Origin of the sequence: Thermogemmatispora tikiterensis (assembly GCF_003268475.1) — a bacterium.
Taxonomy (GTDB): Bacteria; Chloroflexota; Ktedonobacteria; order Ktedonobacterales; family Ktedonobacteraceae; genus Thermogemmatispora; species Thermogemmatispora tikiterensis.
In genome coordinates this window covers 3,122,300-3,179,970 of sequence record NZ_MCIF01000002.1, presented here as the reverse complement: position 1 = coordinate 3,179,970, position 57,671 = coordinate 3,122,300, and the positions used below count along the sequence as shown (strand labels likewise).

Here is a 57,671-nt window from a genome sequence, read left to right as displayed (position 1 = left end):
GAGCCGTCGAGGCCGCTTTACGGTTAATATTGCTCGGCAGCGCGCCGCAGAAGCCGCGATTAGGCGAGATCACAATGAGGCCGACGCGCTTCACCGGGCGGCTGCGCAGCAATGCCACCTCATTGCCCAGATCCTCGCCGGCCACTGTTGCCAGGCGTGACACCAGCTCCCGAATCTGCTCCGCATAAGGGCGCGCCCGCTGCACACGCTCCTGAGCGCGCCGCATGCGGCTGCTGGCGATCATCTGGAAGGTGCGCGTGATCTGCGCAATATTCTTCACCGTCCTGATACGCCGCCGAATCTCGCGGGTTGATGGCATAGCTCTCTCCGCCTCCTAGCTAGCTAGCTGCTGCTTGAGCCTTCTGCGGCTGCGGTGCGGCGGTCTTCTTGAACTCCTCAATGGCGGCTCGCAGACGTGCCAGCAGATCGTCGGACATATTGTTACGCTGCTTCACCGACTTCTCGATGATCTCCTGACCGATCTCGGGATGGTTCGCCTCCATATAGCGATGGAAAGCTGCCTCCCACTCCTGGATCAGCTCCAGCGGTACATCGTCCAGGTAGCCCTGTGTTGCAGCGTAGATGATCATCACCTGCTTCTCCACCTCAAGAGGCTGGTACTGCTTCTGCTTGAGGATCTCTGTCAGGCGCTGACCACGTTCGATGCGGGCCCGCGTCGCCTTATCGAGGTCGGAAGCAAACTGCGCGAATGCTGCCAGCTCGCGGAACTGGGCCAGATCCAGGCGCAGCGAGCCAGCCACCTGACGCATAGCGCGCGTCTGAGCGCTGCTTCCCACGCGAGAGACCGAGATACCGACGTTAATCGCCGGGCGAATACCGGCGTTGAACAGGTCCGTCTCCAGGAAGATCTGGCCGTCGGTGATCGAAATGACGTTGGTCGGAATGTAGGCCGAAATGTCGTTGGCCTTCGTCTCGATGATCGGCAGAGCTGTCAGCGAGCCGCCGCCGTAGTCCTCGTTCAGGCGAGCCGCGCGCTCCAGCAGGCGCGAATGCAGGTAGAAGACATCACCAGGATAAGCCTCGCGGCCCGGCGGGCGACGGATAATCAGCGAAATGTTGCGGTAAGCCTCGGCGTGCTTGGTCAGGTCATCGTAGACGATCAGCGCATCGCGGCCCGACTCCATAAACTCCTCGCCGATCGCACAGCCAGCATAAGGCGCGATATACTTCATCGGAGCCGGATCGGCGGCGCCGGCCACCACTACGATCGTATGCTCCATCGCCCCGTACTTCTCCAGGGTCGCGATGGTGCGCGCCACCGAAGAATTCTTCTGGCCGATGGCCACATAGATGCAGATCAGATCTTTGCCCTTCTGGTTAATGATCGTATCGATAGCGATAGCCGTCTTACCGGTCTGGCGGTCGCCGATGATCAGCTCGCGCTGGCCGCGTCCGATGGGGATCATCGCGTCGATCGCCTTGATACCGGTCTGTACCGGTGTATTCACCGAGCGGCGCGTAATCACGCCGGGGGCCACGCGCTCGATCGGGCGCCGCTTATTAGTAATGATCGGCCCCTTATTATCGATTGGCTCACCGAGCGCATTGACCACGCGTCCGATCAGTGCATCGCCGACCGGGACCGAAATCACCTGACCGGTCGTGCGCACCTCATCATCCTCGCGCAGCTCGGTATAGTCGCCGAGAATGATGATGCCGACCGTCTCCTCCTCCAGGTTGAAGGCCATGCCTTTCAGCCCGGTGCGGGGGAAATCCACCAACTCCAGATATTTCACATCCTGCAAGCCATAGACGCGGGCGATGCCGTCCTGGACGGCGATCACGGTCCCGACGCTGGCCGTGGCAGGCTGGCTTTGATCGAAGCCAACAATATTGCGTTCGATGATGGCACTGATTTCATCTGCCCACGATGCCATCGTCTTTCCTCCTCAGGTAGTCTCTCCTCGCCATAGAGGCCAGCCGGAACAAGAAGCCACTTCCACCTCACCACCTCATCACCCCACCCCACCACACACGCAGGGGCCAAACCCAAACCAGACCGCAGATTGAAGCTGCGTGCACAGACCAGCCCGACACAAGCCTGCTGTGCCGGCCTCAAACCCGGCGGACGGCAGGCAGTCACAAGGCAGACCAGTAGACAGGGCAGCCGGCCCGTTACGGACGAGAGCGAGCGATGGGCAAAACGCTAAAGTACAGGTTAACTAACTGGCGAACGAGAAGCAAACGAATGAGCAAGCAAACACAAGAGCAATGGCCAGCAACCAGAGAGTTGGAGAGCCGGCACATAAGCCAACGGGCCTCGCGACCTGCAGTCCAGTCAGCCGGGCAAGAGCAGACAGGCAGGCAAGCAGCCCTGGCTCTTACTGAGTGCGTGTTGGCTCAGGGCGATCCCTGGCTGGTGGATCATTGACCGTCGCCAAAGCGGCGGGCAGTTCCAGTGATGCCAGCAGTTCAGAGCTATGGGCGGCGGTCTCCTGCAGCAAGCGCTGCTGAAGCGTAGCCAACCGATGCTGGACGCTGGCATCAATGACCTCGTCGCCGACGCGAGCGATGATCCCTCCCAGAATCTCCGGCTCGACCTTTGTCTGCAAGATAATCTGTTTTCCTGTTCTTCGCTCTAACGCCTGCTTCACACGCTGAAGCGCGGCCTCATCGAGAGGCGCCGCCGTGATCACCTCGGCGATTGCCTGGTTTTTGTAGCGGAGCACGAGCTGTTCGAGTTCGCGCGCGATATTCGGCATCAACTCGACCAGATTACGCTGGACCACCAGCAATGCGAGATTGAGCGACGTCGGCAGAACCCGCGACGCAAGCGCCTGGCGCAACGCCTGCTCTTTGCGCGCCAGTGGAATTTTCGGCTCGCTCAGCAGATAGGCCATCTTGCGCTGGGCAAACAGCTCAGCAATGGAACGCACCTCGTCGAGGGTGCGATCTAGCGTCTGCTGCTGCCGCGCGATGTTGAAGATAGCTTCAGCGTAGCGGCGTGCGATCGCTCCCTTAAGCATTACTGTCCCTTCGTAGCCTGGCTGGCGTTGACGAACTCTTCAACCAGGCGGCGGTTATCACTGCTATCGACGGACTTACTGATCACCTTACTGGCAGCAGCAATAGAGAGATTGACCACCAGACGGCCCAGGTCGGCGCGCGCGCGGGCGGCCTCCTGGCGGATATGCTCAATTTGCTGCTGCTCGATCTGGCGGGCGCGCGCCAGGGCCTCCTCCTCGATGCGGCGGGCCTCGCGCTCAGCGGCGCGCTGCGCGTTAGCGATGACCTCCTGGGCCTCGCGACGTGCCTCGGCCAGCAGCTGCTCTGCGCGGGCAGTGGCATTCTTCAGCTCCTCCCGCGCGCGCTCGGCGTTCTCAATGCCCTCGCGGATGATGGCGGCGCGTCTATCAAGCATGCGCTGAACAGTGGGCAAAGCCCACTTGCGCAGAAGAATCAGCACGATGATGAAGCTAACGAGCTGCGAGAGGAAAGCAAAGGTATTGATACCCAGGCCCTCCAGCGGACTCGCTGCGAGAATCAAAGTCACGCCGACCCCCTCCTTCTTTCTTCAAGGCGTTTGGTTCGCGCCCTCAATGCGGGTGAGCCAGCGGAGAGAGTGATCAGCAAGATCCTCTCGCAGATCTCATCCCTCGGCTTGGAGAGAACTGAGACCACGGTCTTGATAGGCGTGTGACGCATTGGACATACCCGCATCATCAGGCTCACTGGGTGCACTCCGGCAGGCGGGACGAGCGGCCCGCCTGGCACCGCGAACGGCGCCGGGGCCAGCGAGGTAGAACGAGATCTGGTCGCGACTGCTTCTCACTGGCTGGCCGAAGCCTGGGCCCGGCGCCGAGCAGGGGCGTGCGTGCTCGGCTCGTCCTCACCTGTCCCTGCTGCCTTACTTCACGAACTGGAGCAGGATGGCGATAACCAGAGCGTAAATGGCAATGGCCTCGGCAAAGACCAGACCCAGGATCATATTGATACGGATCTGCGGCTCCGCCTCGGGATTGCGTCCGATAGCCGAGGCCGCCTGACCGGCAGCGATACCAATACCCAGACCCGGGCCAATGGCCCCCAGACCGATAGCCAATGCGACAGCTAACTGCTGCATAGCTGAATATCCTCCTTTAAGGACAAAGCTTCGTCGGTTCGTTCCTGTTTGTTTGGTTGTTGATGTCAAGCGGGCAGGTAAAGTACGTATGAATTGAACGGTAGCAAGCAATTCAAGAGCGCCTGCCTTGCGGCCACACTCGGCCAGACAAGCGGCGCCTCCTCGCTCTGCCTGCTCTGCACCCGCGCCAGAGTGAACCCGCGGCACTCAGAGTAATCGGGCGGGCGCGTTCACAAGAGAACCTCCCCGGCCAGGCCAGGCGGCTGAGGAGGCTCGCAGACGGCGAGGTGCAGGCACTACGCGGCGGCCTTCTCCCCTTGTAGTACCTTCTGCTCCTCTTCGACAAGATGCTCCTCGTGAGCCTCGTGGCTGGTGGTGCCGATCTCCATGAAGACCAGCGTCAACAGGGCGAAGATCAAAGCCTGCATCACCGCGACGAAGATCTCGAAGGGAATGAAGATGATCGCGGCCACGAATGGCAGGATGAAGGCAAACGCAGCCAGCACAAGGCTACCAGCGAAGATATTGCCAAAGAGACGGAAGGAGAAGGAAATGATACGCGCAGCTTCGGAGATAATCTCCAGCAGCCCGACGACAACATCGATGAGGCCCATCGGGCCTTTGCGTAGTGCTCGGAAATTGAAGTACTTTGATAGGTGCTCTTTGGCACCCAGATGGTAGAAGCCGAAGAACTGAGTTGCCCCCACCGAAAGCAAGGCCATCGCCACTGTCAGGTTAAGATCAGTGGTCGGCGGGCGGAACCAGGGGGTGATCAGGTTCGAAATGTTGCCAAAGAGGAAGTGAATCGGTCCCAGCGAGAGCGGCTGACACGAAGGCAGGAAACCCAAGACCGGCGCACAGTTCCCTCCAACATGGGCGATCTCCTCTCCTTTGAGGCTGCCAATGGTGTCGATGCCCGGCAACACGTCCATCAGGTTGGCACAAAGAATGAAGATAAAGAAGGAAGCGACCCACGGGAAGAAGCGCGCCGCTTTATCCTTCCGCGAGCCAACCACACCGTTGACCAGATTCACCAGGAACTCGACGATCCACTCCACGAAGTTTTGAAAACCCGAGGGGATCAGCGAAGCGTTGCGTGTGCCAAAGTAGAAAAAAGCAACCAGAGCGAGAATGGTGATCCAGGTACATAAGAGCGTATTGGTTATTGGAAAGATACCGCCTGGATTCCATATGACCTCTGGTGCCAGCGATACCTCAGGAAATTTCCAGAGCACTCAATATCCTCCATCCGAATCGTGCTCTGCGTGGCCCGGTCTGTCAACGTCGACGCCGTCTATCTTATGCTTGAGAAGAAGGTTTTAAATAAACGGTACGCGCCGTATATTCCCGTAATCAGGCCAAGCAGCAGCCCGAGAAGTATACACAACGGTGCGGTACGCAACACGCCATCCAGGTAGTGACCAAGAATGGCTCCTGCGGCAATGGGGACTGCAATTGTGAACCCCAATCCTCCCACTGGCCCCACGATTTCCCACAGGGTGGGGGGAGGCTTCTTACTCATCCTTATGTTGTCCCGCTTGTCTCACGATTATATCATACCGTGAGGATTATAGCATAAGGCTGACTGTCTGTGCAACGCAATCACAGCATCCCTCAAGCGCCTTCGCTCCCGGCTCGCTTCCTGTCCCAAGCCGCTCTCTCGCCTTCAGAGTGCAGGCACCCGGCGAGCGTTGCCCTCTGCCGATTGCGTATTTCTACGGATAGCCTCACTCAAGTGCCAGCTACCCGGTTCCCGAAGGCCAACGCCGCTCTTGTCTGCTTGATTCCTATTCCCGGGGATCGTATCTATTATTTGTGCACCCTGGCTGTGAGGCCCTCCCTCGTCTGCCCCTGCCTGCTCGTTCGCTAACCTGCTCCGCTCAAATCAGCTTGCGCTCGCGGGCCTTGCTCGCGGCCTGTGTGCGGTTAGTTACCTGCAGCTTGCTCAAGATGTTGGAGACATGGTTTTTGACAGTACCCTCGGCCAGGCACAGTTGCTGGGCGATCTCGCGATTGCTGGCTCCCTGGGCCAGCAGTCGCAGTACATCGCGCTCGCGGGCGCTCAGTCCCTCCCCCCTGCCCTCGGCGCTCTGTGGCTGGTTCCGGTCTCCTTTCTCTCGCCGGCCAAACTCGATGAGCAGCTTGCTAGCGATGCTCGGCTGAATGAACGGCTCCCCCTGAGCAACACGGCGAATGGTGGCCGCTAGCTCTTCGGCGGGCAGGTCCTTGAGCACATAGCCCGCCGCTCCGGCTTTGATAGACTCGAAGACGTAGTCATCATAGTCGAAGGTGGTCAGCATGATGACCCTGGCATCCGGGTAGGTGCTCAAAATAGCGGCAGTCGCTTCAACTCCACTCATAAGGGGCATCTGTATATCCATCAAGACGATGTCTGGCCCCAGCCCGGCCTGTCGCAGCTCGCCGTAGCGCCTGACCGCCTCCTCACCATCGGCGGCCTCGCCGACGACCTCCATACCAGGCTCCAGATCGAGGATGGTGCGCAGTCCCTGACGCATCAGGGTCTGGTCCTCGCAGAGGAGAAGCCGGATAACTGGTGATGACAATGCTGACCTCCCTCCTCTTCATGATAGCTGCCAGCCTCGCTGGTGAGCGGGGCACCTTCGTGGTTGCCCAGCTCGCTGCTGTGTGACGCGCAGCCCTTTTGCCCTCTCTTTCCTTTCCTCCCTCCTTCTGCTATGACTTTCTCCCTCTATGGATATTCTATCTCCTCTGCTGACAGGTGAACAATGATATCTTAGCTGCGTGCACAAATTTTGTCCGGGCTTAACGGGATCTTTGAGGGAATTTTACACAGCTATAACGCTGCTGACTGAAGATTCTCCTTGAAGGGTGCCGCTGCCAGGATCTGGAGGCAGGCGAAAGGTTGGTTGTTGACGAGCAGGCAGCGAGCGAGATGCTGTGCGGGGCAGAGCAGGCGACAAAGGAGGACTGCGATGCGGGTCGCGATTATTACGGAGAATTTCTTGCCCAAGCTGGATGGGGTGACGCGTACGCTGGCGCGGCTCCTCTCCCATCTGGAGGCTGCTGGCCATCGGGCGCTCTTGTTAGGCCCGCGCTGTGGGATGCACGAGTATGCTGGGGCGGAGATCGTGACGACGCCCGGTCTCCCACTTCCTTTCTACCCAGAACTCAAGTTTAACTTTTTCCGTCCCCTCTTTGTGAAGAAGCTCCAGGAGTTCCAGCCTGATATTATTCATGTTGTCGATCCCGTTGTGCTGGGAGCCGTAGGGGTGGCCGTGGCCAGGCTGCTGCGCCGTCCCCTGGTCTCTTCCTACCATACCAATCTCGCTGCCTACTGTCGCCATTTTGGCTTTCCCTGGCTGACCGGCCCCATGTGGCGCTACAATCGCTTTCTACACAATCACTGCTCTCTGACCTTCTGTCCGTCTCCTTCAACAGCCAGAACTTTGCGCTATCAGGGCTTCCAGCGTGTGCGTCTCTGGCCCCGAGGAGTGGACAGTGCTCTCTTTCGACCGGAGCGTCGCCGCCCGGCGTTGCGCGCTGCCTGGCTGGGTACTGAAGAGGGGACAGACGAACGCTGTGTCCTGCTCTATGTAGGTCGCATCTCGCGGGAGAAGAATCTCTTGTTGTTAGCCAATGCTTATCGCCAGCTGGACCATCGTCGCTGCCATCTGGTTGTGGTTGGTGGAGGACCGGCTCTAACTGAATTGCGCCAGGCTCTGGCCGGGCTGCCGGTGACGTTTACTGGCTATCTGAGCGGCGAGACCCTGGCTGAGGCCTACGCTTCTGCCGATGTCTTTGCCTTTCCGTCGACCACCGAGACCTTCGGACAGGTGGTGCTTGAAGCAATGGCCTCCGGCCTGCCGGTCGTGGCTCTGCGGGCCGAAGGGGTCTGTGATTTGGTGGCCCCGGAGGAGCAGGGTCTGCTGCTGGACCCCACTGGCCTCAGCCCGGCGGCGCAGGTCGCTGCCTATCGGCACTTGCTAGAGCGCCTGATCTATGAGCGGGCGACGCGAGAACGCATGCGCGCCGCAGCGCTCGCTCAGGCTGCCAGGTATAGCTGGTATGAGGCGATGGAGTCGCTGCTGCGTGGCTATGAGGAAGTGATTCGGCAGAGAGAGCAGACTCTGCTGGCGGCTTGATTGGGTTCGCCGGGTGAGTGAGTGAGCAGCCGGACCGCTGCCGGTCTGCCTGGAAAACGGCAATGAAGTTACAGGAAGAAAGACGCCCGATGTCCAAATCTCTGCCTGAGACTGCCCTCAATGAAGCCGGCGGGCGCCTGGCGCTGGCAACGGAAGAGGCCCAGGCTTTCGCCCATCCTCAACCGCTGACTCGTGGGTCTTCGGCGCTCGTGTTGCGCTTCGCTCGTGGCATTTCCTTGTTGTTTTCACCTGCTACGATCTCGGTGCCTTTTGTGCTGCTTGTGTCCCTCTATCGCTCCTCCTCCCTCTGGCCGTCGCTCGGCTTCGCCCTGCTGACGCTCGGCTTCGTCTGCGCCGCTCCTTTGCTCTATGTGGTTCTGGCCGTGCGTCTGGGATTGGTGAGCGATCTGGACCTCACGCGCCGCCATGAGCGCTGGCATCCATTCCTTGTCAGCCTGTTCTCCTATAGTTTGGGATTGCTCTTGTTGCTCCTGCTGCACGCTCCACAGAGCCTGGAGCTGGCGCTCAGCCTGACCTTGCTTCTGGGGCTGCTCCTCCTGCTGATTACCCTCTGGTGGAAGATCAGCATCCATGCGGCGGCGCTAGCCGGGGCGGCCACGGTGTTGACCATCCTCTATGGCTTGATTTTTCTGCCATCGTTCCTTCTGCTGGGGCTGGTCTGCTGGTCGCGGGTGGTTTTAGGACGTCATACTCCGGCGCAGGTTATCAGCGGAGCGCTCCTCAGCATGGGCCTGGCCCTGGGCGTGCTGCTGCTGGTCGGCCTCTAAGGCCGCACCGCCTTCCTCCTGTCCCGGTTCCCCTGGGCTTGATCGGGCAAGAGTCTGCTGCTGAGAAGGGCGCCGTGTCCCTCTCCCTTGACTTTTCATGCTCTTGCTTTCTATACTTCTCCAGAACAATTCCCAGAGCCTGAACAACTAATGTGTACGTGTTTCTTACTGATCATGAGCGAAGGCCATTTACTATCAGTAACCTGTCTCGCTGCTAGATCTGATCTAGCAGGCTTTTCCCCTATCCGATCCTGGCGCCCACTGGTGGGTGGGTGGAACAGCAGGCACTGACGGCTTGGCCAAATGCAGGGCTGCCCAGGCGACGGCTTGCCAGAAAGCAACCAATTCGGATAGACTGAGGAAAGAGACGCGGTGACGCTCAGCGAGCCTGTTTTCACTGTATCATTGTGCTGTCTCAGCAAATGCTCGTCTGATCTGATAAGGAGAGTCTGGCTGTGAGTCAACATCAGGGTCTGAAAGTGCTCTGTACCTTCCCCTTCGATGATGAAGCGCTGGAGAAGATTCGCGAAGCGGCCCAGAGCGAAGTTGTGGTTGCTACACGGGACGAGGAGCTAGCGGCGCATGCGGAGGATGTCGAAGTCATCTGTGGCTTCTGGTTGCCCAAGAATATCCGTCAGCTCGCCCCGCGTTTGCGCTGGCTACAATTCGCTGGTGCAGGCGTTGATGGCCTGCGCGACACGGGTCTGCTTGATCCTGCCAGCGGGGTAATTGTGACCACTGCTTCTGGCATCCATGCCTCAACCATTGGGGAGTATGTCTTTGGCAGCATGATCATGTTCAATCGTTCCTGGCCCGAGCTGGTGCGCCTGCAGGATCGCCATGTCTGGGGCAATACTGCCTGGTATCATCTGCGCACGCTGGAACTCTATGGGCAGACGCTGGGGATCATTGGTGTGGGCCATATTGGACGCTACGTTGCGCGCTTGGGACGGGCTTTCGGCATGCGTGTCCTCGGGGTGAGGCGCTCGGCCAGGGGAGGCGAGCAGGATCAAGACGTCGAGCGCTATTATGCTTTCAGCCAGCTGCGGGAGATGCTGCCACTATGCGACTACATTGTGATCGCGACGCCGCTGACGCCTGAGACAGAGCGCCTGATAGGCGAGCCGGAGCTACGTGCCATGCGCCGCACGGCTTATCTGGTCAATGTGGCTCGTGGGCGCATCATCGATGAGCAGGCCCTGATCCGCGCCCTGCGCGAGGGCTGGATTGCTGGGGCGGGCCTCGATGTGACCGAAGTGGAGCCGCTGCCCCCGGACAGCCCGCTCTACTCGCTGCCCAACGTCATTCTGACGCCCCATATTTCGGGTGAAAGCGTTCACTATGGCGCCCGGCTGGCTTCGCTCTTTGTCGATAACCTCCAGCGTTATCGCCGTGGCGAGCCGCTGCGTAATCGCTATGACCCACAGCGTGGCTACTGACGCTGCCTATGCTACGCCACAGAAGCGTAGGCGTGCCCACAGAGAGAGACGCAGGCCCAAGTTGAAGAGGCGAGCCGGTGAGCGAATAATGGCAGGCTGATAGGAGAGAGGGGGTCTCTCGGCAGGTGCATAGGTAAGCGAGCGCAGGAGCAAGCTGCGTCTCGTTGCGGATGGTTGGGGAAGCTCGTCCTGGCTCTCACCAGCCATCCTGGTCCGTGATCTGAGATATCGCTCTCTCCGGCCCTGTTCTCTCTGGCAGGCGGCGTTTACAATTGCTGAAAGAGGGCAGGGATTATCCTGTCTCTCCCTTGCCTGTCTGACGCCGGGTAGCTAAGTGGAGGCCGGGAGAGAGAAGACGAAGGCACGGAGCAGAGCAGTCGCGGCGTGAGAGTGGCTGTCACTGCAAAGACAGGCGTATCGATCATCAGAAGGAACCAAGACACTCTTCACGTAGGGGCAAAGAGGAGGTCCGATGAGCAGAGATTTAGGTCTGGTGGAACTACTGGGCGCGGATGCTGTTGGCCCACCGGGACAGCGTCGCTTTCGCCTGTTTGCGCGCAGCGAAAGTGGCTCTGCCATTATGTGGATGGAAAAGATGCAGCTCAACGAGCTGGGGCTGGCTATTGATCGCCTGCTGACCCAAGTGACGCAAGGCAAGATCCTGCGCGTTGAGGCGCGGGCCCGGCAGGAAGGCGAAGAAGAAGAAGAGATACCACTGGGCATGCCTGCCGATTTCCCGTTGATCCCCGACGAGGAGTTTCAAGTAGCGCAATTGAAGCTTAGCTACGACTTCCGGCGAGAGCTGATCATTCTCATGGCGGTTCCCCTGGAGATCATCATGGAGACGGGCCAGGAGCTGCGCGGACGTGTCCGTGAGGATCGCGCGCTGACTTTGTCCTTCACGCATGCCCAGGCTCAGGCTCTGACCAGCATGATCACACGTATTGTCGCCGCGGGGCGCCCTGTCTGCCCTTTCTGCCATATGCCGCTGGAAGAGGGGCCGCATATGTGCGAGAAGCAGAATGGCCATCGTCAGATCATCCAGCTGCTGGAAGAAGACGACGATGACGATGACGACGACGACGGCGAAGAGAGGGAAGAAGAGGGCGACTAGCAAGCAGTGATCTGGCTGCGCTGGCGGCTGGGAGAGAGGCCCAGGCTGGCATGGCGCCAAGATGGTGCGCCTGCTCGCAAGCGGTCATTCTGGGGAACCGGCCTGCGGTGGTAGCTGGCAGCTGGCGACCCAGGAAGGTGCGGAGGCGAACAGCAAACAGGTAAGAGGAGCAGGGAAGCAGGCCATATGACGATGGAACAAGCGGCTTAGCGTGCTGGCGGAGGGCGGTCTCTGTGGGGAAGGGCCTGCTGGCTCAGAGTATCTGTCTTCCTGGTCGGGATGCGGCAGGCAGAGAGCAAAAGCAGGCCAGGAACCCGTCAGCCCTGTTCCTCACCCCCTGTTATAGGGAGGGGAGAAGCTCCGCCGGGCCCAGGCCCGCCTGCGAGCAATCACGCTGTGGCTGCTACGAAGGGCTGGTGGGCGGACGAGTATGCCCGCGCCATCGGTTCATCGAGCGGTTGATCAATCGGTACAGAGATACTTATTGGCTTTTTGCAAATATAGCTCCTCGTTCCCCTCAATCATCAGTTTATGGAGCACCACAATGTCGGCGTCCGGCAGATTTTCCACTGGCTGAAGGCAGAGGCGCATCGTCGCGCGGCCATTTTCGATGACCTGGACGAAGCCTTTACCGCGGGGCACGCGATAGATGCGCTGGGGGGCAGTAGGGCTAGGCACCTCCAGATAGCCATGCCAGAGGAGCTGACGGAACTGCTCGGGCGTCAGAATATCGCGCAACAGATCGGAGGCACGTCGCTCGGCCCGCGACCAGCCCCGTAAATATGGCTGAGTGATCAGCCAGACAACGGCTCCCATCGCAGTGGCGATGATCACCCAGTCCAGAATGGTCAGTATTTCTGAGATCAAGCTCATCCACCGACAACGCGCGGAACCATAATGATCTGCTCGGCGGTCGCGTCAAACTGGTCAATGCGCTGAGCAGGCTTCCCGGGCTCGACACGAAAAGCAGTGGCTCCCCTGGCGCGCTCCTGGGCGAAAATGCGCTCAGCTTCTCGCACGGCGGCCAGTGCTTCGGGGTCACCTGCTAACACCTTCTGCTCGTCCCAGGTGACACGATCATCACCGCGCCGTGACATCACCCGTAGCATTCCCACGGTTGTTCCTCCTTCGTCGCTTGCACCATCTGCGATGGTGGCTGACTAACGAACCTTCCAGTGAGTGAACGCATGATCTTCTGGCTACAAGCTCCCGCTCAGGTTCCCCACCTACTCTGTGTGCATCGGCCTCGCCCTGTCTGCTGCTGTCAAGCCTGCCAGCGTGTATGTTGCGTGGCCCAACGAGCGGGCGATCAGAGGCACACCCATAGAGCAAGCCCTGCAGTGCCTGCAGCACAGCCCTTTCTGGCGTGGGTAAGCGCTCTACTACCTACTATTGTACCGACGAAGATGCAAGTCGTCAATGGTTATCTCATAATGTATCAGCTTTATTGCATCAGATAACCTCATGCCGTCCAACCGCGCCGCCGGGCGGGCCGATCGACCTGCCTGCCCGGCGGGCCTCAGAAGAGAGGGGGTCTCGTCTAATGTGCTGTAATAAAGATAATGCCCACCGTGCCGGGTCCTGTATGTGTACCGAGCACAGCGCCCAGCTTATAGCGTGGAATCGGCTGAGGGTGGACCGTCTGCATCGCGGCGGCGAGCTGCTCGCCCAATTCGTCGCTCGATTCCACAATGACCACCTCTTCGACCGGGCCGGCCTCCTGGAAGAGCTGCGCCACCCGCTCATAGGCTTTTGCGCGTGTGCGCGGGCGCTCAATCGGCACCACCTCGCCAGCCTGAATGCCGATAATCGGCTTGAAGCTCAGCATCGTACCCAGGAAGGCGCTGGCGCGTCCGATGCGTCCTCCGCGGCGCAGATGCTCCAGACTATCCAGCACGCCCAAGATGCGTGTGCGGCGCAAGCGATCGATCAGGCGTGCTTTGATGGCGGCCAGGTCGTCGCCACGCTGGGCCTCTTCGGCGGCGTGCATAACCGACATACCGATTCCGAGGCTAATGCTCTCCGAGTCCACAACCTCGATGGGAATATGTTGCAGCTCCGCTGGCAGCGCTGCCCGAGCGGCGCAGGCCGACTGGTAGGTTCCGCTGAATTTAGCTGACAGATGGACCGAGAGAATGGCCTCGGCGCCTTCTTCAATCAGGCGCTGGTAGGTAGCGAGAAAATCGGCGGGTGTTGGCTGTGAGGTACGGGGGAAATCCTTGCTCTCCGCCAGCTTTTTGAAAAAGCCCTCCGTATCCAGATTGACTCCATCCAGATATTCTTCACTGCCAAAAATAACCTTGAGGGGAACAACGCTGATTCCCAGGGCCGTGGCCCGTTCTTTAGGGAGATCCGCCGTACTATCGGTGACGATGCGGACGGCCATGAGGCACCTCCTGAACGCGAGAGAATTGTCTGCACTATGTGCGCCAGCGCACAGGGCTGGTTGCGAGAAGCGTGGGTACGTTTCGCGAGAGTAGCGGGAAGAGCGCCGGGACGAGACCAGCCCTCTCGATCTTAATCCTGGTTATCTCCGGGTTTTCCGCGCAGCCCGGTCTGGCCTGACTTACGGCTGTTGGTGGCCGGGCGTGCGCTCTGACCGACTGCTTCTGTCTATTGCCTCTTCATTCAACCGAGAAAATATAGGTATAGTAGGGCTGGCCGCCATCCACCACCTCTACCTCCAGGTGGGAATAGGTCTGCTTGATGCGGGCCGCGGTTTCCTGAGCGTGGGTCTCGCTGGTCCCCTCGCCGTAGTAGATGGTGAGCAGCTCGTAGCGCTCGACGTGCATGCGCTGGAGCAGGTCGTGAATGACCCCGTCCAGGCTGCTGCCGGCCACAGCCAGATTGCCATTGATCAGGCCGATGATGTCACCCTCTCGTACGCGCAGACCGTCGATCTGCACGGCGCGCACCGCTGTTGTGATCTCGGCGGTCTGGATGCGTCGGGCGGCGGCGCTCATGCTTTGGACATTGGTGGCCAGGTCGGCGCTGTAGTTGAAACTCATCAGGGCGGCGATTCCCTGGGGCAGGGTCTCGGTTGGAATGACCTCCACCTGTTTGCTGGTGAGGCGTGGAATCTGCTGCGCGCTGAGGATCACGTTGCTGTTGTTGGGCAGGATAATGACCTGCTCGGCCTCAACGGAGTTGACCGCTGCCAGCAGTTCTTCGATGCTGGGATTCATGGTCTGTCCGCCGGGTACGATGGCGCTCACGCCCAGGCCGCAATAGACCTTCTCGAAGCCAGAGCCGGAGACGACGGCGACTGTGGCGATGGGAGCGCTGGGAGCCGGGGCCTGGCTAGCTGCGGCTGCATCCTGGCCCCGGCCTGCGGCCTGCTCATGCTCGGCGCGACTCTCTGCCGCGTAGGCCAGGCTCTGCTCCTGGAGGTTCTCAATATTGATGTCCAGGAGACTACCCAGGCTCACGCCGTAGTCCAGGATTTTGCCAGGCCACTGGGTATGCGTATGCACTTTGAGCAGCTTTTCATCGCCAGCCACGACCGTTGAAACACCGCCCATGTCAATGATCGCCTGGCGGATGCGCTCTACGTCGAGGTTCTCGCCGCGCAGCAGGAAGACCACCTCGTAGCCGTATTGCTCCTCCTCGACATTGACTCTTCCTCGCCGAAGGGTGGCCTCGGACGTCGCTGCTGAAGAGAAGGGGCGCGCCTCTCGTCCCTCGCCGCGCAGGGCGTGCCAGATTCCTTCGAGAATCACGCACAGCCCCTGGCCGCCGGCATCGACCACTCCCGCTTGCTTGAGGATGGGCAGCAGCTCGGGCGTGCGGGCTACCGACTGCCGCGCAGCGGTCACTACCTCATGCATCAGGGTCACCAGGTCGTCGCCACGCTGCGCACTGGCCAGCGCCGCCTCGGCGCAGTCACGCACCACGGTCAGAATAGTGCCCTCGACCGGCTTGATGACGGCTCGTGAGGCCAGCCGCGAGGCTTCCATCAAGGCATTGGCCAGATCAAGTGAGGTAAAGGTCTGCTTCTTCTCCAGTCCCTGAGCCAGGCCACGGAGCACTTGCGACAGAATCACCCCCGAGTTGCCCCGCGCGCCCAAGAGCGCGTCATGAGCGATACGGGCCGCGATCACCCCCGCCGCCCTCTCCTGGCTATCGATGATCCCCCGAATGGCGGCCTGCATGGTGGCGGACATGTTCGAGCCAGTATCTCCATCCGGGACGGGGAAGACATTGAGGGCATTAATGCTCTCCCGTCGCTCCTCCAGCCAGGCGGCCCCTGCAATCATTGCCTTCTTCAGGTCCTGGCCATCCAGAACACTGATCCGCCGCGGGCGGCTAATCCGTTGCATCTGTTGCTGGCTTTGCGCATCTTGCGCGTGTAGAGCACCTGATGCCTGTTCCTGCATAGATTACTTACCTTATGTGATGGTGGTGAGGTAGGTGGTGCCCACACCTTGTCGTTAGTGCTCACGCCTTGTGGTAGGGCTGTGTTCCAGCCCCTGGATATTGACGTTCACCTGCTGCACGGGTACTCCGAGCATCTTTTCAACCGAGAACTTGACGCTGCTCATGATATTGTGGGCGATCTCAGACATGCGCAGCCCGTATTCCAGCACGACGTAGACCTCGATGATCAGGCGTCCGTTGGCGATGCGCACCTGGATGCCCTCGCCGCTTCGTTCGGGGGGAAGGAGGACGGCCTCTCCGTTGCGCAGGCGGGGCGCAGCGATACCTACAACGCCGTAGCTTTCGCTGACGGCGCGGGCCGCGATGGTGTGTATCGCATGGGGAAGGACTTCGATCCTGCCTAGAGGGCGCGTTCCGTGCTGCGGTTGAATGGTCGATGGCTTCGGCATACCCATGTCTTCTCTATTCTTTCTCTGCTCTGCTGGTCTTCTGGCCTACGCACTTGCCAAAGCGAGGGCAATCTGCTATACTCGCAGAGCGTACTCGACGCTTACTAACGCTTTGCTCTCTACTTACTGGAGTGCAAGGTCTGCGTTCTGTTGCAGTATATCAAAGGCCCCCGTCAGAATCAAGGGCGCAGACATCTGCCCTGTAGCTCTCGTGGGTTCGGTTCACCGCCTCGCCTGTTTGGTTGGGACAGGGCCATAGTCCCAACGGGATGCTCTACCCTGCGAAGCGGGAGCGGGACACATCCAGGTGTCAGGGCGAGCGCCTAGACGGCTAAGGAAGAGCAGAGAGGAAGGGAGATTGCTATGGCTGGTCGTTGTGACCTCTGTCAGCGTAAACCAATGTATGGCAATAAGGTGTCGCACTCACAGCGTCATACACGGCGGCGCTTCGTGGTGAACGTGCAGCGGCGCCATCTGGAGATCAATGGCGTGCGGCGTACGGTGCATGTCTGCACGCGCTGCCTGCGCACGATGCTCAAAGTCCCCAAGGCATAGCGCTGGCCGGAGGCAGGTAAGAGCGCCGCTCGTGCGGCGTTCCCGCCCCGGCCTGCCCGGCTGCTACCTGCCGCGCGTTTATACGGGCTGCTATTCCTGTACCTCCTCCCCACGTCTTTTCTTTTTTTGGCCACTGAGAGATCACTGGAAGATCACTGAGGATGGACCGGCTCAGGCTCAGGCCGGGAATGATGTGCCAAGGCTATGCGCTGCTGGGCTACGAAGCGGGTGCGCAGCTGCCCACAGGCTGCCGCGATATCGTCTCCGCGTTCGGCGCGCACGCTGTTGCTGACCCCGTGCTCGAAGAGGATGTCGCGGAAGCGACGGATGACCTCCGGTCCAGGTGGACGGTAGTCCGCCGCGGTTTTGTTGACTGGAATGCAGTTGACATGCGCATACTGCTTGAGCGGAGATAACAGCTCGCCGAGCTGGTGGGCACAGGCAGGGCTGTCGTTGACGCCGGCCAGTAGAACGTACTCGAAGGTGATCTGTCGTCGAGTGGCGGCGATGTAGTCCTGACAGGCCGCCAGCACCTCGGCCAGCGGATATTTGCGGTTGACAGGCATGGTCTGCGCACGTAGCTCGTCGTTGGGCGCGTGTAGCGAGATGGCCAGGTTGACCTGCAGCCCCTCCTGGCTGAGACGCCGAATGCCATGCGGCAACCCTACGGTGGAGATAGTCATGTGCCGCGCACCCAGGTTGAAGCCCTCGGCACTGTTCAAGATGCGCAAGGCGTGGATCACGTTATCGTAGTTGTGCAGCGGCTCGCCCATGCCCATAAAGACCAGGTTGGTGATGTGGTCGATGGGCTGGCTACCGGGCAGGCCGCGGGCACGCCAGGGGGCCGCTCGCAACTCGCGCGCAAAGTGCAGAACCTGGGCAACGATTTCTCCGGCGCTCAAGTGCCTTTCAAATCCCATCTGGCCAGTGGCGCAGAAGGTGCAGCCAAAAGCACAACCCGCCTGGCTGGAGACGCAGACGGTGGCGCGCGCGCTGCTCCCTCCCAGCGGTGGATAGAGCATCAGCACCGATTCAATGAGTCGGCCATCGGCCAGCTCCAGCAGGATCTTGCGCGTGCGGTCGTCCTTGGAACGCTGCTCGCTGCGAACGATGACCTGACCAATGGTGGCTTCGCGCGCCAGGCGCTCCCGCAGGCTGAGAGGCAGGTTGCTCATGGCGGCGAAGTCCGTGACCAGGTGCTTGTAGATCCAGTTGTAGACTTGCCTGGCACGATATGCTGGCTCTCCCAGCTCCTTGAACCAGGCTTCAAGCTGCGTGAGGGTCAGCCCGAGCAGGTCACGCTGAGGAGCGCTTGTCTCTGTAGTTTTCCCTCTGATGCTCATGCCTTCATTATAGCATGTCGGTTGGCCCGCGGCCAATCCGATGAGCCGCCTCCCCTTTCTTGCCCCCTGCCTCTCACCCTAAGAGCGTCTGGCATTCTGACTGTGACAGTGAGCCTGGAGCCTCGTTTGATTATATATCAGGAGGTTCGACTTTCTATTTCATTACTTCTCATTCATGATCTTGGGAGGAAGAAGTAAATGTCTCTTTCGTTTAACTGGATCGATCTTGCCTTTCTGGCTACAGCCATTGTACTAGTCATCAATGGTTTTCATAATGGCCTTATTGCTAGCTTGATTAATCTAGTTGCGCTCCCGCTGGCGTTGGCTGTGGCCTTACTCTTCGGTCCCTCGTTCACCACCTTGCTCGCCGGGAATGGAGCCGTGGCTGCGCCTCTGCTCGCCTATGCCCTGCTCTTTTTCGCTACCGTCCTCATCGTTCATATCATCACCACGCTGATTCGGGCCTTTGTTCACAGCATTCCAATGCTGGGGATCGTCGACGAGCTGCTCGGAATGGTGCTGGGTTTTGCTGAAGCCTGGCTCCTGTGGCTGATTCTCTTGCTGGCCCTGCATAACATTCTCAGCACCGTCCAAAGCATTCCGGTGCATGATCCAGGTCAGTTCAGTGCCTGGCAGCGAGCTTATAATGAAGCAATTGCCCAGAGCCTCTTTGTGCATCTCAATCAGTGGCTGCTTGGTCGCCTGCCCTTAAAATAGGGTCTGTGATGGGAGCGCCGGGCTATCCGTCTACTTGTTGGCTGGCCTGGCCTTCCTAGCAGGAGGGCCGGGACAAGGGGCGCTGCCTCTGGGCTTGCGCTCTGCGGTCAAGGCGCATACAATGTATAGTCAAGGGGTATTCTACGTATTCTAGAGCTGAGTAGATTTTGCTTGAACAAAGGAGGCATTTTACGGCAAGAAACGAGGCTGTGCTGATCAAGCAGAGAACCACGGAGGGGCCGGAGCGGGCCTTTCTCGTCGCGGTGGCCAGTGAGCGACAGGAAACGCTCTGGAGCGCTGAGGATTCGCTCAACGAGCTGGAGGCCCTGGCCAAGACTGCCGGGGCCGAGGTGGTCGGCAAGATGCTGCAGCACCTGCGTCATCCTGATCCTGCTACCTATCTTGGTAAGGGAAAGGTCCAGGAGCTGGCTGCCCTGGAGCAGGAGCTGGGCTTTGAGCTGGTGATTTTCGATGACGAGCTGTCACCCTCTCAACAGCGCAATCTTGAAAAGGCTCTCAATGCGCGTGTGATCGATCGTACGACACTGATTCTCGATATCTTTGCCCAGCACGCGCGGACGCGCGAGGGGCGCCTGCAGGTTGAGCTGGCACAGCTGGAGTATCGCCTGCCTCGTCTGAGCGGGCGTGGTATCGAGCTGTCGCAGCAGGCTGGTGGCTCGCTTGGTGCGGCGGGTGTTGGCGGAGCTATTGGTGTCCGCGGTCCTGGTGAGACGCGGCTGGAGATCGATCGTCGCCGCATTCGCAATCGCCTGGCGGAGCTGCGTCGCGAGCTGGAGGAGGTACGTGAGCAGCGCACGCTCCATCGTCGTCAGCGGGCGGCTTTGACGATGCCGGTGGTGGCTGTGGTGGGTTACACCAACGCCGGTAAGTCGACGCTCTTTAATGCTTTGAGTCAGGCCGATGTTCTGGTCGAAAACAAGCTGTTTGCGACGCTTGATCCGACGACGCGCCGCGTGGTACTGCCGGGCAACCAGGAGGTCTTGCTGACGGATACGGTGGGTTTTATTCAGCGCCTGCCGACGCGCCTGGTGGCAGCCTTCCGGGCAACGCTGGAGGAGGTGGTTGATGCCGATGTGCTGCTGGAGGTGGTGGATGTCAGCCATGAGAATGCCATCGAGCAGAGCGAGACGGTCAACGAGGTCTTGCGCGAGCTGGAGGCCCATGAGAAGCCGCGGGTGACGGCCCTCAATAAGATCGATCTGCTGCCTGATCCCGACCGCGTTGATCCTTCGCTCTATCCCAATGCTGTGGTGGTTTCGGCGCTGCGGGGCTGGGGCCTGGAGGCACTGCGCGAGAAGCTGGCCCAGGTGGTGGCTGAGCAGATGGTGCCTTTGCAGGTGCTTGTGCCTTACGCGCGCGGCGACCTGGTGGAACTCTTCCATCGTCGCGGGCGCGTCGAGCAGGAAGAGCATCGCGCCGAGGGGACACTTCTGGTCGGGCGCCTGCCCTCTGCCCTGGCTGGTTACTATGCGCCGTATCGCCTTCAGCAGCGCAGAGGCTTGCTCAGGGTCCCTAGCGTCCGCCCCTAGCCGATGCCCTGATGAGGGGTGAATGGGAAAGCAAGAAGAGACTATTCCTGTTCCTGGAAACGTGTCTGCCACTGCCCTGAGCTGGTGAGCTGGATGGGGGAGATAGGCTTGCGCTCGCTCAGCTCAGGTCTGCTTGCCTTTCAACTCCTGGATGACTCGATACAGCTCATCGGCGATCTCCTTCATGGCTGCGTCTCGGTCCCTGCTTTCTGTGATAGGCTGCCCGGAGCGCGGCAGGGCCTGCAGCTTGCCGAAGGGAGAGCTGGCCAGGTCCGCAGTTGGCCGCAACTTGATCGGGATGATGCGCGCCGTGCCGGCCTCGTGGCGCTGCATGGCCCGCTGCATTTCTTCGTTGTAGCATTGGTCGGAGTTCATGTAATCAGGGCTGATAAGTAATAGAATGATGTCCGCCTGCTCTAGCAAGCGCTGGCTCTCGCTCCGTTCTCGCCCCGCGCTGAGCTGCTCGCTGTGATAGCTTTCGATCAGTTGACGGTGTCTAAAGGAAGCCAACTGCTTCTCAAGTTCCTCTCTCAGTTTGCGATCCCGCTGGCTGCCGGAGTAGGACAGAAAGACTTTGAGGGCTTTGGTGTTCTGCTGGAGCAGCGGCTGATATTGGGGACAGCACTGCCCGAGGCGCTGACGTTGCTCGACTGAGAGAAGCTCCAGCCAGCGGCGGTTTTGCCGGTGTGCGGCCAGTTGATGATTGACAAGGTCGGGGAGCTGAGCAAGGATGACGCGCGCCTGCAGAGCCTGGCCACCGCGCTCGCTGTTGAGGCCCAGCGAATACTGAATCATGCCGCAGACACAACCACTGGCCTCGTCAAGCAACGGGGACCCGCTCATACCGGGATCGACCGGGCCGCGTTGGAAGGTGATCCACTGGTTCCGCTCGCCGGCTGGCCCGGCGGCGTCGAAAATGAAAGAGGTGCCTCCTGGCACTGAGCCTGGGTAACCGTAGGTGTACAGACGGCTGTAGGGCTGCGCCTCCCCACAGAGCAGGACACAGGGATGATCCTCAAGAGGGACCTTTAACAGCGCCAGATCCCGATCTGGGGACGAGTCATCAGCAGACACTGTGGTGATGGCCGCCTCGTAATATCTCTCCCGCCAGTAGATCTGGAGGCTAGAGCTTGCCTGGTGAGCAGATTGGATAACGTGGGCGCAGGTCAGAATCAGGCCCGGCCCCACAAAGAAGCCTGTACCCCAGGGATGATGGTCGGCGTCAATGCGCACAGTGGCCCGCTGGAGGAGCGCCGCTAAGCCGTCGATCATGTTCATTGGTTCCTCTTAGAGCAGATTATAGCGAATGGCAGGCGCGCTGCTTCTATTCTAAAGCAGCATCCTGCTCTTCGTAAAGGTCGCTTTTGTCGCTGTCGGGCGGACGGAAGCGAACGTGCTCCCTGGGAGGCCAGGCCGCGGGCTGGCTGGCTGGCTGTCAGCAGAAGAGACATGGACGCCCGTGAGGAAAGCATGCTAGACTAGGACCCAAAGCACCAAGGATAAGATAGAGAAGAAGAAAGAAGGAGGCGCAAAGCGTGTATCCCTGGTCGCACGACTTCAAAGGGCGCTTTGACGAAGTGACCTTTGAGAGCCAGGTGCTCAAGGACAATCCTCTAGGTGATCCCTATCAGCGCCCGCTCTGGATCTATCTGCCGCCGGGCTACGATGAGCAGCCAGAGCGGCGCTATCCCAGCATCTATGTGATTCAAGGGCTGACGGGCCAGCTTGACATGTGGCGCAATCGCTCGGCCTTCCGGCGCAACTTCCCGGAGCTGGCCGATGAGCTGTTTGCCAGAGGGGAAGCTCCGCCGTGCATCCTCGTCTGGGTCGACTGCTGGACCTCCCTGGGGGGAAGCCAGTTCCTGGATTCACCCGCTGTCGGACACTACCACACCTATCTCTGCGATGAAATCGTCCCTTGGGTCGATGCTCACTATCGTACCCTGGCGGCGCGCGAGCATCGAGGGATCGCTGGCAAGTCCAGCGGCGGCTACGGCGCGATGGTCACCCCTATGTTACGACCCGATCTGTGGGGAGGCCTGGCAACTCACGCGGGCGATGCTCTCTTTGAGGTCTGTTATCAGCGCGACTTTGCCAAGGTGGCGCGGGCCTTGCGCGATCACTACGGCGGTTCGTACGAACGCTTCTGGCAGGACTTCCGCAGCCGTCCGGCCTTCTCCAAAGAGAGCGATGCTGACCTGCTCAACGTCTGGTGTATGGCTGCCTGCTACTCGGCGGATATGGACGGTACAGTGCACTTGCCGTTCGACATCGCCACCGGTCAGTTGATCCCCGATGTCTGGGAGCGCTGGCTGGCCTGGGACCCGGTGCGGATGGTTCCTTTGCACGCCGAGGCCCTGCGCTCGCTGCGAGCCATCTATATCGATGCTGGCAGGCGCGATGAGTACTATCTCGACCTGGGAGCGGAGGCTTTCCGCCGCGCCCTGGCTGAGATTGGGGTCACTGATGTCTTCTTTGAGCTGTTCGACGGACGACACGGCGGAATCGAATATCGCTATCCGCTCAGCCTGAAATACCTGGCCGAACGGCTCTCTCCATGACCAGCGCCAGCGAAGGGAGGTGGTCCCTTCGCCACGCGGGCCAGCCATGATAGTGAAGTCAGGAAGGCCAGGCAGAGTCCAGTCTGGCACGCTAGCGCAGGCGGGCAAACTGGCCGGCGGCTTGGACGCCGAGCGGCTTGCGCAGGTGTCGCCGGGCAGTACTCAAGGCAGAGCGATAGCGCTTCAGCTCAACCTGATTCTGCGGCGGCGGCACCTGCTCGGGGTCCAGGCCCGCTTTGCGCAGCGCCACGATGACGGGCCGTAGTTCGAGGCCGCACTCACGAATGCGCCAGAGCACAGCCGCCTGTTCACGGGCAGACAGGCTGCGAATGGCCTGGATGTAGAGCGCAAGGCGCTCTTCTGGAAAATCCTGCAGCTCGCACTCATAGGCTGGATCACGCGCTCCTTCGTTGGTGGCGGCACGCTGCTCGCTGAGGGTAAGAACCTCGGGCTGCTCTGTCTCCAGGGGGAGAAGCAGAGGACGACGGCGAAGTCGTCGACAGGCATCGCGTGCACGATTCTGGACAATGACGCGGATCAGCAAGGCGGGTTTGTGCAATGGCCCCTTCCGACTCACTTTCCAGAGGGCGAAGCGCACCTCCTGGCATTCGTCCTGATAGAGTGCTTCCAGATCTTCCCGCTTGCTAGCATGGATGCGTGAGAAGTAGCGACGTACCTGAGTCACAACCCGAGCGTCGCAGGCGTGTAGCAAGGCTTCATCTTCAGCGTCGCTGTCGTAAACAGAAACTCCAAGCGAAGGTAGTGAGTTCACAAGACTCCTCCTTCATGAACAAACACAGAAGCAAACCTACAAGATGCCGTACTTTGTCCAGTTCTGGCGCCGGCAAGCCTGACGTTGCCTCACCTGGGTCAGGTCGTGCTGGTCTATTCGCTTGATCGGCCATCGCGATGACCAGCGAGCAATGAGTTCGGAAAGAGAACAACCAGCTCTGCTCAGGCCAGCCTGTGGCGAGATAGCTGGAGGAGTTGAGCTTATCGCTCGCCAGTTCTGTAGCAGAACCTGAGAGGATAGTGAACATCTTGTCGTTCTCTATAGAACAGTATACAGTGTTCACTCATGTTTTTCAAGAGGGTTGAGAAGATGAAAAGGTGAACAATTGTTCATCAATGTACAATTGGGCAGAAAGAGAACGGCTCTCCTCTTTACAGGCGTGCACTTCTGTTCTATACTACCCAGTAGAACAATCAATGTAACCCGCCGTGGTGGGCAGCGAGGAAGACTGTAATGGCTGAAAACAGACACGCTCCTGCAACCGCTATTGGGACCCGTATGCGTCACCTGCGCCAGCAGATGGGTAAGAGCCTGAGCGAGGTAGCGCGCGCGGTGGGCTATTCGAAGAGCTATCTTTCTGCCGTTGAAAACAATGTGACTCTGCCCTCGCTCCAGCTTGTGCAAGAGTACGAGCGTGCGCTGCAGCTCCGCAGCGGCGAGCTAGTTGAGGTATTAGTGGGTGGGCAATTGGAGCAACTACCGCGCGGGCGCCGGCGTACTACGTCCTCCTCTCTGGTGCTGCCTGCTACTGCGACTGCGGCGGCCCTGGATTCCCTGGCTGCCCGTCCACGCTGTGATCTGGAGGAAGCGCCCTACGTCTCTCGTCTCTATGGTCGTGATGAGGAGCTAGAGCTGCTCTGGCGTTGGGTGACGCAAGATCGTTGCCGTCTGATTGCCATTGTGGGCATAGGCGGAGTGGGTAAGACTGCCCTGGTGGCGGCTCTGGTTCAGCGTCTGCGCAGCTCCTCCGATTTTCAAGGCTTGCTCTGGCTTTCGCTCCACACCCCTTTGTCTCGTGGGCGTCTTCTCGATCGCTGCCTGCGCTTCCTCAACGGTGAGGAGGAGCACCAGCCGACCCCTCTTCCCGAGAGCGAGGAGGATCGCCTGAAGCTACTGATTCAGCGGCTGGAGCGCGAGCGGTTTCTGTTGGTCCTTGATGACTTCGACTCGTTGCTGCAGAGTGGGGCTCTGGCGGGCCACTATAAGGGGGATTACAAGGGCTATGAGGAGCTACTCTATCTATTGGGGAGCCATGCCCTGCAAAGCTGCGTCCTGCTCACCAGCCGCGAGAAGCCCGATGGCATTCCTCTCCAGGAGGGGAAATATGCCCCGGTGCGCACCATGACCCTGTCAGGCGTCTCGCCCGAGGCGGGGCGTTTGTTGCTGGCAGGTGAGGGATTGGAGGGCGATGATGAGCACTGGGCCGAGTTCATTCGCCGCTATGCTGGCAATCCCCTGGCTCTGAAACTGGTCTCTCCTACCATTCGCGAGGTCTTTGATCGTCAGATTGCTCGCTTCCTCGATCAGGAGGTGCTGGTTCTTCAGGGCATTAAAGATTTGCTTGATAAGCAGTTCGAGCGCTTAACCCCTGATGAACGGGATGTCTTGTACTGGTTAGCGATTGGGCGCGAAGTGGTGACGCTCTCTGAGTTGCTGGAAGATCGCCTGGCGCGCACCTCCAAAGGAGCGCTGCTTGAAGTACTAAAGTCGCTGCGCCATCGCTCGCTCGTCGAAGTGCGTGGGGCCGCGGGCTATACTCTGCAGCCGGTGATCTGCGAATATGTGACGGATCGTCTGGTGCAGCAAGTGGCCGCTGAGATTCTCCAAGAGCAGCCTCTCTCTCTGCTACAAAGTCATGCCCTTCTCAAGGCCCAGGCCCGGGACTATATTCGCGAGGACCAGGTCCGCTCGATTCTTGGGCCACTGGCTCACATCTTGCGCACTGCCAGGGGAGGAAGCGGCTGCGAGCAACTGCTGCGCTCATTGCTGGCCCGGCTGGAACGCGGCAGGCCGGGCTATGCGGCTGGTAATATTCTCAATCTGCTCCTCCACTTGCAGTGCGATCTCCGTGGCTGGGATTTCTCGGGTCTGGCGGTCTGGCAGGCTAATTTGCGGGGTAAAGCCTTGCCGAACGTCAATTTCGCCTGGGCCGATCTGACTGGCTCGGCCTTCACCGAGATCTTCGGAAGCATTCTCTCGGTGGCCCTTAACCATGATGGCTCGCTCGTAGCGCTCGGTACAACTACCTGTGAGGTGCGTATCTTCCGCGTCCGCGACTATGCGCCGCTGGTAACCTGCCAGGGCCATGCCGATTGGGTGCGCTCGGTCCTCTTCAGCCCTGATGGACGAATGGTGATCAGCGGTAGTGAGGATGGGACAATTCGTCTCTGGGATGTGGAGACTGGCCAGTGCCTGCAGACCCTGCGAGGTCATCAGGAACGCATCTATTCGCTGGCCGTGAGCGCCGACGGGCGCCTGCTTGCCAGTGGGAGCGGCGATCAGACCGTGCGTCTCTGGCGCCTTGATATGGCTTCCGGTCTCGCTGAGTGCCAGCGCGAGCTGACTGACCCGGGCCAGAGCGGCAGAGTCTATGCTGTGGCCCTCACTCCCGACGGCAAGACGCTGGTCAGCGGTGGAGAAGATGCAATTCTGCGCCTCTGGGACGTTGAGAGCGGCTCCTGTCGTGCCCGCCTCCCCGGCGCCAACGACAGCATCTGGTCGCTGGCTCTCAGTTACGATGGTCGCTTGCTCGCCTGCGGCTGCGAGGAGCGCATCATGCTCTGGGACTTGACTTCCCTGGCGCTGCTGGCTTCCTGGGATGCCCATCGTAAGCAGGTCTATGCGCTCTCTTTCAGCAGCGATAGTCGCTTCCTCGCCAGTGCTGGCGGCGATCGCCTCTTGCGCCTCTGGAACATACGCGACCTCTCTTGTATCAAGACGCTGGAAGGGCACAGCCGGCGTGTCTATTCGCTGGCCGTCAGTGCGGATGATCGCTTATTGGTGAGTGGCAGCGACGATCAGACGGTGCGTTTCTGGGATCTTGAGCGCGGGCGCTGTGTCCGTATGTTGCAGGGCTATAGCAGCCAGGTGCGCACGGTGGCGACAAGCCCCGATGGTCAGCTATTTGCCAGTAGCGGCAATGATGGCCAGGTGCGGCTCTGGGACCTGGGTGAGCTACGCTGCTTGCGCACGATGGAGGGCCACACGGCCAGTGTGTGGACGGTGACCTTCGATGGCCACGGTCGCCTCCTTGCCAGTAGCAGCGAAGATGGCACGGTGCGCCTCTGGCAGGTGGAGACGGGCCAGAACTTCCGCATTCTCAAAGGCCATGCGGCTCGCGTCTACATGGTGGCTTTCTCTCCCGATGGCTCGCTCCTGGCCAGTGGCGGGGCCGATCGCACATTGCGTGTTTGGGAGGTGGCAACCGGTCAGTGCTTGCATATCCTTCGCGAACATCGGGGGCGGGTCTACGCCGTCGCCTATAGTCCCGATGGCCGGCTCCTGGTGAGTGGCGCTGAAGATCAGACCATCTGCCTCTGGGATACCCGCGATTACCGCTGCTGGCGAAAGCTCTCTGGCCATAGCGGGGCGATCTATACGCTGGCCATCAGCCCTGACGGTCGCTGGTTGGCCACGGCAGGTGCTGATCAGCTGGTGCGTCTCTGGGATCTGACCCAGCTGGAGCAAGGTCTTCCGCGGGCGATTCTCAAGGGGCATCGAGAGCGGATCTGGACGCTCTCCATCAGTCCCGATAGCCGCCTGCTGGCCAGCGCTGGAGATGATCAACTCGTCTGCCTGTGGGATCTGGAGACCGGCGAGCTGCTGAAAATCGTTAATCACTTTGATTATCGCATCCGCGAGATCGCTTTCAGTCGCGGTGTACAGCCCGTGCTCTTGGTGAGCGGCAGCCACACAGGGACGATTGAGGTCTGGGACGTGGAGCGTGCTCAGTGCCTCCGCGTGCTGCGCAGCGACCGACCTTATGAGGGTATGAATATCTACGCTGCGACTGGCCTCTCGCTCTCGCAGCGCTCTATACTGCGCTCCCTGGGCGCTGTGGAGAATCCAGTGCTTCAACCGAGGCTGGCAGGGCAGGAAGACCGGAGCTGACAGCGAGTAGGCAGGCGAGAGACGGTCCGCCTCCGCAGCCTGCTAGGCCGGCTGATAAACGGTTGGCCCTTGTTGCCCGAAGTATTTTCCGCGGTATTCGCGCAGGCAGAGGCTGCTCAGCTGATGAATGAAGAGCTGACAGATGAAGAGGCCGGGATAGAGGACGACCGGGATACTATTGAGGTTGGTGATTTCGAGCGTCAGCACATGGTCGCTCCCCGGATCAACATGGCCATCGCCATTGTGCACCTGCAGTCCAGCCCGCGCAACGTCCCCTTTGGTTTCGATAAAGCCCTGGTAACCGTTGGGAATGCGAACCCGCTCCAGCGTGCAGCCCAGGATGAACTCGCCCGGGCGCAGCTCGTAGCCGTGATGAGGATCGATTATAATCTCTTCACTGGCGGGTGGAGCCTTGCCCAGCTCAAGACGCTCTCCGCGATACTTGACGAGACGCGCGCCGAGACGCAGATCAATGCTGGTTGGCCCAAGCTGCCGTTCCTCCCACGGCTCGACTACCAGCAGGCCGGCGGCCAGCAGGGCTTTGAGATCTCTATCGCTCAGGATCATGGTGCTCTTCCCGCGGCATGGTGTCGGTCGGCAGGGGAATGAGGGAGCCAAGTAGCTGCTCTGCCGCCATAATATGGCTACAGGTCCCGCGCTCGCGATAAAAGTCGCAGGTGCAGTGCCAGTCTCCTTCCGCATAGCTGATCAGGCGCACACCATGAGTCGAGCGCATCTGCAGCTTGATCTCTAGCAAGGTGAAACGCTCCGGCTGCTGGGCGTAGTTCGCTGCCTTCATTTGCTTGCGCTGTAGCTGCTCATCTTGCATCAGAAACTACTCCTGTCATGACTGGCAGAGACTACCTGCTCTCCTGCTCCTGCCCGTTGACCGTAGCAGGTTGGCCGAGTAACATGGACATCTCTCTCTTCATGATACCTGAACGGTAGTTTGTTAGACAAGTGCGCTACCCACCGTTATGCTGGTGCCCGAAGCCATTCTTCGATCTCCCTCTCCAGGCCAATGCCCAGCAGGCGGCAGAGCGCCAGCGCTTCCTGAGCCTGAGAAAGGGCTTCCTGCCGCTGGCCCTGGTACCAGAGGAGGCGGGCCGAGCGAAACTGATTGTGGACGATCCAGAAGCGGTCGTTCAGCTCATGGGCGAGCTGCATCGACTCTGCATAGTAGGCGTTGGCTTGTGACAGGTTGCCGCGATGGAAGGCCAGCAGACCCAACTGATGGAGCGTAGCCTGTTCACCTACGCGATCACCCATCTGCTGGCGCAGGCTCAGGCTGAGTAGATAGAGGGATTCGGCTTCATCCAGTTTGGCTGGTTCCTGGCTGCGCAAAGCCAGCTCGTGCTGAAGGCGCCCCTGCTCGTGCAGCGTGCGGGCCAGGCCCTCCTGATCGCCCAGCTGTTCGCGCAGTCGTCGAGCCTCAGCAAGCAACTGCACAGCACGCTCGAACTGATGCCGGCGGTAGGCCAGCCGCCCTAGCTCATGCAATGCGGCTGCTTCCTGCCAGAGATCTCTTCTGGCCGCCGCCTGCGCGCGCACGGCCTCAAAGTGCTCTTCTGCCTCGTCATAGCGCGTCAGCCGATAGCAGACGCGACCAAGTTCCAACTCCGCCGCACTGATCAGCACTGCGTCAGTAGACTGCCGGGCCAGCTGCAGGCTGGCTGCCACATCCTGGTAAGCTAGCTGGTACTCCGCCAGGCGATAACGACAGATGCCGCGCTGGAGCAGGAAGCGCGCTTCCTGCAGAGACTGCTTGAGCTGCTGCGCGGCCTCCAGGGCTACCTCCAGGATCTGCAACGCCTGCTTCAGCTGGTGGCGCTTCAGCAGTGGTGTCCCTCTCTCTCCCACCAGTTCTTCTGCCAGGGCAAGCAGGTCCTGCCACAGACCCAGGTTGCGCGCCCTCTCGACCGCCAGGGTAATGTTGTCCCAGTCAAATAGCAGCTCAGCCTCTATTCCTTCTTTTGATCGATATGCTTCTATATAAAAGAGGAGATGACGGCGCTGGTATTCGGCGCGTTTGGCTTGAGAAAGGGCCTGCCAGCAATGAAGACGCAGGTAATCGCTGACGAGGGGATGCATGCGACACTGCAGGCCGCCAGGGCCTTCTGCTCGTTCCAGGATAGCGGCGCGCTGGATCGCTTCCAGGGCCTCATTTTGCTGTTGCCAGAGGCTCTCACCTGGTTGGGGGAGCCTGCCGGCCTGGATAAAGCGCCAGGCGGATTCTGAGGAGGCTTCAGAGAAGACCGGCCAGCATTCGAGGAACTGGCTGGCCAGCGGCGACTCTCTGGTCACGCGGGCAATCGTCAAATGCAAGAGTTGCTCCATTTGCTGGAGAGGTTTACCGGAGAGCTGTCGGAGCTGAGTGGCCAGCTCCTGCCAGGGAATACCCAGCTGGAGGGCCGAGGTAGCCAGGGTCATGAGCTTGGGATGGTAGTAGCAGAGGCGTGGCAGCTCTTGCAGGCGGCGGCCCAGCTGCACGCGAGCGATCTCCTTGCCGCCCAGGCGCTCTTCGACGAACTCGTAGGCTGCCTGGGCGGGGAGCTGGCCCACGGTGAGCCAATTGGTCTGCAACAGTTGCTCAAATTCGGGGCGGCGATGGCGCATGAGCAGGAGCGCCCGGCCTCCCAGAGAAGTGTCCCAGGCGCTCAGCAGGTCGCAGAGGTCCTCGATCTCCGCCGGCGTCGCCTCTTCCAGGTCATCGAGGACAAGCAGGAGGGGGCCGCGTCCCATTTCGTAGAGGGCGAGGCCGCGCTGGCGGCTGCCGCTGGCTTCTTCTAAGCCCCAATCGAGATGGGTCAGCAATCCGGCTAAATCGAACGGGCGCATCCGGCGCAGCGAGGCGTAGGCAATCCCGCGTGTGAAGCGCCAGCTATAGCGATGGGCCAGTTCAATCGCCAGGGTTGACTTACCGCTGCCGGCCAGGCCGATCAGGCCGATGAAAGGAGAGGGGCCACTGCTCAGAAGCGCGGCCAGACGTTGCAGTTCGTGGACGCGGTCGCAGAAGCTGCGCGCCCGCGCAGCGGGCAGGTTATGAGATGGCTCACAGGGGAAATACTCAGGGTCGCCCACAGGCAGGGCTGGGCCTAATGGCTCCTCGGCGCCGGGGCCGAGCAGCGTCACTATCTCATCCTGGGCCGCTGGCAGGCGAGGCTCCCGCTGTAGGGTTCTCCGCATGAACTCCAACGCCTCTTTCAGGCTGGTACCACGGGCCAGCGCTGCATAAAGCGAGCTGGCCAGCACGGTAGCAGTTTCGCTATGCAACTGGCGGGTTGTTGCCATTACTGCTGGCACACCCTGCCTGACCAGCTCATCGCCCAGGAGCTCGCTGCTGCAGCTATTAAGCACCACCAGTCCCACTCGTGTATCCTGAAAGAGGGCCGCTAACTCAGCGGCTGCTACCCAATCGCTGCTTCCATCTTCCTGCTCAAGCTGCAGTTTGCTGCTGCGGGCATGGCCAATAATATGGACGATGTCAAAAGGGCGGGCGTGCAATGTGGCCTGCAAGAAGCGCCAGGTTGGCGGATGCAAGCGAATGAGAGCCGCTGGCACGCGTGACCACAGAAGCTGGCGATAGATCTCCTGAATCTCAAGTTCGGCATTGATCCGTACTGGCTCATCAATTGGTGAGCTAACCACCAGCAAGATGCGCAAGCGCTCTCCCGCCCGTTCCCAGGCTTCAATAGGGCTACTAGCCGGTCGATAGCTGCGGGCCTTATGGATCGTCTCCATAGCCGGTGTCCCTCCCCAGCGGAGCGATAGCTCTGGGCCTAACTCTGCCCGACTGGCGACCAGGGTGCCAGTCACAGTGACCTCCTTTGGAACGTACCCCACAATAGATCAGGTCTTTTGCTGTTGCTCTTTCTCCTCCCCTCTCATCACTAGCATACCTTGCTCGTTCAGTTTTTGCTGCAGAGAGGTGACCAGCTGCTCAGTCAGCTGATCACGATTGGTAGAGGTAAGTTCCAAGAGGCGGGTACCGGGTCGCTGCTTCAGCTCATCGGCCCAGGGATAGGGCCGCAGAACAATAGTGCCGACGAGTGTCCTGGAACTCTCCAGAACGGCGCTGACGGCTTCGCGAAAGGCCGGCGAGAGCAGTTCCATAGGCCCGATCTCATCGATGATGACGACGGGACGTGTCTGGAGAGCATGCTGGATGGCTGCCAGGCCCAGCGACTCCAGTGCCGTCAGATCGACGCCGTAGCGGCCCACACGGTGCGGGCTGCTATGGCTCGTGCTGGCGAGCAGGCCGCGCTGCCCGTCGAGGGTGACGATTTCAAAACCGGTGCGCTGGCCAGAGACACGTACCTCCTCGGTATAGAAGCCGCCGCAGTGCTCGGGGCCGAGCGCCGCAACCACCTTCTTGATGGCTGTCGTCTTGCCACTTCCTGGCTCTCCCGTGAGCAGGTAGACTTCTCCCATCTCGTTATTCCCTTCTCCTTCCTTGCCAGACTAGCGCTCTGGTGGTCTCAAGAGCGGCAGACGGGCCAGGCTCAGGCGCCCATTCAAGACCGGGTGCTGGCGACCTCTGGTAAAGGCGACAACTGCCATCGCCACACGATCGTAGAGCGTGCTCAAGCTGATCGTGCGCTCCTCTGGCTCGCCGGGGCCGGCGGAACGCGAAGCGGAGGCTTCTGGGCCGCTCAGGGCCTGTAACAGGAAATAGGTAAAGATACCCTGGCGTAGCCCCGCGTCTTCTCCAGCGACCTCATCGTCGTCGCAGGCAGCCAGAATAATCCGCCCTTCTCCAAGCGGGAGATCCTGCAGCCCCGGTACAGGCGCTGCCGGACCGCGCAGCTCTGTGCGACGGGTGCGCAGGAGCGGCCCCTCAAAGGTACGCCCCCCAGCCCGCCCACTGAAGCAGGTATCGAGGAGGACCACTACTAGCCGCGCTGGAAGCCGCTCTAGCAGCCGAATCAGGTCGTGTTCCAGATCCAGACCTGTCGCGAAGATCGCATCATACTCGGTATCGTGAGCGATCAGGTAGCGCGAAAAGCGGTCTGGGGCTTGGCTGGTCTCCGGGGAACCATGACCGGCGAAGTAGAGCAAGACCACGTCTTCACGCCCTGCCTGTCGCGGTAAATGCTCGCCGATGGCAGTAACGATAGCCTTGCGCGTGGCTTGCTCGTCAATCAGGAGTCGTAAACTGAGATCCTCTGCTGCCAGACTGCCGGCAAGCTGACCGTAGAAACGCTCGGCATCGCTAGCTGCATACCGCAGTGCACTGATGCGGGCGTCCTGATACCGGTTAATGCCAACGAGAACGGCGTGTAGTTTCATGAAGCTGCCCTTGCTACTCCGATCGCTGCCGGTGCCTATTGCTGCCGCGATGAGATAATACATCTTGTAAATAAATTGTATTAATTTATATGCTTTTTCGTAAATATAGAAAGAGCAGAATAGATCACAGGAAGGCTAGTAGTTGGTTATTTGTGGTGCATAAAATGGTGAGAAGATTATCTGTTTGATATAGATCAACTTTGGTGGCTTGCTTTGAAAGAGAGAATGATACAGATAAAGGAGGTGAGAAGAACACGGGAGTCAGGTATGGAGAAGGGCTTCATAGGTATGAATTTGGACCTGGGACCAGTCCAGAAGATCGGCCAGCTCTGCCTGAAAGGCGGCCAGATCGCGCTGGCGCGTGGCCTCGTCAGGCATCTCAGTATCTTTCCAGACCAGGAGGATGCGCAGCATCTGGAAAGTCTGCTCATGTTCATCTTTCAGAACGTAGCGCGCCACCGTACCGGGGAAGAGATGGCGGTCCTCCTGCTGGATAGTTCGCAGCTTTTCGAGCAGGTGGACCTGGCAGCCGGGGCGAACCGCGACAGCGATATCGGTCACCAGCAGGGTACCGCGGCTACGATAGACACGCCAAGAGGGGGAGCGTGTCCGGGCGCGTCCGGAGGGCTGCGGCCTGAATCGCCGCACCTCTTCGACGGGTAGAATAAGCATATGGCCGATACGTCTGGCCGGGAGGCGTCCCGCCATCACGTACTGGTAGACGCGCTTATCGGAGACCCCCAGCATCTCGGCGGCCTCTTTGACGGAAACGTAGCCTGGTAGACCAGGTATGGTGACTCCATCTGACATGCACCTAGTATAGTAATAGCTATACTTGATTGTAAAACTACCTATTGAGATATTCATAGCGTTACTTCCTAAATATCTATACTTTTTGAAAAATATAGAAATATGGTGCTGACGGGGGAGGGCGGGAGTCGGGTTGGGGGTCAGAGGGTGAGGAGATATCAACGGCCTGGAACTTCTGATATAATGGGTACCCACTCTGGAGCATCGAATCGTTCGGTAGACTGATAAGAGATCTATCATGGAAATGTGGGATGCCTGGCTCTGGCTGGCTGGGCATCCAGGAGGCAGCACATGGCGGAGCAGCAGGATCAGGCATTGGTGAGACAGGTGATGGAGACCATTGAAAAGGAGCATGTGCGCTTCGTCAACCTGGAGTTCACCGACGTTGTTGGTATGGCGAAATGTGTCACGATTCCAGTGGAGCAGTTCCCCGATTGTCTGGAGCGCGGCAAATGGTTTGATGGCTCCTCAATAGAGGCCTTCGCGCGCGTTGCTGAGAGTGATATGTATCTCTTCCCCGATCTACGTACTTTTACCGTCCTCCCAGTACATGTACGGCCCCAGGCCCTCAATCGCGAGATTGCTGACCAGCTAGATGCTGGCGACGTCGTGGCCAGGGTAATCTGCAACGTCATGACACCTGATGGGGAGCCATTTGAGGGCGATCCGCGGGCGACGCTCTTGCGTTCACTGGAGCTGGCCGAAGCGATGGGCTATCGCTTTCAGGTAGCGCCCGAGCTGGAGTTTTTCCTCTTACGTTTCGAAGATGGTGGGCCGACTCCGCTGCCCCATGATCGTGGTGGCTACTTTGACCTCTCAACCGATCTGGCTGCTACGGTGAGGCGCCAGATGGTGCAGGCCCTCCAGCAGATGGGTATTGTCATTGAGGCCAGCCACCATGAGGTCGCGGCGGGCCAGCACGAGCTGGATTTCCAGGCTGGTGATGCGCTCTATATTGCTGATAGCCTGATGACCGCCAAGTATGTGCTCAAAGCAATCGCCGCCCAGCACGGCCTCTATGCCACCTTCTTGCCCAAGCCCTTCTACAATGTCAGCGGCTCGGGCTTACATACCCATCAGCAGCTGATCGATGTCCGCACAGGAAAAAACGCCTTCTTTGACGAGCACGGCGAATACGGCCTCTCTGAAGTGGGCTGCCATTTTCTGGCTGGCCAGCTCGCACATGCCCGCGGCATGTGTGCCATCGTGGCTCCACTGGTCAACTCTTACAAGCGGCTTGTACCAGGCTATGAGGCTCCTGTTTATGTCAACTGGGGCCGTGTTAATCGTGAGGCGTTGATCCGTGTTCCCCGCCCTGGCCGGGACCCCCAGCACTCGGCGCGTATCGAGTTGCGCAGCTGTGACCCCAGCTGCAACCCCTATCTGGCCCTGGCAGTCATGCTGCGCGCCGGACTGGATGGCATCCAACACCGCATGCCGCTGCCGCCTGCAATGGATGAAAGCCTCTTCCTGCGCGATGAGGGGGAGCCGATCAGTCGGCTGTCGCGCTTGCCTGCTACCCTGGGCGAAGCTCTCGACGATCTACGTCAAGATGCCCTCATCCGTGATACCCTGGGTGACCTGATCTACGAGGGTTTTCTGGAGGCCAAGTCAATCGAGTGGAACGAGTATCGCAAGCATGTCCATCCTTGGGAGCTTGAGCGCTATTTGCCGATCTTTTAAGATAAAAAAATGAGCGAGGAGCAGGTCAGCAGTTGTGGTGTGAGCGAGGGCGAAGCGGGTGGGCCGTAGGGCCTGGCAGCCAGGCGGCCCGGAGCCGGGCCGCTCCGGGTCGCTCATGCATCATTTCGGCCAGGCTCGCCCTATTTCCCTACGAAGGCCACCAGGCGGCAGAAGGCTGCCTCGCCTCCATTAAACTTCCAGGGGAAGCAGCCAATCCAGACACGCTGGTCCAAGACCTCGTCAATCATGCCACCAGCGTTCTCGACATGAAAAACCCCGTGGGGGAAGAGATCGTAGTGCATGAGCTGCAGATCCTCCTCCGGCCAGATCTCTTCCAGGGGGCGCCCCAGTTTCTCGGCGCACTTGGCCGCCAGGTCCGGGCGGACCTTGCGAATGACGGTATTCATCGGGTGGTCCATTGAGCCGGCATCGATAGCAAACCAGGAAATCTTCCGATCGAGGACCCACTGCACGAACTCTCGCGTTGGGCCGGGATGTTTAATAAAATAGCGCGTCTCGTCCGGCTGGGTCTCGCCGTACCAGTTGCTGGGATAATACTTGTGGTAACCGGTATGTACAACCACAATATCGCCAGGCTCGATGCGCAGGCCCGTCTTGCGCTCCCACTCCTCGAAGTGGGCCGAGGTGTAAATATCGTAGTCACCGATCCCCATCGCCTCCAGATCGACCACGACGCCGGGGCCGACCAGCTTCTCCAGCGGGATGCTGCCGATATCCTGACCGTTGGTAATAAAATGTAGCGGTGCATCGAGATGGGTTCCGACGTGCAGAGTCGACGAAATATGTTGACCCCCGACTTTATCAAAAGCCACGCGCTTGATCCACTTGACCGTTGGTCCCTCATAGGTCGCAAAGCCCGGCGTATGGATGTCCCAGTTCTGAGAAAGGTCAAGCACGCGCACATTACTCAGATCGATTGGACTAAATGGCATCCGCTTTCCTCCAGCATGACAGATTTAAAGCTGTAGTATGCTCTATCAGCAACAGCGGCACCGAACCAGACCTTGCGCGGTGGGCGCTGGTGAGCAGTCACTCGTCGCCGCTGCGGATAGCATCAAGGATCATCTGATCGATGAGCTGCTCGATCGGTGAGCGATCATCGGTAAAGAAGACATGGCGACTCTTTTCCTCGCGTATATTGCCAAAGGCGAGGCTCTCCTGAGCGACGCTGACCAACAGCGGATTCGTCAGCATGGCCGTATTGCGGGCAAAATCGCTGAGAGAGGTCGCTGCGTTCGTGCCGACGATGATGCTATTGGTGAAGCGCGCTGTGTCTATAATATAGACATTCGGAAAGACCGCGTGCATCGTCTGGGCGAGCGTCTCCACGAGGCGGAAGTCATGGGTCGTACGCCCGGCGTTGATCACGGCCACGCCAGTCGGCGTCAGATGGGCGCGCACCTCGCTGAAGAACTCCTCGGTCGCGAGCTGGAAGGGGACGTATGGCTGCTGGTAGGCGTCGATTCCAATAATGTCATACTTCTGCGTTGTTGTGCGCAGAAAGTAGCGTCCATCCTGAATGATCACATGCAGATTCGGCTCGTTCATAGCGAAGTAGCGGCGGCCCAGTTCGACAATCGTCGGATCGATCTCGACGCCATCAATGGGAATGGGACCGTAAGCCGCCGTGATTTCGCGGGGGATGGTTCCAGCGCCCAGGCCGATGATGGCGACACGGTGAACCATCGCCGGGGTGAACGGTGGCCTGTTAAAATAGGGTGCGATCATAAAGTAGTCCCAGGGGCCGCCGGTAAGGATCGAGGTAGGGTCGTAGACCGAGTGTACAGCCTCACCCTCGTTGAGAATAAGCTGCATCTCGCTACCGACGCGCACCACCTGAATATAGTTATAATCAGATTCACGCTCGGCAATGAGGACTCCGCCGCCGTCGGTACCCGAGGCCGGCTTAATCGGGCCACCCAGCGCCAGAAACTCCAGGCCCAAAGGGATGAACAGCAGCAGGGAGAGCAGGCTCTTCTTATCGAAATGTCTGGCCTGTTTCCCTTCCCGCGGGTGCCAGCCGCTGCTGCCTGGTCCGGCGCTGCTGATCACCAGGCCGAGGATTGAGACCAACAGCAGCGTAATGGCTATCACCAGGAACGTGAAGCGTGTACCATAGTTGGGAATCAGCCAGAGTACGGGTAGAAAGGTGCCTACAATGCTGCCGGCGGTCGAAATGGCGTAGAGCTGGCCTGCCAGTCTGCCGGAGCGGCCTACTTGTTGCAAGAGCAAGCGGATAGCAAAAGGTGAGACGCAGCCGAGCAGAATGACAGGGATGGCGAAGAGCAGGATCACTGCGGCGAGAGAGCCGATGAAGACGCTGGCCGAGTAGGTGGCGAAGGCCTTGAGCGACCAGAGCAGGATGGGACGCGAGATATAGGGGATCAGGCCGATGGTGAAGGCAGCGACAGTAGTGATCAGATAGAAGACAACAGGCCGGGGAAAACGATCGGCCAGGCGTCCGCCCAGATAGTAGCCCGAGGTCAAATAGAGCAGGATGAGGCCGATCAGGGCCGCCCAGACAAACTGCGAGGAGCCAAAATAAGGGGCAAGCAGACGGGAAGCGGCCATCTCGACCCCCAGCGAAGCAGCTCCAGCCACAAAGACAACTAACACCAGCAACCACTTTTGCAGAGGATGCGCTGCCGCTGGTGCAATGCTCTCTTCCTGGTGTGGCTTTTGCTCATCTGAGGTGACCGTTGTCATGACAGCAACTCTCTCTTTCGACAATTTGGCGATCTGACACAAAGCCTTTCTTCTCGATCGGCGTGCTGAGAGCGAGGGCCGAGGGCCGGCGCTGCCGGTGCCGGGTCGGCGCGGTGAGTCGGCCTGTGAGGATAGTATAGCAGTGAAAATCAGGCAGGCAGATAGACAGACAACAGTCATATTCAGCTGCAAGCACGGATGCGCTCGTAGACCCCAGCCCGGCCTCTGGCTTGACTGGGGCACGGCTGGAGTTGGGCTTGAGCCGCTGGCGCTCCGTGCTGTGCTCGACTGTCATTTCTGCTCCGCTGCGACCCTCGCCAGTAGGGGGCCGCTGGTTGATGTGCATAGCTGGCTGGCGCCTTGCTCTCCTTCGCTGCTACCTATGATATCATGCTGGCTCAGACTTTGCCCACCAGCCCGCTGCTCACTGCACTGGCAAAACAGTAACAGGCTGCAGCGCACACGCTACAGCCTGTCTGAAGTGCTCATCCTCCATCTCTGCCAGTGGCTCGCTGCTCCAGCCCGGCTGCACTGCCATAGGTGCGGGAAGGGCCAGAGTCGCCGGAAAGACATGGGAGCGATACTAACGCTGCTCTGCTTGCCGGCGTGCCTGTAAGAACGAGAGGACGAGCGACCCAATCAAGACGCCTAACAGAATCATTTCCATTGTACTGAAAGTACGGCGTCCCCTCATGAGGTGACTCCTTTCTACTGGTCTCTGCTCGCCTGCACTCACTCACTAAGGATAGCACTCCTTACTATCTTTTGCTTGCCTGGACCTGGCCTTGCCGGGCCTTTTTCAGCGCACCCATAGCTCTTGGGGATGGCCCGTGCCATCCTTCCCATAAGTACGTACCAGGTGAAAATGCTGTGCCACCCAACTATGATAACCTTCTACCTCTGGTAGATGAAAGCGGGAGCTGAAGAAAAGCACGGCTCGCACCTGGGGCTCCTGACTGGCGGTGATCAGGTCCTGGAGAGTCAGATAGCCGGTATGAATGCGGACCGAGGAGGTGTCAACAAGCCAGGGCGGAGTATCTCGTCCAGCAAGCGCCACCGCCAGTGGTTCATCGCTGATCACCATATCTCCCGGCTTCGTGAAGTGCTCCAGGTCGGTGGCCACGCGCTGAAGCGGCCCCACTGGCGTCACAGGGTGGGGCGGCTGACGAAAATAGAGAATATCCTGGCCGAATGCATAGGTACAGCTGATCGCCAGAACGATCACCATGATCGAGCTAGCAAGCGCAGGGTATCGCTGACTCTCTCTGCTGCCTGCCTGGAGCCAGCGGCGGAGCGCGGCGAGATCGGGGGAACCCAGAGCGCTCAGACCCACGAAGGGCGGCACCAGTGCGATCAGGTGGTGGGCAAACAGGGGTCGTTGCTCTAGCAGCACTGCTAGCGTTCCCCCCAGCCAGAGCAGAAGCGGCACAACACGCCAATCACGGCGTAAACCAGCTATGATTGTTCCTGCCAACCCTGCCAGTGTCAGAGGAGTCAGCAGACCCTGTGCTAACAGCGGTAGTGTAAGTGTACGGAGGGTATAGCGGAAGCTTTCACTCGATTGAGTATGAAAAGAGACAATGCTCTGGAACATCACAGGGAAGGAAGCGAGGAATGGCAAGAAGAGCAGGAGCGTGACCAGCAGGAAAGCCAGGATACCGGCCACTGGCGCCCAGAGGACGAGGCGCTGGTGCTGAGCCGGGGAAGCCTCTCCTTGCGGGGAGCGTCTCAATTGCCAGTAGCGAGCCAGTACCAGGCTAGCGACGGGGAGGAGAGCAGGCGCCACCAGGAATTTGGTGAAGATGCTGAGCGCCAGGGCTGCCCCGCTCAGAATCGCCAGCAGCAGCCCGCGCCAACCAGCAGGCTTTTGCCACCAGTGAAAAGCCAGGCCGACGGCTAGCAGTGAGAGCGCGACTGATGGGCCATCTGCCTGGAGAACACGCGATTCGTTAAGAAACGAGACGCTGGTCAAAGTTAAAAGCAATGCTATAAAAGCGCCCGTATAACCCTGGAGCGCCTTGCCGAGTAGCCAGGCTCCGATCAGGCCACAGAGCGAAAGCAAAGCGATAGCCAGGCGTCCCGCCCACAGCGTTTGACCGGCAAGGGCATAGATGGGAAAGACCGATTCCAAAAAGAACGGCGGCTGTGAATAGAAGGTCTGGCTATAGAGAGCAAAGCCGTGGCTCATAGCGCGCAACGACTGCAAGTAGACCCCTTCATCGAAGTCGCGCTCTAGGGGCTGTCCCAGCTGATAGAGACGCATACCCAGGCCGATGGCGAGCAAGAGGCAAAGTCCTGCTATGCTCAGCCAGCGGCTGCGCGCCCTCTGGGGTCCAGAAGTCGTGGATACGGGGGCCAGCCTATCCACGATGACCTCGTTGGTCATAGTCTTATAACCCTCAAGCAGTTCTGGACTGTCTCATCGAGAGAGACGCATTTCACCATACGTTACAATAGCACAAAGGTCACGGTTTTGAGAGAAATGGTCTGGTCTGCTTCGAGGGTATGCAAGAAGGACATACTGCTGAGGTAACGACCTGAGCACCAGCTAGCGGTTGGAGAGGAAGAAAAGCACAGCAATGGCAGACTTTCCTTCCTCTCCGCTGCTTGCGTCAGGGCAGGCTCATGATTGCGTGACCTCGGGAGGTGAGGTTTCAGTCGCAGCGTGACCGTTGCTGGCTGGCAACATGGCGAGCGTGGCTACATGGCCATTGCCATCCGTCTGCTCCTGGCTCAGGCCAAGTACCGGCGCCAGCTCGGGCAGCAGCTGGACGGTTACGCGATGGGCGTCGGCCTGATTGATCAGCTCTTCGACCTCCTCGGGGGTCAGCTCGTCGCGCTCAATCAGCGACTCTGCCACAGCGATCACAGCCTCGCGATGCTCTTGCAGCAGGCGCTTCACAGCCTTCAGCTGGGATTGAAGCACGGCTTCAACGCGCTCCTTGAGTTCAGGCAGCGGTGCTATCGCGGAGGGAGCGCCTGGCTCTGAAGACTGATGGACAAAGGCGCCGTAGGAGGCCAGTGTGCCGTCCATGCCATAGAGGCCGATATAGGAGGCGGCCAGCTCGGTGGCATGCTGCAGATCGCCGACGACCCCACTCAGCTGAGTATTGAGAAACAACTCCTCAGCGGCGCGAGAAGCGAGATCCATCTGGATGTGAGCGAGCACCTCCTCCTTACTCATGGTGACGATCGTCTCCTTGGGCCGGGGAAGGGCAAAGGCTGCCGCCCCTTCCAGGCCGCTGCGCTGGTGGATCGTCACGAAAGGAGGCAGATAGCGTTCTAGCAGGTAGTAGGAGGCTACAGCGTGCCCCGCCTCGTGGTAGGCAAGGCGCCGTCGCTCCAGGAGCGAGAGGTTGCTCTCTCGGCGATAGCCCAGCTCGTGGATATCCTGGGCCTCGATAATATCCTGATAGTGCACCTCATCACGCCCAGAGAAGTAGGCGATGATTACGGCCTCGTTGATGACATGCTTGATCTCCACAGGCGTGTAGCCCGCCATGCGGTAGACCAGGGCACTGATCGAGATGGTGGGATCATGCTTGACCTTCTGCAGATAGTACTCGATGACCTCACCGCGGTACTTATCCGTGGGTGGTGCCACATGGATGCGCCGATCGAAGCGTCCTGGACGCAGCAGCGCTGGATCAAGCGCCTCGGGCAGATTGGTGGCTCCGATGGTCAGGACCGGCTCGCGCTGAGCCCGCCCGTGATAGAGGCCGAGGACGCGCAGCATCTTCTTAAACCAGCCGGTTTCAACCGGTGGCGGGTCCAGCTCCATCAGCAACTGGTTAAGAGAGCCACCGGTGCCCATAAAGCCAAAGAGGCCGCCTCCCATGCCTGGAACTGGCATGCGGCCCTGACTCGTACGCGAAGCTCCTAGGGCGTCGATCTCGTCCAGGAAGAGGATACAGGCCCCATACTCGCGCGCCAGCTTACGCGCCCGTCGGTAGAGACGCATGATGATCAGGACATCGATGCCCCAGAACATATTGCGAAAGCTCGCGGCGCTGGCGTAGCCAAAGGGAACCTGGGCCTCGCTGCTGATACACTGGGCCAGATAGCTTTTGCCGGTGCCGGGTGGGCCGGAGAGCAGCAGCCCGCGGATCGGTTGCCCGCCCATCTCGCGAAACTCTTTGATTCCCTGGAGAATGGCCACAATGCGCCTGGCCTGCTCCAGTACCTCGGGGTTGCCCTTATAGTCCTGAAAGCTAACGCCCGTCTCGCCAGGCATCAGCCAGTAGAGGCGGGGGCGCCCCAGAAACCAGAAGAGGGCAATGAACTGGATCAGAATATAGAAGATGGCAAAGGCAATCTGCAGCAGGTAGGCGAAGAGTGCTCCTGGGGAAGGGGCGCTCAACTGGGGAAAGATAGCATTGAAAAAGTACCAGAGGACAAGTGCTCCGAGCAGGAGCCAGAACCAGTTGTGACGCACAAAGCGCCCAAACTGATCGAGACCCCGGTCGATTGACTTATCCAGCTCGGTCTGCTTCTCAAGTTGTTGCTCTGTCGCCATGACAGTCCCCTTTTCTTTCACTAACTGGGGTCGGCGAGCGACCGCTGGCTGTAGCCGACACAATCAACTCTGACCGTCTCGCCTGGACTCAGGGAGTTGCAGATGCGAGGCGCAGCCTTGTCATAGACGAATTGAACTGACCTGACTAGCTCAAGACGTTCCGGAAACTCACAAGGTCGATAGAGAGCAGCAGCCCGCCGTTCTGGGCTACAGTGGTAAAGTGCCAGAGCATGTAGCCACTGGTGCCTCCGCCTGGTCCGCGGGCCCCGAGGCTCACGCTCACCAGACTGTCAATGGTCGAGTCTGACTGCTGGTAGACTCCCACGACGTGGATGTCGCGCCAGATCAGGTTTGTTTGCTTCTCACTGTACTGGCTGACCAGCTCGGCTGGATCAGGGGGTTGAGCCATGATCAGCGTCGATTGCAGCATGCGCATTGTGGCCACGTCGCCATCGCGCAGCGCATAGAGCCAATCTTTGACTTTATCGCCGCCGCCGTTGCCGCCATTGATATGGAAATTGAACTGATCCTGGGCAATTCCCAGCGGCCACTCCCCCGTCAGAACGTAATTGGTCAGGGTAGCGGCGGCCAGAAAGATCACCACAACTCCCAGGCTGAGCAGCTTATGGCTGCGAATCTGGCTGATCAGGTAGTAGATGGCTTTAATCGGTGGCCGCAAGAAAGCTTTGATCTTACGCGCCAGTGGCCTCTGTCCCAGACGCGGGCGCAGAGGTGTGGCTCTAGGCTGCTTTGACTCGCTCTGCTTCGTTTCTGGTAAGCGCGGGTATGTGGGTGAAGGGTGAAGCATAGGACGTGCTCCTGCAGATAAAGTCGGGGCGGATGAAAGGCCCGCTTCAGTAATCCGCTCGCCGTGACGTTCCCCTGGCCTGCTGTCGCTGCCGTAACCTGTTCCCCGGCTCCTGACGACCCGTTCGATATGGCTCCCTTCCCCTGTACGGAAGGGCGCCTTATTTTTACTGTATTGTACGGTCTGCTAGTCTGCCTGACAAGTGATTCCTGAGTGCAATTCGCCCACTGCTTTCAAAGTGACGGCCACCTGACAAGCGACTGGCGTTTCTCCCCTGCCTCGTGCGATAATAGCCCCCGGCAACAAGCTGACCGCAGTCTTTGGCTGCAGGATAGATGAGGCATGATGCGCAACGAGAGCTATCGCAGAAGGAGCAGGAGGAGTGGCAAGGGCAGGAAGAAAGGGAGCCGTCGCCGCTATCGGAGCTATGGCGGACGAAAATCACAGCTGCCGGGACATTGGCTCGTATTGGCGCTGGCCGCGCTGGCCGTAGCAGCTCTGCTTTGGCTCTTCTTTGACCCCGTGGCTCTGGAGGAGGAGGGTCGCTATGCAGTTGTGGGCCAGCCCTCAGTGTCAGCGGACTTCATTGATCAGGTGCTGACGGCTTATCACTCGCCGGCAGCGGGCAAGGGGCAGGCCCTCTATGCCGATGGGATCACTTACCGTATCGATCCTGTCTATGCCCTGGCCTTCTTCCTGGAGGAGAGCCGCTTTGGTACCGCCGGGGTAGCGCGCTTCACCCATTCGCTGGGCAATATTCGCGCCTTGCCGGGCCAGGCGAGCTATGCTGGCTATCGTCGCTATGCCAGCTGGGAAGAGGGCTTTAGCGACTGGTATCGGCTGATTGCCAATGAATACGTTGCTCGGGGGCTGGTTACCGTGGATCAGATTGTGCCCGTCTATGCTCCTGCTGCTGACGGGAACGATGTCACCGCCTATGTTCGCACGATAAAACTGGCCGTTGATACCTGGCGCACCGGCAGGCTTCTCGTTTAGCGAACCGCGGTTGAGCACTGCTGGCTACCGGGCAGAACCTTCTCATTTTGGTATAATGGGAGAACAAGAAGTACCACGCTACCCGCTACCGCGCCGTGGGCTGGCCTCCTTCCTGTGGCTGCTGGTGGCGGCGACGGCTGCGTGCCGGAGAGGCAGGTGTTGTTATGGATGAGGCTGTAGAGAAGGAGAGAACCTCCACCAATGGGGCCTATATCTGGTTCCACTATAAAACCCAGTTTGCGGCTCAGGGGCGTCTCCATGTCATCCAGATGGAGGTGCCGGTTCCTGTGAACGCCAGCGCCGAGGAGCGCGAGCGTCTCCTCCAGGAAGCGCTGGCCGGCCTTGATCAGTTCAGCGCTCGCCTTGAGCAGCGCCTCAATCAGACATCTACGCCGCGTAAGGCACCTGGTGAAGAGGGAGGACGCAACGGGCCGTCACGTCCCACAGGCCCGCGTGAGCCGCCGGCAGAGATGCGCCCCTCAACCTCAGCGCGACCGGCCTCAGCTCCTGTCGCTCCAGTCGAAAACCGGATGCCGCCCTCTGCCTCGCAGCTCCGGCGCCGGATGGCGCCCGCCTTGCCCTCAACTCCAGGCGTCTTCGGCAACCTCAATAGCGACCTCACCCTTCCGCAGTTCTTGCAAATTCTGCGTGATAACTTCAATATCGATTCAAAACATGCTATGAGGCTATTGGGGGTCAGGAGCCTCAGTAATATCAACCTGCGTGAGGCTCTAGATCAGCTGCGTTACCTGCTCGCCCAGCACAGTTCGGCGGCGGGCCGCACGGCGAGTGCCAGCACCTCCGCCCCGAGCAGTTCGGTCTCCGCCTCGGTTTCGCTCTCGGAGCAGGCCTATCCCGCGGTTTTCTCGCAGCGCGAATTGAGTCAGGGGCGAGTTCGCGAGGAGCTGATAGTCGAGGAAGAGAGTGAAGAAGAAGAGCAGGCATCAGCAGAGGCAAGCCATTCTTCTCTCCCATCGCAGGAGCAGCAATTTGAAGACGAAGATAGTCAGCGAGAAGAGCAAGAATATGTTTTTGATGAGGAAGGAGATGAACCTGGCCAGTGGGACCAGGAGCAGGGAGGCGGATATGAGCGTGAGGATGGTGACGAGGGAGAGGAGTTGAACCTGGAGGACACTGGTAGGAGGCAGCTTTCGCTCCAGGAGCGTATTCATGCGCGTACGCTCTTAAACAAGATGCGCGAGGCTCGTGGCGGCACACCAGCCAGCCAGGCGCGCCTGACTGTCCTCTGGAACGTCATTGGTGAACAGATCAGCGAGGATGAGCTGCGCGAGCTGATAGGCCGTATCTGGGGAGTCACGGCTCTCAAGCAGCTCAGCATTGACCAGGTGGAGGCGCTGATTTCCTGGGCGAAGCAAGACAACTTTGACCGTGACGTTGCTGCCATCCTGGCTCTCCATTGAGTGACCTTGACAGGAGAGAGATGACCATGCGCGTTGTTGCCGGGGAAGCCAAAGGGCGGCGTCTCAAATCTCCTCGTACGCCTGGCACCCGCCCCATTATCGACCGCGTGAAGACGGCGCTCTTCGATATTCTGGCTACGCGCGTCGAAGGCGCCCGCTTTCTGGATCTGTTTGCCGGTACCGGCGGCGTGGGTATTGAGGCGCTCAGCCGCGGCGCGGCTTTTGCTACCTTTATCGAGATTGATCCGCGTGTCCTCAGAGTGCTGCGCGAGAATCTCCAGCTGACTGGGATGCACGAGCGAGCTGAAACGCTGCGCGCCGATGCCTTCAAGTGGGTACTGGCTCAGCAGGAGGCCGGGCCGGCCAGCGGCAGTGCAGGGGTGGGAGTGCACCCGTCGCGGCAAGCAGCGTATGATATCATCTATGTAGCCCCGCCGCAGTATCATCACCTGGCCGCTCGTGCTCTGGCCCTTCTCGATCGCTCACCGCTGCTGAGCGAGGAGGGCCTCGTCATTGTCCAGATCCATCCGCGCGAGCGAGATGAGCTGCTAGCGGTGCCGCTAACACGCCTGATCCTCGAAGACGAGCGGCGCTACGGAAGTACGCTCTTGCTGTTCTATGGCGCCAAAGCTGAGAAGGAGTATGCTGACTATGACAATCAAGCTGGAGAAGCCTGATTATATTGTAGTTTATGTAAGCGATATGGAGCGCTCGACGGCCTTCTATCGCGATATCCTGGGCTTGCCTCTACGCTTCAGCTCGCCAGGCTGGACCGAATTTGAGACTGGCTCAGTGCGTCTGGCCCTTCATCGCGCCGGTGGCCAGGGGCAGGCTCAGTTCTATCCAGGTCGACCGCCGGCGGGCGTTGCTCACCTGGCCTTCGTGGTCCCCGATATCCAGGCCGCCTACGAAGAACTGAAGGCGCGAGGTGCAACCTTCTCTCAACCGCCGGAGAAGCAGGTCACTGGCAATTTGATCGCCGTCCTGCATGATCCCGATGGTCTGGGCATTACCCTGCAGCAGCGCCTGACAGGCTAACAAGAAGACGGGGAGAGCAAGACGGCGAGGGAAAGAGGCCTTCGCTATCGAAGCGGAGGCAAAAGGAGTTCAGACTATGACCACCGGTGGAACAGCAAGAGGCCGCTTTGCCTTTCTAGATGCTGGCGAAGCGGCCCGTCGCCTGGGTGTCGATCGACGCACCCTCGATCAATGGGTCCAACAGGGCCGGATTCGAGCCTATAAGGGAGTAGGGCGCGACTACTTTTTCAAAACCGCTGACGTCGAGGCGCTCTACAAGGAGCTGCATCCAGAGCCTGAGCTGGCGCAGGCCATTGCTGCCGATGAGCAGGAAAGCGCAGCTACTACCGGCGGCGCGCAACCGCTCCAATTCGTACCGCGGCGCAAGCAGCAGGACCCGGCCATGCGCGTCTATCTGCGCCTGCAGGCCGACACCAAGTGGTATGATGTCTCTGAAGAAGACATCCGCACCTGGTTTTTGCAGCTAGCTCCAGAAGGCTACGAGCGCAATCGGCGCAATGCCCTGCATGCCATTCAGAAACTGCAGTACCTGGTTAGCCTCATCGAAGAAGCTCAGAAGCGCGCACCCTGAATACGGCGACTGACTGCTGGAGAAGAGAAAGAAGCGAGACAGCGAGCAGCGGGCCGTGTGCAGGCAAGGAGCGCGGCGCAGCTGCTGTGGCAGCCAGACGGCTCCATTCCTATCTCGTCCTTCCTTACTTCTTCCTGGCGAGACCTGCCGATAGAATGGGGCCGCTGGCTGACATACGAGCAGTTTCCCGCTTAGTGAGCAGGCAGAACGGTGAGCAGCTCGGCCACCTCGCGGATAATCAGATCGGCGCCGCGCTCGCGATACAGAGCGATCTCATCGGGGAAGACACGCATCACGGCCAGAAAATCAGGCTCGTCCGGCCTCTGAGTACGGCGATAGTTCAAAACCAGATCCAGATCGTCAGCCGTATCACCCACGTAGAGGCCGCCGCTGGCCCCCACAGCGGCGATGGCCAGGCGCAGTGCCTGGGGATCGGGCTTCAGGCAATCGTCGCCGCTGATTACCACATCCCACCAGGCGCCTCCGCTATGAGCGGCCAGGCGCTCCAGAGCACTATCGACCTCGGGGCCGATGCGGCCAGTAATCAAGCCCAGCTTCCGCAGACCGGCGTCGTGCAAACGCATCGGCAGATCAGGGGGCAGTAGCAGCGTCTCGCGATGCACAAAGCCGGGCCAATCGGGCAGATAACGTGGTTCGCGCCCGAAGCGCCGGCGGTACTCGGCCGCCCCCCAGTAGTATTCGTGACACAGCTCGCCCACCAGCTCATAGTCCGGGAGAGCGCTGGCCGGAATCACCGAGCGCACCCACTTCAGACCGCCCTGTCCTTCCAGCATCGCCGCCCGTGCCAGCTCCATCCACTCGCGATTACTGCGCTCCGCCAGCGGCGTTCCCTGCCACTCGCGCAGCTTCGCCGTATAAAGGCCGGCCAGCAGATAGCACATGTGCCAATCGTCGTTGAAGCCACCAGCCTGCTTGAAGAACTTCACATCATCGAGCGTCAGCAGAGGGCGGCCCTCAGCACGGCCCCAATCCAGGCCGTGGAGTGTTCCAACAATATACTCAGCCACTGCAATATCGGTAGCACGGAACGATTCGCTTGTTTTGATCAGAACACCATCAACATCGAAGAAGAGCGTATCGCAAGGAACGGGAAAGCGCAACCCACTGCGTCTCCACGGAAGAGCAGATTCCATAGAATAAAGACAATCCTTTCTCTCAAAGTTTTCTCGCTCGATTGAGAAAAGCAGGACCAGGAGAAGGCGGAGCCTGGCCTGACGAGGTGAAGCTGACACCAGTCAGGGGTCGATCTCGATCGTCGCCTCCATGTCGTGCTCATTGAGCAAATAGACGCGGTCCCACTGCTCGGCAGGAATCTCCTGCAGCGCCTTTTGCAGGAGGCGGATATGGTATTCAATCACCTGCGGGCCGACCTGGCGCTCGCGCAGGCGATCGCGCTCAAGGCAGGTAGCTAGCGAGACATTGAAAACCACCAGGCATTTCAGGTAACCGAAATGAAAAGCCAGCTCCCAGAGCTTGCGCCGCGCCTCCGCGTGGAGAGCTGTGCTATCGGCCACCGTGAAGCGCCCGTTGAACAGACGCTTCCTGATTATATAGTGGAAAACGTCGAAAGTGTCGCGGTTGACCTGCTGATTGGTCGGATCATCGCAGATCATGGCCCGGCAGTAATCCGAAGAGACCACCATCGTGGGTATCGCGCTGAAGTAGCGCGCGGCGAAGGTACTCTTGCCGGAGCCGGCAGGCCCGCAGAGGACCAGCAGCGTGCGACGGGGAAGCTTCATCGAAACAGGCATGCACCTCGCTCCTTTCCACAGGCATTGCGATAGGTCCCTGGCTTTGATATAATGCCCGTGCACAAATGGCTCTAGATATTACCTATGCCCGATCTGGCGGGACGCGGCATCGTGCTGGGGAGGACGCTGGTTCTATTATCCACACCGGATCTCATCTACTTATAGCGATCTGGACTGATGAAGTGGCGCGCTTGAGCGCTCGCTCTACCAACCAAGACCAAGGCGCTGAGTCGATCAAGCTGATTTGTTTTGGATTGGTAACTTCCAAGCCGTCCCGCTCAGGTGCCGCGGGTGAGCCCAGCCCGATTGTACTAGTGAGGAGGCAGCTGTGTCTGTAAAAGTGCAGCCTACCACTGCAGAAATTCGCCAACGCTTCCTGGACTTCTTTGTCCAGAAAGGTCACTATCTGATGCCCAGCTCGTCGCTCATCCCGCGCGACGATCCGACGGTGCTTCTGACCACCGCCGGTATGCAGCAGATGATTCCTTTCTTTCTGGGGCGCGAGACGCCTCCCGCCACGCGGCTCACCTCGGTGCAGAAGTGTTTCCGCACGACGGATATTGATAAAGTGGGCAATGAGCGCACGCTGACCTTCTTCGAGATGCTGGGCAATTTCTCGGTGGGAGACTACTTCAAGCGCGAGGCGATCGCCTATGCCTGGGAATTTCTGACCCAGGTTGTCAAGATCCCTCCCGAGCGTCTTCATCCAACGGTCCATCCCGAGGATGACGAGGCCCCGCGCTACTGGACGGAGATCACCGGCATTCCTGATGAGGCCATTGTGCGTCTGGAAGATAACTGGTGGGGACCGCCGGGAGCCGCTGGCCCCTGTGGACCGGATTCGGAGATCTATTACGATCGCGGCGTCGAGCATGGCTGCGGTAGACCAGACTGCAAGCCCGGCTGCGAATGCGAACGCTTCCTGGAGATCTGGAACCTGGTCTTTATGCAGTTCTATCAGGATCTCGATGGCAAGCGCACGCCGCTGCCGCGCAAGAATATCGATACGGGCATGGGCCTGGAGCGCCTGACGATGGTCCTCCAGGGCAAGCAGTCGGTCTTTGAGACGGATGTTTTCCGGGCGATTATTGACCGCTTTGCCACCCTGGCCGGCACGGCCTATGGCCGCGATGCTCGCACCGACACGTCGCTGCGCGTCATCGCCGACCACGGGCGCGCCCTGGTCTTTCTGGCTGCCGATGGCGTGCTGCCCAGCAACGAGGGCCGCGGCTATATCTTTCGCCGTATCCTGCGTCGCGCCGTCCGTCACGGTCGCTTGCTTGGACTGGAGAAGCCCTTCCTGGCCGAGGCTGCCGATACCGTGATCGAGCTGATGGGCGGCCACTATAGCGAGCTGCGCCAGCACCGCGATCGCATTGTGGCTCTGCTCAGTATGGAGGAGAAGAAATTTAATCAAACGCTCTCCACCGGTTTGCAGCTGCTGACCGAGCTGCTGGCTGAACTAAAGCAGCGCGGCACGACGGTGATCCCCGGGGTCGAGGCTTTCAAGCTGTACGATACCCACGGCTTCCCTCTGGAATTGACTCAGGAGATTGCGGCGGAGCAGGGCTTCACCGTTGACGTAGAGGACTTCCAGGAGGCCATGCGTCAGCAACAGGAGCGCAGCCGCGCGGCCAGTCCCTTTGCCCAGGCCCGTAACGACCAGCAGCTCGCCGAAGTCGCGGCCCGTGTCACCTCAACCACCTTCCTCGGCTATGAAACCACCAGCGCTAGCGGCACTGTTGTGGCGCTGCTGGTCAATGGTGAAGAAGTCGAGAGCGTCAGTGCACCGCAAGAGGCGCTGGTGATTCTGGATCGCACCCCGTTCTACGCCGAGAGCGGTGGCCAGGTTGGCGATCGTGGCCTGCTTAAAGGAATGGTAGGAACCTTTGTCGTCGAAGATACTCAGCGCCCCCTCAAAAGCCTGATTGTCCACTATGGCCGTGTCACGGAGGGCTACCTGCGGGTTGGCGAGACGGTCCAGGCAGAGGTCGATGCCCAGCGTCGCGAAGACACTATGCGCAACCACAGCGCCACTCATCTGCTGCATAAGGCCCTGCGAGACCTGCTTGGTCCCCAGGTTGAGCAGCGCGGCTCGCTGGTTGAGCCGGAGCGCCTGCGCTTCGACTTTGCCTCTCCCCGTGCTCTCACCAGCGAAGACCTGGTCCGTCTGGATGAGCTGGTGAATAGCTGGATTCGCGCCGACTATCCGGTGATCACCGAGATTATGCCACTGGAGGAGGCGCTCAAGACGGGCGCGATGGCCCTCTTCGGAGAGAAATATGACGAGCAGGTGCGCGTTGTCTCGATGGGGAGCAGCAAAGAGTTGTGCGGAGGTACGCACTGCCGCGCCACCGGGCAGATTGGCATCTACGTCACGACCCAGGAGACAAGCATTGCCGCCGGTATTCGCCGTATCGAGGCTCTTACCGGACGCGGCGCCGAGCAGTATCTCCGCGGGCGTAAGCTGCTCGTCGAAACCCTGGCGAGCCGCTTGCAGACCCAGCCGGACCATCTGATCGAGCGCGTTGATCAGCTACGCGACGAGCTGGCAGCATTGCGTCGCCAGCTGGGGCAGTATCAGCGGGAAGAGGCCAGACGCCAGGCGGCCTCTCTGGCGGAGCAGGCGCGCGAGGTGAACGGTGTGCCGGTGGTGACAGCCAGCCTTTCGGCTCCCGACGATCGCGTGCTGCGTGAGATTGCTGAGATGACGCGCAATAAGTTGGGGCGCCCAGGCGTAGTAGCGCTCGCTGCTGCCTACGATGAACGAGTAAGCGTGCAGGTTCTGGTCGCTCCCGAGCTGGTCCAGCGCGGCCTGCACGCCGGCAAGATCGCCGCCGCCGTGGGCCAGCGACTCGGCGGAAAAGGCGGCGGTCGGCCAGAATATGCTCAGGGTGGCGGACGCGAGAAAGAGGCCCTCAGCGCAGCGCTGGCCCTGGTGCCTTCGCTCGTTGAGCAGGCCCTGAGTTGAGAGCTGGCCGGCAGGTCCGAACAGGGGCCTGCCCGGCCTCGCCCAGGACAACATCAGCAGGCTCCTCCTTGGGAGAGAGCTGGCTCCACAGCGAAGAGAAAGCCAGCAGATAGACTCGCTCGCTGGCCCAGCCAGAACCAACCAACCAATCAATCGACCTGGCTGGCATGAGCCAGGCCAGGCGTAGAGCAAGGACGCTGCCACACTGATGCCGGACCCGGGCGCTGCCCGACCGAAGGAAGGCCGGCAGCAGCCTCGCGGTCAGGAACAGGAAGACGAGGGAGACTCATCATCACAGGGCAGGCGGTGCACACTGGCTGAGTGGGGAGGCCCACGGAAAGTGCGAAGCTGGTGCCCCTTGTTGTCCAGCAGGCATTGTGTTATAACGTACGTGTAGTGCTCGTGTTCACCTATTAAAGCCTGGACCGAAAGGCGGCATGTTCTCTGTGGCATGCATCAACAGGGGATGTTGTGAGTTCTGATGGTAAAGCTCTTTGACCGCTTGCGCTCTCTCTTCCGGGGACAGATCAGAGAAGGCAGCTACGAATATGTCCCCGAGGACGGCTACGAGGAGCAGTATGGCGACGGGAGTGGGCGCCAGTTCTATACTGCCCTTGATATTGGCACAGAGTACGCGAAGGCGATCGTCTTCGAGGTTGTAGATGACCAGGGCATCGTGCTCGGCGTGGGTCGGCATCGCCAGAGCTACTCACATATGTCCGATGGCATCGTCACGGATATCGAGGGAGTCATTCAGGGCTGCAATGAGGCTCTGATCCAGGCTGAGCGAGCTGCCGGCGATATCGTGGCGCCGGATGCAGTCATTGGCATTGCTGGTGAGCTGGTCAAAGGCAGCTCGATCACGGTGACCAAGACCCGTCAGCAACCGAACAAGTTCATTACGCCCGATGAGCTGGAAAGCCTGATCGGCATGGCTCAGCAGAAGCTGCTGAAAAATGCCCGCGATCGTATTGCAGCTGAGACGGGATATCAGAATATTGAGGTGCGTCTCACCAACGCTGCGGTGATCTCGGTGCGCGTTGATGGGCAGGTGGTCACGAACCCCATTGGTTTCCGCGGGCGCCATCTCTCTCTGACTCTCTTCAGCGCCTTTGCTCCCCTCATGCAGTTAGGGGCGCTGGAGACCGTAGCCCAGGGTCTTGATCTGCGCCTGGTGGCCATCGTGGCGGAGCCGTATGCCCTGGCGCGCTGTCTCAGCACCAACGCGAGTGCTGATAGTGGGGCGATCTTCATTGATGTCGGTGGGGGAACAACCGATATCGCCCTGGTGCGCCAGGGTGGCATCGAAGAGACACGCATGTTTGCCCTGGGAGGGCGAACCTTTACGCGGCGCCTGGCAACGGGCAAGGGTCTCTCGTTGAAAGAAGCGGAGAAGCTCAAGGTGCTTTACAGCAATGGGATGGTTAAGGGTCACGAGCGCGATGAGATCAGAGCCATTCTGGCTCCCGAGTGCCAGACCTGGATGGACAGTGTGGAGCTGCTCATCGAGGAATTGGCGAAGAACGAGCTTCTACCGCCAGCGATCTATATGGTCGGTGGTGGCTCAGCTCTGCCCGATCTGCAGGAAAAACTACGGAGCTTTCCCTGGACGGAACGCCTACCTTTCGCCCGTCCGCCGCTGATTGAGACGGTCCAACCGGATATGGTCACCAGCATCCTTGACCCGCGTCAGCTGCTACGCGATGCACAGGATATCACGCCGATGGCCCTGGCCTACCAGGCTATCGAGCTTCAGAATGAGAATAGTACCCTGGAGCAAGCGCTCTACAAAGTTATCCAGAATATGCATCTCTGAGGCGCGAGCGCGCGGCGAGTGGCCAGGGGAGAGGGGAGAGCCTCGCGCATTGCCACTGGTGTTTCGCCCTGGCTGGCAACCAGCCGAAGAGCGCAGACAGGCATGAGACAACGACAGAAGACAGGGCCCACGTAGAAGCAGTCGCGTGCTGGCCTGCATGCAGGGAGTAGGGCACATGTCTGACGAGCAGCAGATTATTTATCTTGGCCCCGAGGAAGAACTGACCGACGTGCGCCAGCGCCTGGAGAAGGTTCCAGCGCGGCGTCTCATTCTGGTGGTGCCCCCGCAGACCAAATTGCGCAGCCACGTGGGTTGGCGGCTGCTGCATGCACGCACGCGCGAGCTGGGCAAGGATGTGCTCGTCGTCAGCTCGGATCGTCAGGTCCGAGTAGTGGTCAAGGCTGCAGGCTTCAAGGTGGCCGAGTCTCTGACCTCTCCTCCCAGCAGTCGAGCGCGCCCGGGCAGCCGGCCCGCACGTACCCTGCAACATAGCTCTAGCTCACGGTCACCGACACGCGGCCTTGCGGCGCGTACTCGCGCTGAGCAGCAGCGCACTCTCTCTAGCGGAGCTGAGGAGAGGGAGGAGAAACCGTTACTGCCGCGCGCGCCGACGCCCGGCCAGAGATCGCTGAAAGGGGTGGAGGAGCCTGGCACATTGTCAAGCTCTTTCGGGCGCCCACGCGAAAGCCGGGAACCACTCATCGAAGACCTGGCCAGTCCTCAGCGCCCCGCTGAGGCAGGCGGCTCCGTCCGCCGATACTCTCAGCCATCGACCGAGCACTCTTATGACTTTCATATCGAACCAATCGATGCCTCCGCGGAGATCTCTCCACTCCTCCCGTCTGGGCAGGAGGAGGATGAAGCTGAGGATACGCTGCTGGAGGATTTCCGCACCGCCCAGCACATTCGCCAGGCCGCGCAGCCGGGCCCCGCACGCGCTGCGCCTGCCGGCTTGGATCGGCAGTCCTATACTACTGCCCCCCTTGAAACAGGAGAGCGCCAGGAGGAAGAGGAAGCAGCCGATCCCTTCAGTCGTATCGAGGAGATCTCCCCCAGCTCTCTTCCCGAACAACGCGGAGCCTTCGCTCCCATCGACGAGGTCGAGGACGATATTCCGGCGATCTCGGGTCGGCGCGGAACCCTGCTGGAAGCCGAGGTCGAGGATCTGGGTGATCAGGGGGATATCGCTCTGCCGTCGACACACCTTTCTGTCGAGCGCTGGAGTACCCCTGGTAGCGAGGAACCAGCGGAGGAAGAGGAAGACTTCCCGTCCTCCGTGTCCGGGTTGGGGGCGCGGAGCTATGGCAGATCATCCCCTTCGCGAGTGAGTGGATTTGACGGAGAGACGGCTATCCCTGGCGCTGAAGAGGAGGAGAGCGAGCTGGCTCTGCCCGATATTGAGGCGTTGCCTACGCGTGCGCTGCCTCCCCGTTCTGCTCCTGAGCCTCCGCGTGTGATCAGCGGTTCACTGGTAAGAGGACCAGCTGGCTCGGCTGCCCCCAGAACAGCTTTGCCGGGAACAGCGCCACGCGGGTCGGGCGAGATGGTTTCGGGCCGGCCACAGAGCAAAACGGCACCCACCACCGGCGCCGGTGCACGGGTCACCGCTGCCCGTTCTCCCCGCCGACCAGCCAGCACACGCAGCGCCAGCGCTCGTGGTCCGTTGCTCTTCGTGGGCCTGCTTGTGCTCTTATTAGCTCTTATCGCAGCTATGGCCTATTATGTCCCCACCGCTGAGGTGAGTTTTACACTTCCAGCGCGGGCCTTTAGCCAGAATCTCCAGTTCACCGCTAGCTCTACCACGCGTCTGGATGTGGCGGCTCATACCTTGCCAGCCCAGGTTCTGCTCTTTAGCCGCAATGTCCAGGCTCAGGGGCGGGCCAGTGGACTGGCGCGGGTTGGCGTGGTTAAGGCCCACGGGACGGTGGAGTTTACCAATAAAGGCAGCCACTCGCTCGTCATCCCGACAGGCACCATCGTAGCAACTCCCTCGGGTATCCAGTTCGCAACGACCGCCGAGCCACTGATTACGCCCGGAACTACCTATCCGGTCCAGGTTGAGGCGGTCAACCCCGGCACCAGCGGCAATGTGCCGGCCAATAGCATCACGGTCATCCCCCCCGAGAGTCTACAGCAGATTGGGGCCTCTGCCAACGAACTGACGGTCACCAATCCTCAGCCTACCTCGGGCGGTGGTCTGGGCAGTGTACCTCAGGTGACCAATACCGATGTCGATGCCATCAAGGGTCAATTGGATACTCGATTGCAGCAAGAAATGCGTGACTGGCTCAAGCAGCAGCTGCATAACGGCGATCTGGCTGGTCAGCCAGTAGTGCAGGAGCAGGTCAATGCGACGCCTGCTGTCGGTCAGGTGACCCCTGGTGGGAACTTCACTGCGACCCTCACCTTCCAGGCAGCGGTCCTGGTGGTCCGCGCTGCCGATATTCAGGAGGCGGCCCGCGCTGCTCTCAATGCTGCTATCCAGAAACAGCAACAGGGGTATGAACTGCTCAGCGAGAAGCCTGTCTCTATTACAAGCTTGAAAGGGACATCCCATAACAATGGCAGCTCCCTGGCGCTGACTTTGACGGCCACAGGGCTGGTTGGACCGGCAATCAGTGACGAAGAGCTGCAGAGCCAGCTCAGCGGGAAGGCCAAGGATCAGGCGCTCAACGATCTCAACAGCCTGCTGGCTACTCGCCTTGGAAAGCAGGCCGTGGATATCCAGACGGCCATCTCCGTCAATCCAGGCTTCTATCCCTGGATGCCCTTGCTACGCGATCATATTCATATCCATCGGAACATCGTGACAGTCTCCTGATCTCCTAGGAGAAGCTGTAGACGGAGGAGGGCGCCGACGGCAGCTAGGCCCATACTGGCTGGCCATGCTGCCTGTCGGCGTTTTTCTTGAGCAAGGCCAGTAGCGAGCGCCGTGGGGGGCCAGTTGACTGACCAGCTAGCTGCTCGCCGGAGTGGCGCTGAGAGGAGGGGAAGGCTGCGTAGACCAACCCTTGCTATTCTTTCCCGGGCGACGTAGACAGTGAAGGCTTCCTTCGTTAGAATGCTATGGATACTGCTCTCTTCTATAGTAAGAAGTAGTAGCAAATAAAAGACAGCAAGCTGGTCTGACTTTTTATGATGGCTCGCATACTGGCTTTAGACGTGGGAGAGGCTCGCATCGGAGTGGCCGTCAGTGATGCCTCGCAGATTCTAGCCTCGCCCTATACGACGCTGGAGATAGCCGGCAAC

The 57,671-nt window shown here is 59.9% G+C and carries 48 protein-coding genes (2 of these 48 running past the window's edge); 19 read left to right on the top strand and 29 right to left on the bottom strand.

What is annotated here, in order from left to right; translation table 11 throughout:
- The 8 genes from atpG to A4R35_RS12775 form a co-directional block, all read right to left on the bottom strand.
- A protein-coding gene (gene atpG / locus A4R35_RS12810; protein WP_112429950.1) for an ATP synthase F1 subunit gamma crosses the window boundary here: on the bottom strand, positions 1-319 show its 5' portion. The gene continues 578 nt to the left of window position 1, outside the view; only the first 319 of its 897 coding nucleotides appear in the window; it begins with the start codon at positions 317-319; its stop codon lies beyond the left edge, outside the window.
- 19 nt (positions 320-338) lie between these two features.
- Positions 339-1,898, bottom strand: coding sequence for a F0F1 ATP synthase subunit alpha (atpA, locus tag A4R35_RS12805; protein WP_112429948.1), 1,560 nt, complete (start codon positions 1,896-1,898; stop codon positions 339-341).
- A gap of 444 nt (positions 1,899-2,342) precedes the next feature.
- Positions 2,343-2,987: an ATP synthase F1 subunit delta gene (gene atpH, locus A4R35_RS12800; RefSeq protein WP_112429946.1), complete on the bottom strand. Its 645-nt coding sequence runs from the start codon at positions 2,985-2,987 to the stop codon at positions 2,343-2,345.
- A complete protein-coding gene (atpF, locus tag A4R35_RS12795; protein WP_112429944.1) occupies positions 2,987-3,514 on the bottom strand; it encodes a F0F1 ATP synthase subunit B in 528 nt (175 codons plus the stop codon). Before atpF ends, atpH begins: the two co-directional genes overlap by 1 nt.
- Before the next feature lie 354 nt (positions 3,515-3,868).
- The gene (gene atpE, locus A4R35_RS12790) at positions 3,869-4,084 is read right to left on the bottom strand and encodes an ATP synthase F0 subunit C (RefSeq protein WP_112429942.1); all 216 of its coding nucleotides are present in this window, start codon (positions 4,082-4,084) and stop codon (positions 3,869-3,871) included.
- 296 nt (positions 4,085-4,380) lie between these two features.
- Entirely contained in the window at positions 4,381-5,319 is a 939-nt protein-coding gene (gene atpB, locus A4R35_RS12785; protein WP_112429940.1) for a F0F1 ATP synthase subunit A, read from the bottom strand.
- A 59-nt stretch (positions 5,320-5,378) separates the two neighbouring features.
- Complete coding sequence (locus tag A4R35_RS25310; RefSeq protein ID WP_112429938.1) at positions 5,379-5,606, bottom strand: AtpZ/AtpI family protein; 228 nt, start codon at positions 5,604-5,606, stop codon at positions 5,379-5,381.
- A gap of 358 nt (positions 5,607-5,964) precedes the next feature.
- Positions 5,965-6,648, bottom strand: coding sequence for a response regulator (locus A4R35_RS12775; RefSeq protein ID WP_112429936.1), 684 nt, complete (start codon positions 6,646-6,648; stop codon positions 5,965-5,967).
- A gap of 390 nt (positions 6,649-7,038) precedes the next feature.
- Here A4R35_RS12775 and A4R35_RS12770 point away from each other — a divergent pair, with 390 nt between their 5' ends.
- The 4 genes from A4R35_RS12770 (at position 7,039) to A4R35_RS12750 (ending at position 11,549) form a co-directional block, all read left to right on the top strand.
- A complete protein-coding gene (locus A4R35_RS12770) occupies positions 7,039-8,208 on the top strand; it encodes a glycosyltransferase family 4 protein (RefSeq protein ID WP_112429934.1) in 1,170 nt (389 codons plus the stop codon).
- Positions 8,209-8,297: 89 nt separating this feature from the next.
- A complete protein-coding gene (locus A4R35_RS12765) occupies positions 8,298-8,996 on the top strand; it encodes a hypothetical protein (protein ID WP_112429932.1) in 699 nt (232 codons plus the stop codon).
- A gap of 455 nt (positions 8,997-9,451) precedes the next feature.
- Positions 9,452-10,435: a D-2-hydroxyacid dehydrogenase gene (locus A4R35_RS12760; protein WP_112429931.1), complete on the top strand. Its 984-nt coding sequence runs from the start codon at positions 9,452-9,454 to the stop codon at positions 10,433-10,435.
- A 472-nt stretch (positions 10,436-10,907) separates the two neighbouring features.
- On the top strand, positions 10,908-11,549 hold the full coding sequence (locus tag A4R35_RS12750) for a DUF3090 family protein (protein WP_112429927.1): 642 nt from the start codon (positions 10,908-10,910) through the stop codon (positions 11,547-11,549).
- Between the two features lie 462 nt (positions 11,550-12,011).
- On the opposite strand, the gene A4R35_RS12745 is transcribed toward A4R35_RS12750, so the two are convergent.
- The 5 genes from A4R35_RS12745 to A4R35_RS12725 all read right to left on the bottom strand — a co-directional run bounded on the left by A4R35_RS12745 (position 12,012) and on the right by A4R35_RS12725 (position 16,375).
- Positions 12,012-12,416, bottom strand: a complete 405-nt coding sequence (locus A4R35_RS12745) for a hypothetical protein (RefSeq protein ID WP_141727757.1) — start codon at positions 12,414-12,416, stop codon at positions 12,012-12,014.
- A gap of 2 nt (positions 12,417-12,418) precedes the next feature.
- A complete protein-coding gene (locus tag A4R35_RS12740; RefSeq protein ID WP_228026331.1) occupies positions 12,419-12,658 on the bottom strand; it encodes a hypothetical protein in 240 nt (79 codons plus the stop codon).
- Positions 12,659-13,089: 431 nt separating this feature from the next.
- Entirely contained in the window at positions 13,090-13,935 is an 846-nt protein-coding gene (locus tag A4R35_RS12735) for a DegV family protein (protein WP_112429924.1), read from the bottom strand.
- Between the two features lie 238 nt (positions 13,936-14,173).
- On the bottom strand, positions 14,174-15,925 hold the full coding sequence (locus A4R35_RS12730; RefSeq protein WP_112429922.1) for a DAK2 domain-containing protein: 1,752 nt from the start codon (positions 15,923-15,925) through the stop codon (positions 14,174-14,176).
- 54 nt (positions 15,926-15,979) lie between these two features.
- Entirely contained in the window at positions 15,980-16,375 is a 396-nt protein-coding gene (locus A4R35_RS12725; RefSeq protein WP_189361745.1) for an Asp23/Gls24 family envelope stress response protein, read from the bottom strand.
- Between the two features lie 363 nt (positions 16,376-16,738).
- On the opposite strand from A4R35_RS12725, the gene rpmB reads away from it, so the two are divergent.
- Positions 16,739-16,930, top strand: coding sequence for a 50S ribosomal protein L28 (rpmB, locus tag A4R35_RS12720; protein ID WP_112429918.1), 192 nt, complete (start codon positions 16,739-16,741; stop codon positions 16,928-16,930).
- A 152-nt stretch (positions 16,931-17,082) separates the two neighbouring features.
- Here the strand turns inward: rpmB and rlmN are convergent, their stop codons facing one another.
- Positions 17,083-18,273 carry a 23S rRNA (adenine(2503)-C(2))-methyltransferase RlmN gene (rlmN, locus tag A4R35_RS12715; protein WP_112429916.1) on the bottom strand — a complete coding sequence of 397 codons (1,191 nt, stop codon included), beginning with the start codon at positions 18,271-18,273 and terminating at the stop codon, positions 17,083-17,085.
- 198 nt (positions 18,274-18,471) lie between these two features.
- Here rlmN and A4R35_RS12710 point away from each other — a divergent pair, with 198 nt between their 5' ends.
- On the top strand, positions 18,472-18,990 hold the full coding sequence (locus A4R35_RS12710; RefSeq protein WP_112429914.1) for a CvpA family protein: 519 nt from the start codon (positions 18,472-18,474) through the stop codon (positions 18,988-18,990).
- A gap of 209 nt (positions 18,991-19,199) precedes the next feature.
- On the top strand, positions 19,200-20,540 hold the full coding sequence (hflX, locus tag A4R35_RS12705; RefSeq protein ID WP_223258316.1) for a GTPase HflX: 1,341 nt from the start codon (positions 19,200-19,202) through the stop codon (positions 20,538-20,540).
- Positions 20,541-20,663: 123 nt separating this feature from the next.
- Here hflX and A4R35_RS12700 read toward each other — a convergent pair whose 3' ends face one another.
- Positions 20,664-21,812 carry a trypsin-like peptidase domain-containing protein gene (locus A4R35_RS12700; RefSeq protein WP_189361743.1) on the bottom strand — a complete coding sequence of 383 codons (1,149 nt, stop codon included), beginning with the start codon at positions 21,810-21,812 and terminating at the stop codon, positions 20,664-20,666.
- A 263-nt stretch (positions 21,813-22,075) separates the two neighbouring features.
- On the opposite strand from A4R35_RS12700, the gene A4R35_RS12695 reads away from it, so the two are divergent.
- On the top strand, positions 22,076-23,101 hold the full coding sequence (locus tag A4R35_RS12695) for an alpha/beta hydrolase (RefSeq protein ID WP_112429910.1): 1,026 nt from the start codon (positions 22,076-22,078) through the stop codon (positions 23,099-23,101).
- Positions 23,102-23,192: 91 nt separating this feature from the next.
- Here the strand turns inward: A4R35_RS12695 and A4R35_RS12690 are convergent, their stop codons facing one another.
- A complete protein-coding gene (locus tag A4R35_RS12690; RefSeq protein WP_112429908.1) occupies positions 23,193-23,873 on the bottom strand; it encodes a hypothetical protein in 681 nt (226 codons plus the stop codon).
- A 474-nt stretch (positions 23,874-24,347) separates the two neighbouring features.
- Here A4R35_RS12690 and A4R35_RS12685 point away from each other — a divergent pair, with 474 nt between their 5' ends.
- The gene (locus A4R35_RS12685; RefSeq protein WP_112429905.1) at positions 24,348-28,004 is read left to right on the top strand and encodes a WD40 domain-containing protein; all 3,657 of its coding nucleotides are present in this window, start codon (positions 24,348-24,350) and stop codon (positions 28,002-28,004) included.
- 42 nt (positions 28,005-28,046) lie between these two features.
- Here A4R35_RS12685 and dcd read toward each other — a convergent pair whose 3' ends face one another.
- The 6 genes from dcd to A4R35_RS12660 all read right to left on the bottom strand — a co-directional run bounded on the left by dcd (position 28,047) and on the right by A4R35_RS12660 (position 34,160).
- Positions 28,047-28,571, bottom strand: coding sequence for a dCTP deaminase (dcd, locus tag A4R35_RS12680; protein WP_189361741.1), 525 nt, complete (start codon positions 28,569-28,571; stop codon positions 28,047-28,049).
- Complete coding sequence (locus tag A4R35_RS24320) at positions 28,555-28,833, bottom strand: SWIM zinc finger family protein (RefSeq protein ID WP_189361740.1); 279 nt, start codon at positions 28,831-28,833, stop codon at positions 28,555-28,557. The genes dcd and A4R35_RS24320 overlap by 17 nt, the downstream gene beginning before the upstream one ends.
- A gap of 146 nt (positions 28,834-28,979) precedes the next feature.
- Positions 28,980-31,820, bottom strand: a complete 2,841-nt coding sequence (locus A4R35_RS12675) for a CHAT domain-containing protein (RefSeq protein ID WP_146747210.1) — start codon at positions 31,818-31,820, stop codon at positions 28,980-28,982.
- Positions 31,821-31,853: 33 nt separating this feature from the next.
- Complete coding sequence (locus A4R35_RS12670) at positions 31,854-32,435, bottom strand: NTPase (protein ID WP_112429899.1); 582 nt, start codon at positions 32,433-32,435, stop codon at positions 31,854-31,856.
- 30 nt (positions 32,436-32,465) lie between these two features.
- Positions 32,466-33,293, bottom strand: coding sequence for a caspase family protein (locus A4R35_RS12665; protein ID WP_189361738.1), 828 nt, complete (start codon positions 33,291-33,293; stop codon positions 32,466-32,468).
- A gap of 261 nt (positions 33,294-33,554) precedes the next feature.
- The gene (locus tag A4R35_RS12660) at positions 33,555-34,160 is read right to left on the bottom strand and encodes a helix-turn-helix domain-containing protein (protein ID WP_189361736.1); all 606 of its coding nucleotides are present in this window, start codon (positions 34,158-34,160) and stop codon (positions 33,555-33,557) included.
- Between the two features lie 234 nt (positions 34,161-34,394).
- On the opposite strand from A4R35_RS12660, the gene glnA reads away from it, so the two are divergent.
- Entirely contained in the window at positions 34,395-35,786 is a 1,392-nt protein-coding gene (glnA, locus tag A4R35_RS12655; RefSeq protein ID WP_112429895.1) for a type I glutamate--ammonia ligase, read from the top strand.
- A gap of 140 nt (positions 35,787-35,926) precedes the next feature.
- Here glnA and A4R35_RS12650 read toward each other — a convergent pair whose 3' ends face one another.
- The 5 genes from A4R35_RS12650 to A4R35_RS12625 form a co-directional block, all read right to left on the bottom strand.
- Positions 35,927-36,739 carry a cyclase family protein gene (locus A4R35_RS12650; protein WP_052887571.1) on the bottom strand — a complete coding sequence of 271 codons (813 nt, stop codon included), beginning with the start codon at positions 36,737-36,739 and terminating at the stop codon, positions 35,927-35,929.
- A 97-nt stretch (positions 36,740-36,836) separates the two neighbouring features.
- Entirely contained in the window at positions 36,837-38,513 is a 1,677-nt protein-coding gene (locus A4R35_RS12645) for a spermidine synthase (protein ID WP_112429893.1), read from the bottom strand.
- A gap of 799 nt (positions 38,514-39,312) precedes the next feature.
- Positions 39,313-40,797, bottom strand: coding sequence for a glycosyltransferase family 39 protein (locus A4R35_RS12635; RefSeq protein ID WP_189361734.1), 1,485 nt, complete (start codon positions 40,795-40,797; stop codon positions 39,313-39,315).
- A 339-nt stretch (positions 40,798-41,136) separates the two neighbouring features.
- Positions 41,137-43,029 (bottom strand): AAA family ATPase, encoded by a 1,893-nt coding sequence (locus tag A4R35_RS12630; protein WP_112429890.1) that lies wholly within the window; start codon positions 43,027-43,029, stop codon positions 41,137-41,139.
- Between the two features lie 145 nt (positions 43,030-43,174).
- Positions 43,175-43,837, bottom strand: a complete 663-nt coding sequence (locus A4R35_RS12625; RefSeq protein WP_112429889.1) for a hypothetical protein — start codon at positions 43,835-43,837, stop codon at positions 43,175-43,177.
- 342 nt (positions 43,838-44,179) lie between these two features.
- On the opposite strand from A4R35_RS12625, the gene A4R35_RS12620 reads away from it, so the two are divergent.
- The 5 genes from A4R35_RS12620 (at position 44,180) to A4R35_RS12600 (ending at position 47,863) form a co-directional block, all read left to right on the top strand.
- Entirely contained in the window at positions 44,180-44,833 is a 654-nt protein-coding gene (locus tag A4R35_RS12620) for a glucosaminidase domain-containing protein (RefSeq protein ID WP_112429888.1), read from the top strand.
- A gap of 164 nt (positions 44,834-44,997) precedes the next feature.
- A complete protein-coding gene (locus A4R35_RS12615) occupies positions 44,998-46,254 on the top strand; it encodes a hypothetical protein (RefSeq protein WP_112429887.1) in 1,257 nt (418 codons plus the stop codon).
- 20 nt (positions 46,255-46,274) lie between these two features.
- The gene (gene rsmD, locus A4R35_RS12610; protein ID WP_223258315.1) at positions 46,275-46,931 is read left to right on the top strand and encodes a 16S rRNA (guanine(966)-N(2))-methyltransferase RsmD; all 657 of its coding nucleotides are present in this window, start codon (positions 46,275-46,277) and stop codon (positions 46,929-46,931) included.
- Positions 46,906-47,292, top strand: coding sequence for a VOC family protein (locus tag A4R35_RS12605; protein WP_170293086.1), 387 nt, complete (start codon positions 46,906-46,908; stop codon positions 47,290-47,292). Before rsmD ends, A4R35_RS12605 begins: the two co-directional genes overlap by 26 nt.
- Positions 47,293-47,368: 76 nt before the next feature.
- The gene (locus A4R35_RS12600; RefSeq protein WP_112429881.1) at positions 47,369-47,863 is read left to right on the top strand and encodes a helix-turn-helix domain-containing protein; all 495 of its coding nucleotides are present in this window, start codon (positions 47,369-47,371) and stop codon (positions 47,861-47,863) included.
- Positions 47,864-48,054: 191 nt separating this feature from the next.
- Here A4R35_RS12600 and A4R35_RS12595 read toward each other — a convergent pair whose 3' ends face one another.
- Both A4R35_RS12595 and A4R35_RS12590 read right to left on the bottom strand, forming a co-directional pair.
- The gene (locus tag A4R35_RS12595) at positions 48,055-49,017 is read right to left on the bottom strand and encodes an HAD family hydrolase (protein ID WP_146747209.1); all 963 of its coding nucleotides are present in this window, start codon (positions 49,015-49,017) and stop codon (positions 48,055-48,057) included.
- Between the two features lie 102 nt (positions 49,018-49,119).
- Complete coding sequence (locus A4R35_RS12590) at positions 49,120-49,635, bottom strand: AAA family ATPase (RefSeq protein ID WP_112429877.1); 516 nt, start codon at positions 49,633-49,635, stop codon at positions 49,120-49,122.
- Between the two features lie 328 nt (positions 49,636-49,963).
- Here A4R35_RS12590 and alaS point away from each other — a divergent pair, with 328 nt between their 5' ends.
- The 4 genes from alaS to ruvX form a co-directional block, all read left to right on the top strand.
- Positions 49,964-52,606, top strand: a complete 2,643-nt coding sequence (gene alaS, locus A4R35_RS12585; protein WP_112429875.1) for an alanine--tRNA ligase — start codon at positions 49,964-49,966, stop codon at positions 52,604-52,606.
- A gap of 481 nt (positions 52,607-53,087) precedes the next feature.
- Positions 53,088-54,422, top strand: a complete 1,335-nt coding sequence (locus A4R35_RS12580; RefSeq protein ID WP_112429873.1) for a cell division FtsA domain-containing protein — start codon at positions 53,088-53,090, stop codon at positions 54,420-54,422.
- Positions 54,423-54,597: 175 nt separating this feature from the next.
- Positions 54,598-57,243 (top strand): baseplate J/gp47 family protein, encoded by a 2,646-nt coding sequence (locus A4R35_RS12575; protein ID WP_189361733.1) that lies wholly within the window; start codon positions 54,598-54,600, stop codon positions 57,241-57,243.
- A gap of 314 nt (positions 57,244-57,557) precedes the next feature.
- A protein-coding gene (gene ruvX / locus A4R35_RS12570) for a Holliday junction resolvase RuvX (protein WP_112429869.1) crosses the window boundary here: on the top strand, positions 57,558-57,671 show its 5' end (the start). 381 nt of this gene lie beyond the right edge of the window; 114 of the gene's 495 nt are visible here — the first part of the coding sequence; its start codon is at positions 57,558-57,560; its stop codon lies beyond the right edge, outside the window.

What these genes read in the sequence shown, in the direction of transcription:
- atpA (WP_112429948.1), bottom strand. Translation starts at nt 1,898, where the DNA reads ATGGCATCGTGGGCAGATGAAATCAGTGCCATCATCGAACGCAATATT.
- atpH (WP_112429946.1), bottom strand. Translation starts at nt 2,987, where the DNA reads ATGCTTAAGGGAGCGATCGCACGCCGCTACGCTGAAGCTATCTTCAAC.
- atpE (WP_112429942.1), bottom strand. Translation starts at nt 4,084, where the DNA reads ATGCAGCAGTTAGCTGTCGCATTGGCTATCGGTCTGGGGGCCATTGGC.
- A4R35_RS25310 (WP_112429938.1), bottom strand. Translation starts at nt 5,606, where the DNA reads ATGAGTAAGAAGCCTCCCCCCACCCTGTGGGAAATCGTGGGGCCAGTG.
- A4R35_RS12770 (WP_112429934.1), top strand. Translation starts at nt 7,039, where the DNA reads ATGCGGGTCGCGATTATTACGGAGAATTTCTTGCCCAAGCTGGATGGG.
- A4R35_RS12765 (WP_112429932.1), top strand. Translation starts at nt 8,298, where the DNA reads ATGTCCAAATCTCTGCCTGAGACTGCCCTCAATGAAGCCGGCGGGCGC.
- A4R35_RS12750 (WP_112429927.1), top strand. Translation starts at nt 10,908, where the DNA reads ATGAGCAGAGATTTAGGTCTGGTGGAACTACTGGGCGCGGATGCTGTT.
- A4R35_RS12740 (WP_228026331.1), bottom strand. Translation starts at nt 12,658, where the DNA reads ATGCTACGGGTGATGTCACGGCGCGGTGATGATCGTGTCACCTGGGAC.
- A4R35_RS12735 (WP_112429924.1), bottom strand. Translation starts at nt 13,935, where the DNA reads ATGGCCGTCCGCATCGTCACCGATAGTACGGCGGATCTCCCTAAAGAA.
- A4R35_RS12730 (WP_112429922.1), bottom strand. Translation starts at nt 15,925, where the DNA reads ATGCAGGAACAGGCATCAGGTGCTCTACACGCGCAAGATGCGCAAAGC.
- A4R35_RS12725 (WP_189361745.1), bottom strand. Translation starts at nt 16,375, where the DNA reads ATGCCGAAGCCATCGACCATTCAACCGCAGCACGGAACGCGCCCTCTA.
- rpmB (WP_112429918.1), top strand. Translation starts at nt 16,739, where the DNA reads ATGGCTGGTCGTTGTGACCTCTGTCAGCGTAAACCAATGTATGGCAAT.
- rlmN (WP_112429916.1), bottom strand. Translation starts at nt 18,273, where the DNA reads ATGAGCATCAGAGGGAAAACTACAGAGACAAGCGCTCCTCAGCGTGAC.
- A4R35_RS12710 (WP_112429914.1), top strand. Translation starts at nt 18,472, where the DNA reads ATGTCTCTTTCGTTTAACTGGATCGATCTTGCCTTTCTGGCTACAGCC.
- A4R35_RS12700 (WP_189361743.1), bottom strand. Translation starts at nt 21,812, where the DNA reads ATGATCGACGGCTTAGCGGCGCTCCTCCAGCGGGCCACTGTGCGCATT.
- A4R35_RS12685 (WP_112429905.1), top strand. Translation starts at nt 24,348, where the DNA reads ATGGCTGAAAACAGACACGCTCCTGCAACCGCTATTGGGACCCGTATG.
- dcd (WP_189361741.1), bottom strand. Translation starts at nt 28,571, where the DNA reads ATGATCCTGAGCGATAGAGATCTCAAAGCCCTGCTGGCCGCCGGCCTG.
- A4R35_RS24320 (WP_189361740.1), bottom strand. Translation starts at nt 28,833, where the DNA reads ATGCAAGATGAGCAGCTACAGCGCAAGCAAATGAAGGCAGCGAACTAC.
- A4R35_RS12670 (WP_112429899.1), bottom strand. Translation starts at nt 32,435, where the DNA reads ATGGGAGAAGTCTACCTGCTCACGGGAGAGCCAGGAAGTGGCAAGACG.
- A4R35_RS12665 (WP_189361738.1), bottom strand. Translation starts at nt 33,293, where the DNA reads ATGAAACTACACGCCGTTCTCGTTGGCATTAACCGGTATCAGGACGCC.
- A4R35_RS12660 (WP_189361736.1), bottom strand. Translation starts at nt 34,160, where the DNA reads ATGAATATCTCAATAGGTAGTTTTACAATCAAGTATAGCTATTACTAT.
- glnA (WP_112429895.1), top strand. Translation starts at nt 34,395, where the DNA reads ATGGCGGAGCAGCAGGATCAGGCATTGGTGAGACAGGTGATGGAGACC.
- A4R35_RS12650 (WP_052887571.1), bottom strand. Translation starts at nt 36,739, where the DNA reads ATGCCATTTAGTCCAATCGATCTGAGTAATGTGCGCGTGCTTGACCTT.
- A4R35_RS12645 (WP_112429893.1), bottom strand. Translation starts at nt 38,513, where the DNA reads ATGACAACGGTCACCTCAGATGAGCAAAAGCCACACCAGGAAGAGAGC.
- A4R35_RS12630 (WP_112429890.1), bottom strand. Translation starts at nt 43,029, where the DNA reads ATGGCGACAGAGCAACAACTTGAGAAGCAGACCGAGCTGGATAAGTCA.
- A4R35_RS12625 (WP_112429889.1), bottom strand. Translation starts at nt 43,837, where the DNA reads ATGCTTCACCCTTCACCCACATACCCGCGCTTACCAGAAACGAAGCAG.
- A4R35_RS12620 (WP_112429888.1), top strand. Translation starts at nt 44,180, where the DNA reads ATGATGCGCAACGAGAGCTATCGCAGAAGGAGCAGGAGGAGTGGCAAG.
- A4R35_RS12615 (WP_112429887.1), top strand. Translation starts at nt 44,998, where the DNA reads ATGGATGAGGCTGTAGAGAAGGAGAGAACCTCCACCAATGGGGCCTAT.
- rsmD (WP_223258315.1), top strand. Translation starts at nt 46,275, where the DNA reads ATGACCATGCGCGTTGTTGCCGGGGAAGCCAAAGGGCGGCGTCTCAAA.
- A4R35_RS12605 (WP_170293086.1), top strand. Translation starts at nt 46,906, where the DNA reads ATGACAATCAAGCTGGAGAAGCCTGATTATATTGTAGTTTATGTAAGC.
- A4R35_RS12600 (WP_112429881.1), top strand. Translation starts at nt 47,369, where the DNA reads ATGACCACCGGTGGAACAGCAAGAGGCCGCTTTGCCTTTCTAGATGCT.
- A4R35_RS12595 (WP_146747209.1), bottom strand. Translation starts at nt 49,017, where the DNA reads ATGGAATCTGCTCTTCCGTGGAGACGCAGTGGGTTGCGCTTTCCCGTT.
- A4R35_RS12590 (WP_112429877.1), bottom strand. Translation starts at nt 49,635, where the DNA reads ATGCCTGTTTCGATGAAGCTTCCCCGTCGCACGCTGCTGGTCCTCTGC.
- A4R35_RS12580 (WP_112429873.1), top strand. Translation starts at nt 53,088, where the DNA reads ATGGTAAAGCTCTTTGACCGCTTGCGCTCTCTCTTCCGGGGACAGATC.
- A4R35_RS12575 (WP_189361733.1), top strand. Translation starts at nt 54,598, where the DNA reads ATGTCTGACGAGCAGCAGATTATTTATCTTGGCCCCGAGGAAGAACTG.